General features: G+C 68.9%; 49 protein-coding genes (1 of these 49 running past the window's edge). 16 read left to right on the top strand and 33 right to left on the bottom strand.

Annotated elements, in window-relative coordinates; translation table 11 throughout:
- Positions 1 to 992, bottom strand: partial view of a class I SAM-dependent rRNA methyltransferase gene (locus IBL26_RS07415; protein ID WP_187783841.1) — the 5' portion only. The gene continues 226 nt to the left of window position 1, outside the view; only the first 992 of its 1218 coding nucleotides appear in the window; its start codon is at positions 990 to 992; its stop codon lies off the left edge, out of view.
- 167 nt (positions 993 to 1159) lie between these two features.
- Here IBL26_RS07415 and IBL26_RS07410 point away from each other — a divergent pair, with 167 nt between their 5' ends.
- Both IBL26_RS07410 and IBL26_RS07405 read left to right on the top strand, forming a co-directional pair.
- Positions 1160 to 2416, top strand: coding sequence for an extracellular catalytic domain type 1 short-chain-length polyhydroxyalkanoate depolymerase (locus IBL26_RS07410; protein WP_187783840.1), 1257 nt, complete (start codon positions 1160 to 1162; stop codon positions 2414 to 2416).
- Between the two features lie 331 nt (positions 2417 to 2747).
- Positions 2748 to 3992, top strand: a complete 1245-nt coding sequence (locus IBL26_RS07405) for a Zn-dependent hydrolase (protein ID WP_187783839.1) — start codon at positions 2748 to 2750, stop codon at positions 3990 to 3992.
- A gap of 97 nt (positions 3993 to 4089) precedes the next feature.
- Here the strand turns inward: IBL26_RS07405 and IBL26_RS07400 are convergent, their stop codons facing one another.
- Positions 4090 to 6186, bottom strand: a complete 2097-nt coding sequence (locus tag IBL26_RS07400) for a putative bifunctional diguanylate cyclase/phosphodiesterase (protein WP_187783838.1) — start codon at positions 6184 to 6186, stop codon at positions 4090 to 4092.
- A 288-nt stretch (positions 6187 to 6474) separates the two neighbouring features.
- Here IBL26_RS07400 and tkt point away from each other — a divergent pair, with 288 nt between their 5' ends.
- The 4 genes from tkt (at position 6475) to IBL26_RS07380 (ending at position 12396) form a co-directional block, all read left to right on the top strand.
- Complete coding sequence (gene tkt / locus IBL26_RS07395) at positions 6475 to 8517, top strand: transketolase (RefSeq protein WP_187783837.1); 2043 nt, start codon at positions 6475 to 6477, stop codon at positions 8515 to 8517.
- A gap of 38 nt (positions 8518 to 8555) precedes the next feature.
- Positions 8556 to 9572, top strand: coding sequence for a type I glyceraldehyde-3-phosphate dehydrogenase (gene gap, locus IBL26_RS07390; RefSeq protein ID WP_187783836.1), 1017 nt, complete (start codon positions 8556 to 8558; stop codon positions 9570 to 9572).
- Positions 9573 to 9590: 18 nt separating this feature from the next.
- Positions 9591 to 10787 (top strand): phosphoglycerate kinase, encoded by a 1197-nt coding sequence (locus IBL26_RS07385; RefSeq protein ID WP_187783835.1) that lies wholly within the window; start codon positions 9591 to 9593, stop codon positions 10785 to 10787.
- A 175-nt stretch (positions 10788 to 10962) separates the two neighbouring features.
- Complete coding sequence (locus tag IBL26_RS07380) at positions 10963 to 12396, top strand: NAD-dependent succinate-semialdehyde dehydrogenase (protein ID WP_187783834.1); 1434 nt, start codon at positions 10963 to 10965, stop codon at positions 12394 to 12396.
- Positions 12397 to 12719: 323 nt separating this feature from the next.
- Here the strand turns inward: IBL26_RS07380 and IBL26_RS07375 are convergent, their stop codons facing one another.
- Positions 12720 to 14024, bottom strand: a complete 1305-nt coding sequence (locus IBL26_RS07375; RefSeq protein WP_187783833.1) for a hemolysin family protein — start codon at positions 14022 to 14024, stop codon at positions 12720 to 12722.
- A gap of 216 nt (positions 14025 to 14240) precedes the next feature.
- Between IBL26_RS07375 and IBL26_RS07370 the strand changes: the two genes are divergently transcribed.
- The gene (locus IBL26_RS07370) at positions 14241 to 15560 is read left to right on the top strand and encodes a glycosyltransferase (RefSeq protein WP_187783832.1); all 1320 of its coding nucleotides are present in this window, start codon (positions 14241 to 14243) and stop codon (positions 15558 to 15560) included.
- Between the two features lie 13 nt (positions 15561 to 15573).
- Here IBL26_RS07370 and IBL26_RS07365 read toward each other — a convergent pair whose 3' ends face one another.
- Positions 15574 to 15930, bottom strand: a complete 357-nt coding sequence (locus IBL26_RS07365) for a DUF1127 domain-containing protein (protein WP_187783831.1) — start codon at positions 15928 to 15930, stop codon at positions 15574 to 15576.
- A 262-nt stretch (positions 15931 to 16192) separates the two neighbouring features.
- On the opposite strand from IBL26_RS07365, the gene IBL26_RS07360 reads away from it, so the two are divergent.
- Positions 16193 to 17275, top strand: a complete 1083-nt coding sequence (locus IBL26_RS07360; RefSeq protein WP_187783830.1) for a helix-turn-helix domain-containing protein — start codon at positions 16193 to 16195, stop codon at positions 17273 to 17275.
- Between the two features lie 100 nt (positions 17276 to 17375).
- On the opposite strand, the gene IBL26_RS07355 is transcribed toward IBL26_RS07360, so the two are convergent.
- Positions 17376 to 18647, bottom strand: a complete 1272-nt coding sequence (locus IBL26_RS07355) for an Hsp70 family protein (RefSeq protein ID WP_187783829.1) — start codon at positions 18645 to 18647, stop codon at positions 17376 to 17378.
- A 176-nt stretch (positions 18648 to 18823) separates the two neighbouring features.
- Here IBL26_RS07355 and IBL26_RS07350 point away from each other — a divergent pair, with 176 nt between their 5' ends.
- The 3 genes from IBL26_RS07350 to IBL26_RS07340 all read left to right on the top strand — a co-directional run bounded on the left by IBL26_RS07350 (position 18824) and on the right by IBL26_RS07340 (position 20781).
- On the top strand, positions 18824 to 19105 hold the full coding sequence (locus IBL26_RS07350) for a hypothetical protein (protein WP_187783828.1): 282 nt from the start codon (positions 18824 to 18826) through the stop codon (positions 19103 to 19105).
- Positions 19106 to 19225: 120 nt separating this feature from the next.
- On the top strand, positions 19226 to 19858 hold the full coding sequence (locus IBL26_RS07345; protein WP_187783827.1) for a bifunctional 4-hydroxy-2-oxoglutarate aldolase/2-dehydro-3-deoxy-phosphogluconate aldolase: 633 nt from the start codon (positions 19226 to 19228) through the stop codon (positions 19856 to 19858).
- Complete coding sequence (locus tag IBL26_RS07340; RefSeq protein ID WP_187783826.1) at positions 19855 to 20781, top strand: sugar kinase; 927 nt, start codon at positions 19855 to 19857, stop codon at positions 20779 to 20781. The genes IBL26_RS07345 and IBL26_RS07340 overlap by 4 nt, the downstream gene beginning before the upstream one ends.
- 268 nt (positions 20782 to 21049) lie before the next feature.
- Here IBL26_RS07340 and IBL26_RS07335 read toward each other — a convergent pair whose 3' ends face one another.
- From IBL26_RS07335 to IBL26_RS07305, 7 genes are read right to left on the bottom strand one after another with little or no spacing between them, the layout of a single operon-like run.
- Complete coding sequence (locus IBL26_RS07335; RefSeq protein ID WP_187783825.1) at positions 21050 to 22528, bottom strand: M81 family metallopeptidase; 1479 nt, start codon at positions 22526 to 22528, stop codon at positions 21050 to 21052.
- A 4-nt stretch (positions 22529 to 22532) separates the two neighbouring features.
- Positions 22533 to 23780 carry a Zn-dependent hydrolase gene (locus tag IBL26_RS07330; protein ID WP_187783824.1) on the bottom strand — a complete coding sequence of 416 codons (1248 nt, stop codon included), beginning with the start codon at positions 23778 to 23780 and terminating at the stop codon, positions 22533 to 22535.
- Positions 23777 to 25066, bottom strand: coding sequence for an ArgE/DapE family deacylase (locus IBL26_RS07325; protein WP_187783823.1), 1290 nt, complete (start codon positions 25064 to 25066; stop codon positions 23777 to 23779). The genes IBL26_RS07330 and IBL26_RS07325 overlap by 4 nt, the downstream gene beginning before the upstream one ends.
- Before the next feature lie 10 nt (positions 25067 to 25076).
- Positions 25077 to 26690 carry an ABC transporter ATP-binding protein gene (locus tag IBL26_RS07320; protein ID WP_187783822.1) on the bottom strand — a complete coding sequence of 538 codons (1614 nt, stop codon included), beginning with the start codon at positions 26688 to 26690 and terminating at the stop codon, positions 25077 to 25079.
- Positions 26687 to 27532, bottom strand: coding sequence for an ABC transporter permease (locus tag IBL26_RS07315; protein ID WP_187783821.1), 846 nt, complete (start codon positions 27530 to 27532; stop codon positions 26687 to 26689). The genes IBL26_RS07320 and IBL26_RS07315 overlap by 4 nt, the downstream gene beginning before the upstream one ends.
- Positions 27532 to 28515, bottom strand: a complete 984-nt coding sequence (locus IBL26_RS07310; protein ID WP_187783820.1) for an ABC transporter permease — start codon at positions 28513 to 28515, stop codon at positions 27532 to 27534. Before IBL26_RS07310 ends, IBL26_RS07315 begins: the two co-directional genes overlap by 1 nt.
- A complete protein-coding gene (locus IBL26_RS07305) occupies positions 28515 to 30104 on the bottom strand; it encodes an ABC transporter substrate-binding protein (protein ID WP_241749115.1) in 1590 nt (529 codons plus the stop codon). The genes IBL26_RS07310 and IBL26_RS07305 overlap by 1 nt, the downstream gene beginning before the upstream one ends.
- A 94-nt stretch (positions 30105 to 30198) precedes the next feature.
- On the opposite strand from IBL26_RS07305, the gene IBL26_RS07300 reads away from it, so the two are divergent.
- Together IBL26_RS07300 and IBL26_RS07295 are read left to right on the top strand one after the other, a co-directional pair.
- Positions 30199 to 31230, top strand: a complete 1032-nt coding sequence (locus tag IBL26_RS07300; protein ID WP_187783819.1) for a histone deacetylase family protein — start codon at positions 30199 to 30201, stop codon at positions 31228 to 31230.
- 44 nt (positions 31231 to 31274) lie between these two features.
- Positions 31275 to 32780 (top strand): YifB family Mg chelatase-like AAA ATPase, encoded by a 1506-nt coding sequence (locus IBL26_RS07295; protein ID WP_187783818.1) that lies wholly within the window; start codon positions 31275 to 31277, stop codon positions 32778 to 32780.
- Positions 32781 to 32813: 33 nt separating this feature from the next.
- On the opposite strand, the gene IBL26_RS07290 is transcribed toward IBL26_RS07295, so the two are convergent.
- Both IBL26_RS07290 and IBL26_RS07285 read right to left on the bottom strand, forming a co-directional pair.
- Positions 32814 to 33017 (bottom strand): hypothetical protein, encoded by a 204-nt coding sequence (locus tag IBL26_RS07290; protein ID WP_187783817.1) that lies wholly within the window; start codon positions 33015 to 33017, stop codon positions 32814 to 32816.
- A 137-nt stretch (positions 33018 to 33154) separates the two neighbouring features.
- Positions 33155 to 33505, bottom strand: a complete 351-nt coding sequence (locus IBL26_RS07285) for a hypothetical protein (protein ID WP_367615391.1) — start codon at positions 33503 to 33505, stop codon at positions 33155 to 33157.
- A gap of 106 nt (positions 33506 to 33611) precedes the next feature.
- Between IBL26_RS07285 and IBL26_RS07280 the strand changes: the two genes are divergently transcribed.
- The gene (locus IBL26_RS07280) at positions 33612 to 33938 is read left to right on the top strand and encodes a hypothetical protein (protein ID WP_367615390.1); all 327 of its coding nucleotides are present in this window, start codon (positions 33612 to 33614) and stop codon (positions 33936 to 33938) included.
- Between the two features lie 4 nt (positions 33939 to 33942).
- On the opposite strand, the gene IBL26_RS07275 is transcribed toward IBL26_RS07280, so the two are convergent.
- From IBL26_RS07275 to IBL26_RS07245, 7 genes are all read right to left on the bottom strand, one after another.
- Positions 33943 to 35466: a UxaA family hydrolase gene (locus IBL26_RS07275; protein WP_187783815.1), complete on the bottom strand. Its 1524-nt coding sequence runs from the start codon at positions 35464 to 35466 to the stop codon at positions 33943 to 33945.
- Positions 35467 to 35473: 7 nt separating this feature from the next.
- Complete coding sequence (locus tag IBL26_RS07270; RefSeq protein WP_187783814.1) at positions 35474 to 36484, bottom strand: zinc-binding alcohol dehydrogenase family protein; 1011 nt, start codon at positions 36482 to 36484, stop codon at positions 35474 to 35476.
- Positions 36485 to 36554: 70 nt separating this feature from the next.
- A complete protein-coding gene (locus IBL26_RS07265) occupies positions 36555 to 37346 on the bottom strand; it encodes a transporter substrate-binding domain-containing protein (protein ID WP_187783813.1) in 792 nt (263 codons plus the stop codon).
- Between the two features lie 25 nt (positions 37347 to 37371).
- Positions 37372 to 38100 carry an amino acid ABC transporter ATP-binding protein gene (locus IBL26_RS07260; RefSeq protein WP_187783812.1) on the bottom strand — a complete coding sequence of 243 codons (729 nt, stop codon included), beginning with the start codon at positions 38098 to 38100 and terminating at the stop codon, positions 37372 to 37374.
- Positions 38084 to 38737: an amino acid ABC transporter permease gene (locus IBL26_RS07255; protein ID WP_187783811.1), complete on the bottom strand. Its 654-nt coding sequence runs from the start codon at positions 38735 to 38737 to the stop codon at positions 38084 to 38086. The genes IBL26_RS07260 and IBL26_RS07255 overlap by 17 nt, the downstream gene beginning before the upstream one ends.
- A gap of 17 nt (positions 38738 to 38754) precedes the next feature.
- A complete protein-coding gene (locus IBL26_RS07250) occupies positions 38755 to 39438 on the bottom strand; it encodes an amino acid ABC transporter permease (protein ID WP_187783810.1) in 684 nt (227 codons plus the stop codon).
- Entirely contained in the window at positions 39435 to 40568 is a 1134-nt protein-coding gene (locus IBL26_RS07245; protein ID WP_187783809.1) for a mannitol dehydrogenase family protein, read from the bottom strand. The genes IBL26_RS07250 and IBL26_RS07245 overlap by 4 nt, the downstream gene beginning before the upstream one ends.
- Before the next feature lie 220 nt (positions 40569 to 40788).
- On the opposite strand from IBL26_RS07245, the gene IBL26_RS07240 reads away from it, so the two are divergent.
- Positions 40789 to 41691: a GntR family transcriptional regulator gene (locus tag IBL26_RS07240; protein WP_187783808.1), complete on the top strand. Its 903-nt coding sequence runs from the start codon at positions 40789 to 40791 to the stop codon at positions 41689 to 41691.
- Between the two features lie 111 nt (positions 41692 to 41802).
- Positions 41803 to 42573, top strand: a complete 771-nt coding sequence (locus IBL26_RS07235) for an SDR family NAD(P)-dependent oxidoreductase (protein WP_187783807.1) — start codon at positions 41803 to 41805, stop codon at positions 42571 to 42573.
- Positions 42574 to 42795: 222 nt separating this feature from the next.
- Here the strand turns inward: IBL26_RS07235 and IBL26_RS07230 are convergent, their stop codons facing one another.
- The 12 genes from IBL26_RS07230 to IBL26_RS07175 form a co-directional block, all read right to left on the bottom strand.
- Positions 42796 to 43725, bottom strand: a complete 930-nt coding sequence (locus IBL26_RS07230; RefSeq protein WP_187783806.1) for a DMT family transporter — start codon at positions 43723 to 43725, stop codon at positions 42796 to 42798.
- Positions 43726 to 43873: 148 nt separating this feature from the next.
- On the bottom strand, positions 43874 to 45061 hold the full coding sequence (locus IBL26_RS07225) for a phosphoserine transaminase (protein ID WP_187783909.1): 1188 nt from the start codon (positions 45059 to 45061) through the stop codon (positions 43874 to 43876).
- Between the two features lie 116 nt (positions 45062 to 45177).
- Complete coding sequence (locus tag IBL26_RS07220) at positions 45178 to 46038, bottom strand: PhzF family phenazine biosynthesis protein (RefSeq protein WP_187783805.1); 861 nt, start codon at positions 46036 to 46038, stop codon at positions 45178 to 45180.
- Between the two features lie 181 nt (positions 46039 to 46219).
- Positions 46220 to 47035 (bottom strand): bifunctional hydroxymethylpyrimidine kinase/phosphomethylpyrimidine kinase, encoded by an 816-nt coding sequence (thiD, locus tag IBL26_RS07215; RefSeq protein WP_187783804.1) that lies wholly within the window; start codon positions 47033 to 47035, stop codon positions 46220 to 46222.
- Positions 47035 to 48411, bottom strand: coding sequence for a phosphoglucosamine mutase (gene glmM / locus IBL26_RS07210; RefSeq protein ID WP_187783803.1), 1377 nt, complete (start codon positions 48409 to 48411; stop codon positions 47035 to 47037). The genes thiD and glmM overlap by 1 nt, the downstream gene beginning before the upstream one ends.
- Positions 48412 to 48671: 260 nt before the next feature.
- A complete protein-coding gene (gene folP / locus IBL26_RS07205) occupies positions 48672 to 49730 on the bottom strand; it encodes a dihydropteroate synthase (protein ID WP_187783802.1) in 1059 nt (352 codons plus the stop codon).
- A gap of 95 nt (positions 49731 to 49825) precedes the next feature.
- Positions 49826 to 51754, bottom strand: coding sequence for an ATP-dependent zinc metalloprotease FtsH (gene ftsH, locus IBL26_RS07200; protein ID WP_187783801.1), 1929 nt, complete (start codon positions 51752 to 51754; stop codon positions 49826 to 49828).
- 112 nt (positions 51755 to 51866) lie between these two features.
- Positions 51867 to 53081 carry a tRNA lysidine(34) synthetase TilS gene (gene tilS / locus IBL26_RS07195; protein ID WP_187783800.1) on the bottom strand — a complete coding sequence of 405 codons (1215 nt, stop codon included), beginning with the start codon at positions 53079 to 53081 and terminating at the stop codon, positions 51867 to 51869.
- A 45-nt stretch (positions 53082 to 53126) separates the two neighbouring features.
- Complete coding sequence (locus IBL26_RS07190) at positions 53127 to 53993, bottom strand: tol-pal system YbgF family protein (RefSeq protein WP_187783799.1); 867 nt, start codon at positions 53991 to 53993, stop codon at positions 53127 to 53129.
- A gap of 156 nt (positions 53994 to 54149) precedes the next feature.
- Positions 54150 to 54641: a peptidoglycan-associated lipoprotein Pal gene (pal, locus tag IBL26_RS07185; RefSeq protein WP_187783798.1), complete on the bottom strand. Its 492-nt coding sequence runs from the start codon at positions 54639 to 54641 to the stop codon at positions 54150 to 54152.
- A gap of 139 nt (positions 54642 to 54780) precedes the next feature.
- A complete protein-coding gene (gene tolB / locus IBL26_RS07180) occupies positions 54781 to 56154 on the bottom strand; it encodes a Tol-Pal system beta propeller repeat protein TolB (protein WP_187783797.1) in 1374 nt (457 codons plus the stop codon).
- Positions 56151 to 56579, bottom strand: a complete 429-nt coding sequence (locus tag IBL26_RS07175; RefSeq protein WP_187783796.1) for a hypothetical protein — start codon at positions 56577 to 56579, stop codon at positions 56151 to 56153. Before IBL26_RS07175 ends, tolB begins: the two co-directional genes overlap by 4 nt.
- Positions 56580 to 56693 lie beyond the last annotated feature (114 nt).

Genomic DNA, 56693 nt, shown 5'->3' with positions numbered 1-56693 from the left:
CGCGCCAGCTTGGCATAGCCGCGCATCGCCGCCGGGTGGTCCTTGCGGCTCTTGGCGAAGGCCGGTGGGTCGGCCACCACGATGTCATAGGTCTCGCCGGCGCCGACCATGCGCTCCAGCGTCTCCAGCGCCTCGCCCCGCCGGGCGGTGACGATGTCGCCGAAGCCGTGGCGGCGCGCGGTGTCCATCGCAAGCCCAAGGGCGGGCTCGCTGCGGTCCAGCAGCGTCACCTGCCGGGCGCCGGCCTGGGCCGCCAGCAGGCCGAAGCCGCCGGTGTGGCAGAAGGCATCCAGTACGCTGGCCCCCTGCGCCAGGGCGGCGACCTTGGCGCGGTTGTCCCGCTGGTCGAAGAACCAGCCGGTCTTCTGGCCGGAGAGCAGGTCGATGGAGAATTCCAGCCCGCCCTCCCGCACCCGCGCCGTGGCATCCTCGCCCAGCAGCAGGCCGCTTTCCTCCTTCAGCCCTTCCAGGCCGCGCACGGCGGAATCGTTGCGGGCGACAATGACGCGCGCCGCCATCAGGTGCCGCAGGGCAGCGACGATCAGCGGCGTCGCCCGTTCCATGCCTGCGGTGTTGGCCTGCAGGGCCAGTGCGTCGCCATAGCGGTCGATGACCAGGCCAGGCAGGCCATCGGCCTCGGCATGCACCAGGCGGTAATAGGGTGCGCCGACCAAGCGGTCCCGCAACGCCATGCATTCACCCAGGCGGGTGCGGAAGAACGCCTCCCCCATCACCATGCCAGGGTCGGGCGAGACCCGGCGGGCGGCGATCAGGCTGTGTGGGTTGAACAGCCAGGTGCCGTATTTCTGCCCGTCATCGCCTTCCAGCCGCACCGGGCTGCCGGGCGGCAGGGCCCGCATGGCCGGGCTCATCGCCACCTCGTTGGAGAAGGCCCAGGGGTGCCCGGCCTTCACCCGCCGGTCGCGGCCCGGGGTCAGCCGTAGCACGGGGCGGTTGGCGGCGTCGTCGAGGGGGGAGAGGTCGGTGTCCATGGGCCGCTATGGCGCCTTGGCCACGCCGCCGCCAGGAGTTGACGCGCTTATGAAAGCAACGAACGCAATCGCTTTCATGTCTTGCTGCACTGCGGAAACTTTCCCGCTATACGCCGGTTAGGGCCATGCTGCGTCGCAGCATACGCGTGGCCGCGAAAGGACCGCTCATGTATCCCCGCACCTTCGGTCTGGCCGAATTGGCCCGTTACCAGCGGCGCTGGCAGCGCATGTTCGGCGCCACCCAACGTAAGGCGGCGGAGCGCCCGCGCGGCCGCCTGCAGGAAGTCGAGGATTTCGGCCCGAACCCGGGCAATCTGCGCATGCTGGCCTATGTGCCGCCCGGCCTGCCCGCGGGCGCGCCGTTGGTAGTGGTGCTGCATGGCTGCCAGCAGAACGCGCATCTCTACGATGCTGGCACCGGCTGGTCCGCCCTGGCCATCAAGCGTCGCTTCGCCGTGCTCTACCCCGAGCAGCGCGAGGCCAATAACGAGCGCATGTGCTTCAACTGGTTCCAGCCCGCCGATGTGGCGCGGACCGGCGGCGAGCTTGCTTCGATCGACAGCATGATCGGCTGGATGCTGTCCCGCCACCAACTGAACCCGGAGAAGGTGTTCGCCACCGGGCTTTCGGCCGGCGGGGCGATGACGGCGGCTCTGCTGGCGGTGTTGCCGCACCGCTTCGCCGCCGGCGCCATCGTCGCGGGCGTGCCCTACGGCGCGGCGCAATCGGTGGGCGAGGCGCTGCACGCCATGTTCCACGCCCGGCGCCGCACCGCCGATTCCTGGGCCAAGCTGGCCAGGGCGGCGTCCGGCCACGAGGGGACGTGGCCGCGTGTCTCCATCTGGCAGGGCGACGCGGACGAGACGGTAGTGCCCGGCAATGCGCAGGAGATGGAGAAGCAGTGGCTGGCGCTGCATGGGTTGGAAGGCCAGGCGCCGTTGCTGGACGTGGCGGACGGCCATCCGCGTCGCCGCTGGAAGGACCCGCGCGGCCGCGTGGTGGTGGAGACACGGCAGATTGCCGGGCTGGGCCATGGCACGCCGATCGCCGCCCGGCATGCGGGCCCGGGCGGCCAGTTGGCCATGCGCTTCGGCAAGCCCTCCGCTTACGTGCTGGATGCCAATTTGCCCTCCACCTGGCGGATCGCGCAGTTCTGGGGGCTGCTGCCGCAGGGGCAGAGCCAGTTGCCGGCACCCGCGCCACGCCCCATGACCAAGCCGGCCGCCAAGGCGGTGAAGCGGATCTCCGCCAAGCCGACGCCACGCGTCCTGGCCGCGCCGATAGCCAAGCCTGCCAAGGCGTTGGGCAAGCCGCGCCGGAAGGCGGCGCGCACCGCCGCCTCGGCGCTGTTCGACCCCGGCATCGGCCTGCGGCTGGCCATGTCCACCTTGCGGGGCATGCTGCGCCCGAGGCGGCGCCGCTAGAGCATCTCTACCCGCATGCGGCGGAAGGCCCGGCCTTCATGTATTGGCGTGGTCCGAGCCCTGAGAGGCTCCTTGCAAACCCTGGTGGCTGAGGGCACGGCCGGGATTCTTCGTGCCAGCGCGGAGGCGGCGTGGGCCAAATGCATGGACATTGGGCCAAGCCGCCTCCGCGCTGCGCGTGACAAGCCCGCCGTGACCGACCCACCAGCGTTTCCAAACGGTCTCTTAAGACGTACCACCCAGGCGATCACGCTCCGCCGGCCCCTGGCCGGGCGCGCCGACCTGCCGCAGAATAAGGCCGCGACCACGCCAGCAGGAGGGCCTTCCGCGTATGTCCGGCACCAATCAGCGTATCGACCCGAAGCGGCTGTGGGACAGCCTGATGTCCATGGCCGAGATTGGCGCCACGGCCAAGGGCGGCGTGAAGCGCCTCACGCTGACGAAAGTAGACAAGGCCGGGCGAGAGCGCTTCACCAATTGGTGCGAAGCGGTGGGGCTGACGGTGCGCGTGGATTCCATCGGCAACATGTTCGCCCGCCGCGAAGGCCGGGACCCGTCCCGCCCGCCGGTGCTGCTGGGCAGTCACCTGGACAGCCAGCCCACCGGCGGCAAGTTCGACGGCGCCCTGGGCGTCATCGCCGGGCTGGAGGTGATGCGCACGCTGCACGACCTCAACATCGTCACCGAGGCGCCGATCGAGCTGGTGAACTGGACGGATGAGGAAGGCAGCCGCTTCGGCCATTCCCTGATGGGCAGCGGCGTCTGGGCCGGTGTGTACCAGCAGGACAAGGTCTACGCGCTGAAGGATGTGGAAGGCACCAGCGTCGGCGATGCGCTGGATGCCATTGGCTACAAGGGTACCATCCCGGCCAGGCTCTTCCCCGCCGATGCCTATTTCGAACTGCATATCGAGCAGGGCCCGATTTTGGAGCGGGAAGGCAAGCAGATCGGCATCGTTACCGGCGCGCAGGCACAGGTCTGGTACGACGCCGTCATCACCGGCCAGGACGCCCATGCCGGCACCACGCCGCCTTCCGCCCGCCGCGACGCGCTGGTGGCGGCGGCACGGTTGATCGATCGGGTGGATGCGCTGATGCGGCAGCGTGGTGAGGACGGGCGCGGTACCGTCGGCCAGTTGCACGTGCTGCCCAACAGCCGCAACGTGGTGCCGGGCGAAGTGCGCTTCTCCATCGAGTTCCGGCACCCGGAGGATGCGCAGATCCAGGGCCTGGCCGACAGCTTCCCGGCCGAGGCGAAGGCGCTGGTGGAAGCCACCGGCTGCACGCTGGAACTGACCGAGCTGTTCCGCATCCCCGCCCAGCCCTTCGATGCCGCCTGCGTGGACCTGGTCCGCCAGGGCGCCGCGCGGCTGGGCTACTCGGCGCGGGAGATCATCTCCGGCGCCGGGCATGATGCGGTCTATGTCGCCCGCAGCGTGCCGACGGCGATGATCTTCACGCCCTGCAAGGACGGCCTTTCCCACAACGAGGCCGAAAGCATCCTGCCGGAGGAGGCGGCCGCGGGCTGCCAGGTGCTGTTCGAGGCCGTGGTGGCCCGCGCCAACCGCGCGATCTGACCGGGCGGACCCGGGGCGGCGGCCCTGGGCCAACCCATGCAGCGGGCTGGCGTTGCGCGAAGTCCGGGCCAGGCGGACAGCCTGGCCGACCTTCGCCTCAATGGTTGGTGAGGGGCGGGACCAGTTCGTCGGCCGGCATCGGGCGGCCGTAGAGGAAGCCCTGCATGGTGGTGCAGCCCTGGCCGCGCAGCGCGACGGTCTGGGCCTCGTTCTCCACCCCCTCGCCCAGCAGCTCGATCTCCAGGCTGCCGGCCACCGCCGCCACCGCGCGCAGGATGGCGCTTTCCCGCGCCCCATTCGGCAGGCCGCGCACGATGGAGCGGTCCAGCTTCACCCGGTCCACCGGCAACTGCACCAGATGCGCCATGGAGGAGGCGCCGCCGCCGAAATCATCCAGGGAAAGCCGCACCCCCTGGGTAGAGAGCGTCTCCAGCGTCTGGGCCAGCGCATCCAGGTCCCGCGCCGGCACATCCTCGGGGATCTCGATCTCCAGTTCCTCCGGCTTCAGGCCGTGGTGGCGCAGCGCTTCGGTCACCAGGTCGGCGAAACCCTGCTCCCGCAGGGAGGACGCACTGATGTTGATAGCGATCACGGCGGGCGCGTCGTCCCGGCCGCTCCAGCGGCGCTTGGTGGCCAGCGCCTCTTCCAGCACCCAGAGGTCAATCTCGCCCAGCAGGCCGACATCGGCGGCAGCGGGAAACAGCTCGGCCGGGGAGACTTCCCGACCCAGCGCGGCGCAGCGCCAGCGCAACAGCGCCTCGGCGCCGACCAGCTTGTGGCTCTCGGCATCCACTTGTGGCTGCCAGTGCAGGCGGAACTCGCCGGCCGCGATGGCGCCGGCCAGGGCTTCCCGCAACCGGTGGCTGTGCTCGGCTTCGTCGCCCAGCGCTTCCTCGTAGACGACGACGGTGCCTTCCAAGGCGCTGCGCTGCCGGGCCAGATCCCCGGCGCGGCGGATCGCGTCCACATCGCCGGACAAGGGCGGACTGCGGGAGACGCCGATCGCGGGCGTCAGCCCCACTTCCAGCCCACCATGCCGGAAAGCGTTCAGCAGGATCTGGAACAGCCGGTCCGCCAGCCAGCGGGCGGCCTTCTGGTCCAGCCCGCTGGCCAGCACGCAGAACTTGTTGCCGCCGATGCGGAAGACGGCGTCGTCCGCCCGTACCGCCTGGCTCAACCGCACCGCCGCGGCGCGCAGCAGCGCATCGCCCACGCCATGGCCGTGCCGCTCGTTCAGCCGGCCCAGGCCGCCGAGCTCGATGGAGAGCAGCGTCAACCCGCCCCCGGCCGTCAGCCGTTCCTCCAGCACCCGCAGGAACTGCACGCGGTTGCCGAGGCCGGTGAGCGAATCCTGCCAGGCCAACCGCTCGGCCTCGGCCTGGGCGGCGCGGCGCTCGGTGATGTCCAGCAAGGTCACCAGCCGCGTGTGCGGCGCCTCGTTCTCCGCGCTGTCGGTGTTCCGCGCCTCCGGCAGGTGGCCGGAGGCGGACATCAGCAGGCGCCGGGGCTGCCCGCCCGCCTCGCCCGCGTGCTCCACCTCGATGGCGCTGCGCTGCAGGCGCTGCTGTTGCAGGATCTCGGGCTGCGCGCGGCCGCCCAGCACCTGGTGCAGCTGCGCTTCCGCGAGGCTATTGGGCATCTTGCCGCCCAGCAGCGTGCCGGCCTGCGGGTTGGCGAACACGGTCCGCCCCGCGTCATCCAGTTCCCAGATGCCGACCGGCGCCATGTTGAGCATGACGCGCTGGCGTGCTTCCCGCACCGCCAGCTTCTCCTCCTGCCGCTTCAGCGGGGTGACGTCCACGGCGCTGAGGGTGAAGCCGCCTTCGGCCAGGGGCTGGCGCGTCAGCCGGTACCAGCTGCCATTCTCCAGGTAATGGTCCAGGCCGCCATCGGTGATCTGGGCGGGGTCCGGCAACGACGTGCCGAGCGCGCTGCCCGGGCTGGCGGCGGGAAAGATCTTGGCGAAGCGGCTGTTGGCGATGACCAGCCGGTTCTGCGCGTCGTACAGCGCGAAGCCGCCTGGCATCGTCTCCATGACCTGGGAGACGCGTTGCCGCAGCTCCGTGGCCTGGGTCTCCGCGGCCAGCGAGCGGCGGTGCAGGATGAATAGGGCCACGGCCGTCGCGACCCAGATGGCGATGAGCGCACCGGCCAGGATCCAGACGAGCAGGCTGGGCGGCGATGCCGCAAGCACGACAACACCAGCGACGAGCGCGGCGGCGCCGACCCATCCGACCAGCTCGATGGAACGATTGGCCCTGAACAGACGCTGGCTCTTTCCTGCGAAGAAGCGATATCGGACCATAAGCTGAGGCGAGGCGTAAAGGGCCTTTACAGCACATCAACGCCTTGTGGCGAGCCTGTTGGACGATTTGTCACCTGGGTTTGGCGACGCCTATGCTGCTCTGCGGTACGGGCCTGGGTTGCCGCCCGGCGGCGGGCCCTTTATAGCCGCCACAGCCGCAGTTGAGGATTTGATCCGTTGGCCAGCATCGCACCGACCATTGATCCCTCTGGCAATCCGGCCATCGCGGCGCAACAGCGCATCCTGGCCCTGCCCGTCACCGAAACCCGCCGCCTGGCCGACGCCATCCGCGTCCTGGCCATCGACGCGGTCGAGAAGGCCAATTCCGGCCACCCCGGCATGCCGATGGGCATGGCCGACGCCGCCACCGTGCTGTTCACCAAGTATCTGAAGTACGACGCCGCCGACCCCCGCTGGGCGGACCGCGATCGCTTCGTGCTCTCGGCCGGCCATGGCTCGATGCTACTCTACGCCTGGCTGTACCTGTCCGGGCACGCAGGCATCGGCACCGACGACCTGAAGAATTTCCGCAAGCTGCACTCGGTGGCCGCCGGCCACCCCGAGTTCGGCGAGCACCCCGCGATCGAGACCACGACCGGCCCGCTCGGCCAGGGCCTGGCCAACGCGGTGGGCATGGCGATGGCGGAGCGGCACCTCTCCGCCCGCTTCGGCAAGTCCCTCGTCGACCATCGCACCTGGGTGATCGCCGGCGATGGCTGCCTGATGGAAGGGATCAGCCACGAGGCTGCCTCCATCGCCGGGCACTTCAAGCTGAACAAGCTGACGGTGCTGTGGGACGACAACGGCATCAGCATCGATGGCGACGTCTCCATCACCAGCTCGGACGACGTGCTGAAGCGCTTCCAGTCCTATGGCTGGGCGGTGAAGCGCGTGGACGGCCATGACCATGAGGCCGTGGCCAAGGCGCTGGACGCGGCGACGCGCAGCAGCCGGCCGACCATCATCGCCTGCAAGACCATCATCGGCTTCGCGGCGCCGACCAAGGCCGGCACCGCCGGCAGCCATGGCAGCGCCCTGGGCAAGGCCGAGGCGCAGGCCGCCAAGGACGCCCTGGGCTGGACCGCCGCGCCCTTCGAGATCCCCGAGGATATCAAGGCGTCCTGGGAAGCAGCGGGCCGCCGCTCCGCCGGCAGCCGCCGCTCCTGGCTGAAGCGTCTGGCCAAGCATGCCCAGAAGGCCGATTTCGAGCGCGCCATGGCCGGCAAGCTGCCGGATGGCTGGCACGAATCCGCCGCCGCCTATCGTGCCGAGCTCGCCGAGAGCAAGCCGAAGCTGGCGACCCGCGTGTCCAGCCAGAAGGCGCTGCACACCCTGGTGCCCGCCATTCCGGAACTGATCGGCGGTTCCGCCGATCTTACCGGCTCCAACAACACCAACGTGCAGGGCATCCCGGTCTTCACCGTGCCCAACCCGGCTGGCCGCTACATCCACTGGGGCATCCGCGAGCACGGCATGGCCGCCGCGATGAACGGGCTGGCGCTGCATGGCGGCGTCATCCCCTATTCCGGCACGTTCCTGGTGTTCGCCGACTACATGCGGCCCGCCATCCGCCTCGCCGCGCTGATGCGGCAGCGGGTGATCCATGTGCTGACGCATGACAGCATCGGCCTGGGCGAGGACGGCCCAACCCACCAGCCGGTCGAGACCCTGCCCGGCCTGCGCGTCATTCCCAACCTCTACGTCTACCGCCCCGCGGACGCGATGGAGACGGCGGAGTGCTGGGAACTGGCCGTGCAGCGCGCCGATGGCCCCGCAGTGCTGGCGCTCTCCCGCCAGAACCTGCCGGCGCTGCGCTTCGAAGCCGGTGAGAACAAGTCCGCCCGCGGCGGCTACGTGCTGGCCGAGGCGTCCGGCGAGCGCCGCGCCACGCTGATCGCCACCGGGTCCGAAGTGCACCTCGCCATGCAGGCGCGGGAGACGCTGGAGGCTGAGGGCATCCCCACCGCCGTCGTCTCCCTGCCCTGCTGGGAGCTGTTCGGCCTGCAGGACGAGAGCTACCGCGCCCAGGTGCTGGGCGAGGCGCCGCGCTTCGGCATCGAGGCCGCGCTGGGCTTCGGCTGGGACCGCTGGCTGGGCCAGGATGGAACTTTCATCGGCATGACGGGGTTTGGTGCCTCGGCCCCTGCCGAAGATCTCTACAAGCACTTCGGCATCACCGCCGAGGCAACAGTCGCTGCGGTTCGCCGCAAGCTGGGCTGAGCAGAGCAACAATCACTCAAGACGGGAAAGACGATACCATGGCTGTGAAAGTCGCGATCAACGGGTTCGGTCGTATCGGGCGCCTGGTGCTGCGCGCCGCGTGCGAAAGCGCGCGGGACGATGTCGAGTTCGTCGCCATCAACGACCTTGGCTCCGTCGAGGCCAATGCGCACCTGTTCCGCTTCGACAGCGTCCATGGCCGCTTCCCCGGCGAAGTGATCGTCAATGGTGACAGCATCACCATCAAGGCCCACGGCAAGACCTGGGGCCCCATCAAGATCACCGCCGAGCGCGACCCCACCAAGCTGAAGTGGGATGGCGTGGACATCGCCGCCGAGTGCACCGGCATCTTCACGGCGCGCGAGAAGGCTTCCGTCCTGCTCGGCACCGGCGCCAAGCGCGTACTGATCTCCGCCCCCGGCGAGGGCGCGGACAAGACCATCGTGTACGGCGTCAACCACAAGACGCTGACGGCCGAGGACAAGATCGTCTCCAACGCCTCCTGCACCACCAACTGCCTCGCCCCGGTGGCGAAGGTGCTGCACGAGAAGTTCGGCATCGAGCGCGGCTACATGGTCACCATCCACGCCTATACGGGTGACCAGAACACCGTGGACACGCTGCACAAGGACCTGCACCGCGCCCGCGCCGCCGCCGTCTCCGCCATCCCGACCTCCACGGGCGCCGCCAAGGCCGTTGGCCTGGTGCTGCCGGAGCTGAAGGGCAAGCTGGACGGCACCGCCATCCGCATCCCGACGCCGAATGTCTCCCTCGTGTCGCTCGACTTCGTGCCGAAGAAGACGGGCATCACCAAGGAAGAGATCAACGCGGCGCTGAAGGAAGCGGCCGAGGGCGAGCTGAAGGGCATCCTGGGCTACAACACCGCCCCGCTGGTCAGCATCGACTTCAACCATGACCCGCACTCCTCCACCTTCGATGCCACGCAGACCCAGGTGGTCGATGGCGCCCTGGTGCGCGTGATGTCCTGGTACGACAACGAGTGGGGCTTCTCGAACCGCATGAGCGACACTGCCGCTTACCTCGGCAAGCTCTGAGACGGGGAGCGCATCAGCATGGCCGCTTTCCGGACGCTGGATCAACTCGAGCCCGCCGGAAAGCGGGTTCTGGTGCGCGCCGACCTCAATGTGCCGGTGCGCGACGGTCAGATCTCTGACCGCACGCGCATCGAGCGCCTCGTGCCCACCCTGCGGGAGTTGGCCGACAAGGGTGCGCGCGTCGTCGTGTGCAGCCATTTCGACCGCCCGAAGGGCAAGCGCGTGCCCGAGATGTCGCTGAAGCCGCTGGCCGAAGCGCTCTCCCACGCACTCGGCAAGCCCGTCGCCTTCGCCGATGACTGCATCGGGCCCGTGGCCGAAGATGCAGTTGCCGCCTTGAAGGATGGCGACGTGCTGCTGCTGGAGAACACCCGCTTCCACGCCGGCGAGGAAAAGAACGACCCCGCCATGGTCGACGGCCTGGCGAAGCTGGCCGACGCCTATGTCAACGACGCCTTCTCCGCCGCCCACCGCGCCCATGCCAGCACTGAAGGTGTGGCGCACAAGCTGCCCGCCTATGCCGGGCGGCTGATGCAGGCGGAGCTGGAGGCGCTGGACGCGGCGCTGGGCAATCCGTCCCGCCCCGTCGTCGCCATCGTCGGCGGCGCCAAGGTGTCCACCAAGCTGGACCTGCTGGGCAACCTCTCCAAGAAGGTGGATGTGCTGGTCATCGGCGGCGCCATGGCCAACACCTTCCTGGCGGCGCAGGGCAAGGATGTCGGCAAGTCCCTCCAGGAAGCCGAGATGCATGACACGGCCCGGACCATCCTGGCCGAGGCCGGTGCCGGCGGCTGCGAGATCCTGCTGCCGGAAGACCTGGTGGTGGCCGAGGCCTTCGCGGCCAATGCCCCTAACAAGGTCGTGGATGTCGACTCCGTCCCGGCCGGGATGATGGCACTGGATGTCGGCCCCCGCACCGTGGCCGCGGTGGAGGCCCGGCTGAAGCGGGCCTCCACCCTGGTGTGGAACGGCCCCTTCGGCGCCTTCGAGATCCCGCCCTTCGATGCCGCCACGGTGCAGGTGGCGCAGACGGCGGCGGCGCTGACCACCTCCGCCGGGTTGAAATCCATCGGCGGCGGCGGCGACACCGTTTCCGCCCTGAAGCACGCAGGCGTGATCGACCGGTTGACCTACGTGTCCTCCGCCGGCGGCGCGTTCCTGGAATGGCTGGAAGGCAAGACCCTTCCGGGGGTCAAGGCGCTCGAAGCCGCCTGACGCATATCCTCCGGCGCGGCGGCATGCCGCGCCGGAGACTCGGCGAAAAGCCCAAAAACATGGCGGGGTGGGGTGGCGGTTGCCTCCGCACGGTTCCACATTCCCGCTGACCCAAGATGATTCGCTTGAGGGCAGAGTCACGCTCGCGCGCGGCCGCCCCAGAGGAGACGCTGCGATGTATTCCGACGTTCAGCTGCATATCAATGGCAAGTGGCGCGCCGCGACCGGTGGCCGCACCATCCCCGTGCTCAACCCGGCGACCGAGGAAGTGATCGGCACCGTGGCCCACGCCAACCAGTCCGACCTCGATGAGGCGCTGGAAGCGGCCGACCGCGGCTTCAAGGCCTGGAAGAAGGTCTCGGCCTTCGAGCGCTCCAAACTGATGCGCAAGGCCGCCAACCTGCTGCGCGAGCGCGCCGGCGACATCGCCCGCCTGATGACGCAGGAGCAGGGCAAGCCGCTGGCGGAAGCCAAGATGGAGACGATGGCCGCGGCCGACACCATCGACTGGTTCGCCGAGGAAGCCCGCCGTGCCTATGGCCGCGTGATCCCCGCCCGCGCCGAGGGCGTGTACCAGCTGGTGATCAAGGAGCCGGTCGGCCCCGTCGCCGCCTTCACGCCCTGGAACTTCCCGATCAACCAGGTGGTGCGCAAGCTCTCCGCCGCGCTGGCGACCGGGTGCTCCATCATCGTCAAGGCGCCGGAAGAGACCCCGGCCTCCCCCGCCGAGATGATCCGCTGCTTCCTCGACGCCGGCGTGCCGGGCGACGTGATCAGCCTGGTCTACGGCGTGCCGTCGGAGATCTCCTCCTACCTCATCGCGCATCCGATCATCCGCAAGGTGACATTCACGGGCTCCACCCCCGTGGGCAAGCACCTGGCCGAGATGGCCGGCAAGTACATGAAGCGCACGACCATGGAGCTGGGCGGCCACGCCCCGGCCATCGTGTTCGACGACGCCGATGTGGACTTCGCCAGCAAGACGCTGGCCACCAGCAAGTTCCGCAATGCCGGCCAGGTCTGCGTCTCCCCCACCCGCTTCCTAGTGCAGGAGAAGGTGTTCGACCAGTTCGTCGACAGCTTCACCAGCTATGCCAAGTCGCTGAAGGTCGGCAACGGCCTGGACGAAGGCACCCAGATGGGCCCGCTGGCCAATGATCGCCGTATCCCGGCCATGGAGGCGCTGGTCGCCGACGCCGTGCAGAAGGGCGCGGAAGTCCGCACCGGCGGCAGCCGCATCGGCAACAAGGGCTACTTCTACGAGCCGACGGTCATCACCGGCCTGACGCGCGAGATGCGCGCCATGAACGAGGAGCCGTTCGGCCCGATGGCGCTGATGGTGCCGTTCAAGGACTTCGACGAAGTGGTCGAGGAAGCCAACCGCCTGCCCTTCGGCCTGGCCTCCTACGCCTTCACCCGCTCGGCCAAGACGGCGAACGCGATCGCCACCGAGGTCGAGAGCGGCATGACCACCATCAACCACCTCGGCCTCGCACTGCCGGAAGTGCCGTTCGGCGGCATCAAGGATAGCGGCTACGGCTCGGAAGGCGGTTCGGAGGCGATCGAGGCCTACCTGAACACCAAGTTCGTGACCCAGGCCGGTCTCTGAACAAACTGCGCCTTTGAACGACAGACGGGAGCCGAAAGGCTCCCGTTTTTGTTGGTGGGGAAGGCTGGGGGAAGGAATTCCCCCAGACCCCCATCTTTTTCCTATGCATTGTGGGGCGAGGCTGCGGAAGCGCTATCCCTTGGACGTCACCAGGGTGGCTTAGAGCGTTACTAACCCTCAGCGACTGGCGACTCAGATCTTGCGGCCATTTAGACTTCTAAAGCTCTGCCACAGGCGCTGCCCGCGCCCCCAGAGCCCGACGCCAGACTCGAAAAAAGAAAAGAAGGGGTCCGGGGAATTCCTTCCCCGGCCTTCGCCTCTCCTCAGGCCCCGGTCGCCTCTTCCTTGCTCGCCAGCACCTTGTCGACGCGGCGGCCATCCATATCCACGATCTCGAAGCGCCAGCCGCCCCAGACGATGCGGTCGCCCTCGCGCGGCACGCGCTGCAGCAGGGCCAGCATCAGGCCGGCAACGGTGTGGAAGGTGCCCTTGCCCGGCAGTTCCGGCAGGTCCAGGCGGTCGCGGGCTTCGTCGCTGGCCATCATGCCGTCCAGCAGCAGGCTGCCGTCGTGGCGCTGCACGGCGCTGCCGGTGGCAGGCAGCGGCTCGCCGCCCAGCTCGCCCACGATGGCTTCCAGCAGGTCGGAGGCGGTGACGACGCCTTCGAAGCTGCCGTACTCATCCATGACCAGCGCCAGGCCGACACGGTCGTGGCGCAGCCGCTCCAGCCCATCCAGCGCGGAGAGGTTGTCCGGCAGCACCATCGGCTGCCGCATCGCGGTGGCGACGGAGAGCTCACCGCCCTCCTCCAGCATCTGGTCCAGCAAATCCTTGGAGTGGACGACGCCAACGACGTTGTCGATCCGCCCCTCGGCCACCACAAAGCGGGTGACGTCGCTGGCACGCAGGCGGGCGACGATCTCAGGCGGGGTGGCGGCGCGGTCGATCCAGTCAACCTCGTTGCGCGGGGTCATCAGCGCGCGCACCGGCTTATCGGCCAGCCGCAGCACGCGCTCGATCATATGGCGCTCCTCGTGCTCCAGCGCGCCATGCTGGGCACCCTCGGCCACCACCGCCTTCACCTCCTCTTCCGTCACCGTCGACTCGACGGGCGCGGAGGCACCCAACAGCTTCAGCACCAGGGCGGAGGAGTGGGACAGCAGCCAGACCATCGGCGCCGCGACGCGGGAGAGCGTGGTCATCGGCCGCGCGACCAGGGAGGCCACGCCTTCCGGGTTCCGCAGGGCGAATTGCTTCGGCACCAGCTCGCCCAGGATCAAGGACAGATAAGTGATGAACAGCACCACCACGGCCAGGGAGAGCTGGCTGGCATAGGGCGCCATGCCCGGGATCAGCGAGACGACGCCGGCCAGGCGGTTGGCCAGGCCCTGGCCCGCGAAGGCACCGGCAAAAATGCCCACCAGGGTGATGCCGACCTGAACGGTGGGCAGGAAGCGGCTGGGGTCCTCGGCCAGGGCCAGGGCGGCCTCCGCCCCCGGCTTGCCGGCGCGCTGCAGCGCCTGCAGCCGCCCGCGGCGGGAGGACACGATGGCCAGCTCGCTCATGGCGAACATGCCGTTGAGCAAGACCAGCAGCAGGATCACCACGATTTCCAGCGCGAGCGCCATGATTCTCCACCTGTCCTTGTCGTTCGCGTCTTAGCCCCCTGGCCCGGCCAGGGCCATGCCCCGAAGCCGGGACATGCGTGCCATGCTTTGCAGGCTGCAGCTCGGCAACGAAAGCCCCATTCCTGCCATTAAGCGAACGATCCGGCGCCTCAGAGGGCTGGCAGAAGCACACTCAGAGACCACAGCCGTCGCCGTCGCAGTTATGGAGGCAAGCCAATGAACGCCAGCACTCGCCGCCACGTTGCCGCCTCGCCCGCCCAGACGCGCGGCAGGCGGACGGCCGCGCCCGGCTGGCCGAAGGTCACGCTGCACCTGCCTCTGCGTGACGAACAGCCGGAGCTGGTGCGCCGGACGCTGGATTCGCTGGCGGCGCTGGACTACCCGGATGTCGAGGTCCTGGTGGTGGATACCCACACCGCCGACCCGCTGCTGTGGGAGCCGGTGGCCGAGCATTGCGCCCGGCTGGGGCCGCAATTCCGCTTCTTCCACCTCGGCCCCTTCCCCGGCTTCCGCGCCGGGGCGCTGAACTTCGCCCTGCGCGAGACCTCCGCCGATACCGCCGTCATCGGTGTGCTGAAGGCCGGTCAGGTCGTGCGCGCCAGTTGGCTGCGCCGCCTGGTGCCGCTGTTCCGTCAGCCCGGCCTGGGCCTGGCGCAGAGCCCGCTGGATTACCGCGCCGACGAGCCGAGCCGCTTCAACCAGATCGCCGAGGCGGAGCACGCGACGCATCGCAGCGACTTCCGCGGCCTGCTGCCGCTCTCCGCCCTGCCGCTGTTCCGGGCCGAGGCGCTGCGGCTGGCCGGTGGCTGGGACGAGACCAGCATGTGCCCGGAGATGGCCCTGGGCCTCGCCCTGCTGCGCCATGGCTGGGATGCGGTCTCCCCGCCCGAGCCGATGGGCCGCACCCTGGCCCGCGACGAGTTTCCGCAGTGGCAGGCGCGGCGGCAGCGGCAGGTGGCTGGCGGCATGGCGGTGCTGCGCAAGCAGGCCCGGGGCCTGCTGCTGCCGCGCGACCGTAGCCTGACCGCGCCGCAGCGGCACGGCCTGCTGCACGGCGCCCTGCCCGCCCTGGCCGACCTGCTGGCCATCACCGGGCTGACGCTCTCCCTCGGCAGTTCCGCCGTGGCGGTGATCGCGCCGGAGGATACCGCCTTTCCGCTGGCGCTGATGCCGATGTTGCTGCTGTTCGCGCTGCTGCCGGCGCTGCGCGTGGCCGGGCATGGCTGGCTGGCCCTGGCCGGTAGTGCCGCGCTCAGCTGGCGCAGCGGGCGCGCCGCATGGCAGGGCTTGCTGGGCGGCCATGTCTCCCGCAACGGCGGCACGCGGATGGAGAAGCTGTTGCTCCTGGGGATCGCCCTGGCCAGCCTGGGCGTGGCGCTGGCCAACCCCTGGGGTGGGGAGCGGACCCTGTGGTGGCTGGGGCTGCTGGCGGTGCAGGCGCTGCCAGGCGTCGCCGCGCTGGCGGTGGCCTCCACAGCGCGGCGCGGCACGGCGGATCATTATGCCGCGCCGGCCTTCCACCGCACCATGGCCTGATCGGCCAACCCGGCTACCGCAAGTTGGAGCCGGACCTTTGCAGGCACGCCGGCAACGGGGCCGGCTGGGCGCCACCGGCCCGCCTGCGGCAGGGCGACGTAGCCTGCAGCACCGCGTATCGCGCGGCGGCGGCCTCGGACAGGAACCCCGTTGGGTTTTCGTGCAGTCTTCCCTTCAGCGCGCGGCGGACATCCTGGCGGCGGATGCCAATATCCTCCAACCGCTCGTCATCCCATTCACTGACCTGATGGGCGGCCTGCCAGCCGCCGATGGTGTATGACAGTAACCTGACGCGGCGCATGAAGCGCGCTGGCCAGGATGCCCGGAAGCGCCAGGATGTTTGTTGGAAAGAGCCGTGGGTGATGCTCATCTGAAGCCCCGTTCTGGCACGACGGCCAGGATATGCCGCGCGAAACTGAGAGGCCGAGCCTCTCTACTTGTTTTCCAATTCGATTTTTTTTGCTTATTACTTCGTTGCTGCCATCGCAGTCGATTTTTCCTTCCGCCCCGTTGTTCGATTCTGTATCACAACGTCTGGCGGCGGATTTGACGCAGCGTTTCCTATTCATTGACGCGCTGTTTCCGGTCAGCGGCCGATCCTGGGCCAACAGCGGCAACAAAGGCACACAGCGATGCCAACAGAATCCGACGACACGGCGGAACCAGCCGCCGCACTGTCCGGCCGGGCGGCCATCGGCCACCCGCATGTGGTGCTCGACCTGCTGCCGACGCCGGATGGCGCGTCCTTCAAGGCCTGGCAGGGCCACCTCACCTTCGCCTGCCACGCGGAACTGCTCGACCCCGCCGACGCGCCGGCCTTCCATGCCTCCACCCGGCTCTACGCGTTGCAGCCTTTCCTGGTCTCGGAGGCCACCAGTTCCCACGACAACTGGCTGGTGCGGACGGGCGAGGACGTGGCCCGCACCGGCGTCGACCATGTGAACATTTCACTGCACGTGGAAGGCAGCTACACCGGGCATTGCGGCAGCCGGCCGTTCCTGGCGATGCCTGGCGATGTCAGCTTCATCGATTTCGGCCTACCCTTCGGCTTCCGCACCTCGCCTTACCGTACACTGGCTGTGACGGTGCCGCGCAGCGCCATGCCGGCGGCGTTGCAGCAGCGCGCCCTGCACGGGCATGTGCCGGATGCCCGGCTGCCCGCCACGCGGATCCTCGCGCAGCTGATGCGGGACGTTTACGCCGCCCTGCCCACCCTGACGCTGACGCAGGGCATTGCCGCCACCCGGTCCATAGTGGAGTTCGCCGTCGTTGCCTTCGGCGAGGATGACCGCGCGCGGGAGGCGGCGACGCCGGCGGATCTCGACCTGTTCGGCCGTGCGCAGGCCAGGATCGAGCAATTGCTGGGTGATGAGGAGCTTTCCGCCGCCGCGCTGGCGGATGCGCTGAGTGTCTCCCGCAGCGCGCTTTACCGCGTGTTCGTCGCGCATGATGGCGTGCAGGCCTATATCCGCGAACGCAGGCTGCAGCGCTGCTACGAGATCTTCAACGGCGACGACCGTGCCGGGGAGACGATCGGCTCCATCGCCTTCTCGCTGGGCTTCCGCAGCGAGGCGCATTTCAGCCGCACCTTCAAGGAACGGTTCGGCCTCTCACCGCGCGAGTTGCGCGCGGTCGGGCGCAGGCACGGGGTGGACATGCTGCCGCCAAAGACGGGCGGCGTGGCACCCGACAGGCTCCAGCGCCTTGGCCGCTAGAGGGTGATCGCCTCAGGCCGCATCACCGGAAAGGCGTGAATCACACAATCAGACAACGGGCGGAAAGCACGCCGCCTGAGCGGACGTGAACGCATCCTGCCTAGGCCGCGGCACCGATCAGCGCCAGCCCCTCGGCCACCGAGACGAACTCACCGCCACCCGTCACCCGCTCCGCGCCGAAGCGGTCGTCGAACAGCCGGCGCACGGCGGGCACCAGGGAGGTGCCACCGGTCAGGAACACCCGGTCCACCTGCCCTGGCGCCAGCTTCGCATCCGTCAGCGCACGGTCGATGGCGGCGGAGAGCTGCGCAAGTTCGGGTGCGATCCAGCGCTCGAAATCCGCGCGCTCTATCCGCTCCTCCACGGCGAAGTCCCGGTGCGTGAACTGCAGCACGGTGCTGTCGGTCTTGGAGAGCCCGGCCTTGGCGGCGGAGACGGACTGGTACAGTGCGTAGCCGACCTCGTCCTCCACCAGCCGGATCAGGTGGCGCAGCCGCTCCGGCTCGGCCGCCAGGCGCGCCACTTCGTTGATCTCGCGCAGCGTCTTCGGCGCGCGCATCAGCGAGAGCTGGTGCCAGCGGGCGAAGCTGGTGAAGAAGGCGGGCGGCACCGGCAGGGCGGTATCCATCACCTTGTAGGTGCCGCCCTTGCCCAGCTTGGGAGAGACGACATTGTCGATGATGCGGAAGTCGAACGCATCGCCGGCGATGCCGACGCCAGCATGGCCCAGCGGCACCACGCGGCGGCGTGCCCCGGGCTCGAACCGCAGGATGGAGAAGTCGCTGGTGCCACCGCCGAAATCGCCGACCAGTACGTTCGCGGCGCCTTCCAGCGTGGAAGCAAAGCGGTGGCCGGCGGCCTCCGGCTCAAGCGCCAGGTCGACATCGGACCAGCCGGCGCCGTTGAAGGCGGCGCGCAGGCGGCGCTCGGCCAGCGAGTCGTCCGCCGTCTCGCCCACGAAGCGCACCGGGCGGCCGGCGATGACGCGTGCCGAACCCAGGGACGGCGCCCCCACCGCGCCCGCGACCAGGGAGCGCAGGAAGGTGGAGATCAGGTCCTCCAGCGCGAAGGGCCGGTTGAACACCCGGGTTTCGACGAAGCTGCGGCTGGCCAGGTAGCTCTTCATGGACATGATCAGCCGGCTGCCCAGCGGGTCGTCCAGATAGGCCTCGATGGCGTTGGGGCCGGCGGCGTGTTCCAGCCGGCCGCGATTGGCGCCGCTTTCCTCCGCCCAGAAGCAGAGCACGGAGCGGAAGGTATCCACCACGCCCTGGCCGGCGGCATAGCGGATGCTGGCCACCTGCCCATCGGCCTGCCGCAACGCGATGACGCTGTTGGTCGTGCCGAAGTCGATGCCGATCACATCATGCATGGTGGGGGGACCTGAATTCCGGGGGGCGCGCGGTTTAGGCGGGATGGCGCCCGGCCGCAAGGGCGGCGGCCATGCGTGAACGCCGGCAACCATTCTCAAAAAAGCCCATTGTCTCTATATGTGAGAAATTCTAGAACGACATCAACACTCCATTAACCTTTGCGAAGGCGCCCGACATGGACACCCACCCCGCCATCCTCGCCTTCCCGCAAGCGCCGGGGGACCGGCTGCGGCTGGCGCTGCGCCGGCTGGACGATGCGCTGGCAGAGCAGGCGGCCGCCGTGGCCGAGTTCCGCGCCGGCATCGGCGCGTTGCGGCAGGCAACGCAGGACCTGGCCGGCAGCCTGGGCCAGTACCGCGAGCAACTGGATACCACCCAGGCGCAGGTGGCCCACGCCAACCTGGCAGCGCGGCAGTTGCACGAGACGGCGCGCCAGATGGAAGCCCGGGCGGAATAGCACCCAAGGGCGACCAACGGCTTCACGCGGGCGGAGGTCGGGGCTAGCTTCCCCCGCAGATGAAGACCCGGACGGGGGTTGGCCGTGCTCGGCCCTTCCGCCTTTGACAGGATTGAACCCGTGGCCCCGCACCCGTTGATCGAAACCTTCCGTGCCGCCCGCATCGTGCCCGTGGTGCGCACCAGCACCGCTGCCCGCGCGATCACCGCCGTCGAGTGGCTGAAGGGCGCCGGCATCAGCATCTTCGAGATCACGCTGACGATCCCGGACGCGCTGTCCGTCATCCGTGAAGTCGCGTCCGATTCCTCCCTGCTGGTCGGCGTCGGCACGGTGCCGGATGCGGCGTCGGCGGAGGCCAGCATCGCGGCCGGCGCCAAGTTCATCGTCTCCCCCTGGGTGGAGCCGACGCTGGTGGCCCCTGCCCGCGCCGCCGGCGCCTGCGTGATGATGGGCGCCTTCACGCCCACCGAGGTGCGCGCGGCCCGCACGGCCGGAGCCGACGTGGTCAAGATCTTCCCGGCCAGCTCGGCCGGCGGCCCGGCGCATATCAAGGCGCTGAAATCGGTGTTCCCGGACGTGACCTTCTGCCCGACCGGCGGTGTCGATGCACGCAACGCGGGCGAGTACATCGCCGCCGGCGCGGCCTTTGTCGGCATCGGCGGCAAGCTGGTGGATGAGAAGGCGATTGCCGACGGCAACCGCGCCGCGCTGGAAGCGGCGGCGCGCGAGGCGCTGGGCATCGTCCAGGCATGACGGCGGAGCTGCTGTGCATCGGCGAGCCGATGCTGGAATTCAACCAGAACGCCAAGGATGATCAGGGCCGCGCGCTGTACCTGGAAGGGCATGGCGGCGATACCTCCAACGCCGCCATCGCGGCGGCGCGGGCGGGCGCGCGCGCCGGCTACATCACCGCCATCGGCACCGATGCGCCGGGCGACAGTTTCATGAAGCTGTGGGCGGAGGAAGGCGTCGATACCACCACGGTCGTTCGCAAGCCGGATGCGCCGACGGCGGTGTACTTCGTCAGCCATGGGCCGGACGGGCACCAGTTCACCTTCTACCGCAGCAACAGCGCCGCCGCGCGGATGACGCCGGACGACTTGAAGGTGGATGCGTTCCGCCCTGCCAAGATCCTGCATCTCTCCGGCATCAGCCAGGCGATTTCCACCAGCGCCTGCGACACCTGCTTCCGCGCCATCGAGATGGCCAAGGCGGCAGGTGTGAAAGTGTCCTACGACACCAACCTGCGGAAGGCGCTGTGGCCGGTGAAGCGCGCGGCGGCCATCATGCACGCCGCCATCGCGGAAGCCGACATCGCGCTGCCCAGCCTGGATGACGCGACAGCGCTGACCGGGTTGGAAGACCCGGACGCCATCGCTGATTTCTACCTGAAGCTGGCGCCGCTGGTGCTGCTGAAGCTGGGCAAGGATGGCTCGATGGTGGCGACGCGGGATGGGCGTACGCGCATTCCCGGCCGCAAGGTAAAGGCGGTGGATGCCACCGGCGCGGGCGATACGTTCGCCGGCAACTTCCTGGCCCGCATCCTGGCCGGCGATACGCCGGAAGACGCCGCGCTCTACGCCAATGCCGCCGCCGCGCTGGCCACCACTGGCTATGGCGCCGTGGCGCCGATGCCGCGCCCGGAGGCGGTGCGGGCGCTGCTGGCCCAGGGTTGAAGAAGGCGGCCGGGGAAGGAATTCCCCGGCCGCCTTCTTTCATGTCTGCCAGTTTGGTGGCTGTGGCAGCGTTGGGCCGGTTCGAGTTACGGCTGGGGCGCGTTGCAGGCCAGTGGCCTCGCCGACCAGGGCTTCAGCCTGTGCTGCCTGTTTGATTCATTCAGGCTTCGCCAACCAGCCCCACCGTACCGCCTCAGGCACAACCCAAATCTCGAAAAAAGAAGAAGGGGCCTGGGGAATTCCTTCCCCAGCCTTCCTTCTCCCCAACTCACCCAAGCGGCCGCCGCCGCACCCCTTCCCGCAGATGCGCGAATGGCAGGGATGACGGGTCCGCCACCACTGGTCCGGGCGCCGCCACCACGATCACCTCCTGCGCGATCGGCTGGAAGTCGGCGCGGAAATGCACGCTGCTCTTCAGGGCCAGGATCTGCTCCGCTGCAGGCTCGATGGCCGCATGGCGGAACATCGCCTGGTCCAGCGCCTGCATCTTGCGGCTGACAACCAGCACCTTCACCCGCCCGATGCCGATCAGAGCCGAGGGGCCCAAATCGGCCGGGTTGCCTGCCGCCATCGGCCCGGTGCAGGTGAAGCGGCCATCGGTCAGCCGCAGCACCCTGGCCTGCACATGCACCGGCACACCATCCGACTTGCCGCCCAGCTTCAGGGCGATCTCGGCGCCCTCGCCGGCCGCGTGGCAGGCTTCGGCGCTTTCGGCGTCGTTGATCATGCCCAGCGTGGCGGGGGCATCCTGGCGGATCAGCTCGGCCAGCAGGCCGGTGGTATCGCCATGGCCGCCGCCGCCGGGGTTGTCTTGCGTATCGGCGATGACGACTGGCTTGCCCTGGCCGGAGGCGGCGATGGCCTGCGCCACGCCCTGCTCCACCGGCAGCGCACCGCCGGCGAAATCCGCCTCGTGCGCGTCCAGATAGGCTTTCAGCGTGTCGGCGGCGGCATCGGCCTGCGCCTGATCCTCGGCGTAGCAGGTGATGGCCATGCCGCAGCCGGGAAAGTCGGCATAGGGAAAGCCAAAGCAGAAGCCGAGTTCGACGATGCCATTGCCGGCGGCCAGCTTCGCCCGCTCCGCCAGCACATCGGCCATCGGGGAGACCATGGTGCATTGCATGGTCAGCGGCGTCCAGTAATCCAGCTGGCGGAAGGCGTAGGGCCAGGGCGTGCCGCGGGCAACGCGTGCCAGCAGCAATTCCATGGCGCGGGCGCCGGCCGCCTTCATGTCCACATGCGGATAGGTGCGGAAGGGCACGATGACATCGGCCTTCTCCGCCATCAGCGCGGTGACGTTGGCGTGCGGGTCCAGGCTGATGGCGATGGGCACATCTGGCCCCACCACGGCGCGGGCCCGGCGCAGCAATTCGCCTTCGGCATCCGGGAAGTGCTCGGCCACCATGGCGCCGTGCAGATCCAGATAGACGCCATCCAGCGGCGCCGCATCCATCGCAGCGGCAAGATCCGCGATCAGGCAGGCGGCAATCCGCTCGAACGCTTCTTCCGTGACAGGACCAGCAGGATTGGCGAAGCACCAGGAGAGCGGCACGAGATCGACGCCGCGCGGTTCCGCCACATCCAACGCGCCGGCGGAGGGGACGGAGGTGGAGCGGACGGCATCGAACAGCCCCGCCCCGCGCACATAGGCCGGGAAGCCACCGGGGGATTGGAATTCCTGCCACGTCGTCGCGCGCGGGGCGAAGGAATGGCTTTCGTGCAGGAAGCCACCAAGGGCGATACGCATGTCTCTATTCCACCTTCACGCGGCCGGCGGTGGCCAGCACGGCATCGGCCAGCACGACCAGCCCGGCCTCGGCCCATTGAGGCGTAATGTTCTCGGCTTCGTTGTGGCTGATGCCGCCTTCACAGGGCACGAAGATCATCGCCGTCGGCACGCGCCGCGCGACGTAGACGGCGTCATGGCCGATGCCCGTGGGCATCACGGTGTGGTTCAGGCCGCGGGTGCGCGCGGCGTCTTCCAGCGCGGCCACCAACGCCGGGTCGAAGGGCGTCAGCGGGCAGTACCAGAAATCCTCCACGGCCACTTTCAGCTTGCGGACGCGGGAGACCTGCTCCGCCTTGGTCCGCAGCGCCGCGACCATGCGGGCCAGCGCGGCTTCGTCGCCGTGGCGGAAATCGACGCTGAACCAGGTCTGGGATGGCACGACGTTGCGGCTATCCGGCTGCACCGTAATCCGCCCCACCGTGCCGCGCCCGCCTTCCGTCAGCGCGATCTGCTCCACCGCCTGCACCAGGATGCTGGCGGCCACCAGGGAATCCCGCCGCGGTGCCATGGCGCCGCCTGCATGGAAGTCCTCGCCGGTCACCGTCACATCCAGCCAGGCCTGCGCCAGCGCACGGTCCACCACGCCGACGGGGATGCCCTCCTGCTCCAGCAGCGGCCCCTGCTCGATATGCAGCTCGAAATAGGCACCGAGGGATTGCAGCGCGGCCGGATCGGCCTGGCCCTGCCAGCCAATGCGGCGCAGCTCCTCGCCGAATACGGCGCCGGCCGGGTCGGTCTTGGCCAGCACCTCGTCCTCGGTAAACAGGCCCATGGCGACGCCGCTGCCCATCATGGGCGGCGAGAAGCGGGCGCCTTCCTCGTTGGTCCAGTTGATCAGGACGATGGGGGCCTCGGTCTCGATGCGCGCCTCGTGCAGGGCGCGCATTACCTCCAGCCCTGCCAGCACGCCCAGCACGCCGTCGAACTTACCGCCGGTCGGCTGGGTATCCAGGTGGCTGCCGATGGCGACGGCGGGGCGGTTGGGGTCCCGCCCTTCCCGCCGCAGCACCATGTTGCCCACGCGGTCGACGCTGAGCGTGCAGCCCACCGCTTCCGCCCAGCGGCGCAGCAGCGCGCGGCCGGCGCCGTCCAGGTCGGTCAGCGTCTGCCGGTTGCAGCCGCCCTTTGGCGTGCCACCGATGCGCGCCATTTCCATCAGGCTGTCCCACAGCCGGGCGCCGGAGACAGGCAGGTTGGACGGCTTGCTCATGCCTTTTCCACCCCGCACCACTCCGCCATGGTCAGGGCGATGGTCCTGGTGATGGAGTGAAAGCTTTCCAGGCCAACGCTTTCATCGATGCCGTGGATCGAATCCGAATCCGGCCCGAAACACGCCACCGGGGTGCCCTGGTACAGCTGGAAGAAGCGCCCATCCGTCAGCCCGGATGCCTTGTAGTCCCGCAGGTCATGCCCGGCGGTCTCGGAGAAGTTGCGGCGGACGGCCTGCACGATCGGCGCCTGCTGGTCGAACACGCAGGGGTCGGCCATGAAGCCCTGGAATTCCAGCTTGATCTGCGCGCCGCGGAACGTCTCGTCCTGCCGCGCGCGCTCGACCAGCGCCTCGATATCCGCCTTCACCTGCTGCGCGGTGCGGCCCAGCATGACGCCGACGCGCATGCCGATGCGCGTGCGGGTGGGGACGGAGCTGTTCCACTCGCCGCCTTCCACCGTGCCGAAATTGACGTTGACCGGGTGGTTCTCGCCGAAGAAGGCCGGGTGGATGTTCTCCGCCCGGTTCATCTCCGCCTCGTACTCGCGGAACAGGTTGGATATCCGGTAGGCGGCATCGATGGAGTTGATTCCCGCATGCATGTCCCGCACATGCACCGGCCGGCCCGTCACCGTCACCCAGGCCCACACCACGCCGACCTCGACCGTGTAGATGGCGTCGTAATTGGGGCCGGGCTCGGGGATGATGACAGCGTCGCATTTCGGCAGCGCCATCATGCAGGCCAGCGCGCCGTTGCCGCTGCATTCCTCCTCGATCACTGAATGGAACTGCACCTGCGCCGCCGGCTGCAGCCCGGCCAGTTGCAGGGCGCGGAACGCCATGACGTTGGAGATATCGCCCGCCTTCATGTCGGCCGAGCCACGGCCATACATGCGGCCGTCGCGGATACTGGGCTCGTAGGGGGGTGTGATCCACAGATCGGCGGCGCCTTCCGGCACCACGTCCACATGGCCTTGCAGCACCAGGCTGCGGCCCTTGGCCTCGCGCGGGGTATGGATGGCGGCGACGTTGTCCCGCCCCTCATAGGACATCAGCGGCGGCGAGAAGCCGGGCACCGATTGCAGTTTCTCCGGCACGGTGGGGATGCGCTGCGCCGCCAGCCCCAGCGCCTCGTAGTTGCGCGCCATCTCGTCCAGGGCCGAGGCCTCGTTGCCGAGGGTGGAGGGGCAGCGCACCAGCCGCTCCAGCGCCGCGATGGATTCGGCTTCCAGCGCCTTGGCCGCTTCCAGGATGGCGCGCTTCACGCCGGGGTCGAGAGCAGACATCGTGTATCCTTCAGGCGGATCTAGAAAGGTCGGGCGGGGTCCAGCCCTGGCCGGGAATGCTGTCCAGCAGCGCGCGGGTATAGGGGTGCTTCGGCGCCCCGAAGACCTCGGCCGTACTGCCGATCTCCACGATGGCGCCGCGCTGCATGACGGCGATACGGTCGCAGATCTGCGCGGCGACGCGAAGATCATGCGTGATGAACAACATGGTCAGGCCCAGCCGCTTGCGGATATCGGCCAACAGGTTCAGCACCTGCGCCTGCACCGAGACGTCGAGCGCCGAGACCGGCTCATCCGCGATCAGCAATTCAGGTTGCATGGCCAGCGCACGGGCGAGGCCGATGCGTTGCCGCTGCCCGCCGCTGAATTCGTGCGGGTAGCGTTCCAGCGCCGAGGGGTCGAGCTGCACGAGGCGCAGCAGCTCCGCCGCGCGGGCGCGCGCCTCGGCCGGGTCGACACCGTAGGTGATGGGGCCTTCTGCAATCGCATCCCCCACCTTGCGCCGGGGATTCAACGACGCATAGGGGTCCTGGAACACCATCTGGATACGTTTGCGATACGGCAGCCAGCCGGTGCGGGAGAGCGGGCGGAGGTCCTCCCCGGCGAAGATGATCTCGCCCTTCTCCGGCTCCACCAGGCGGACGACGCAGCGGGCCAGGGTGGATTTGCCGGAGCCGCTTTCGCCCACCAGCCCCAGCGTCTCCCCCTTGAACAGGGTGAAGTCGGCGCTGTGGATGGCGCGGACCGTCGCCTTGGGGCCGAACCAGCCGCCGCGGTGGTAGGTCTTCTCGATGCCCTTCATCTCGAGCATCGGCTGGACGGAGACGGCGGGGCGCGCGGCGGCATCGCCATGCGGCACGGCGGCGATCAGCGCGCGAGTATAAGGGTGCTGCGGTGCATTCAGCACCTGCTGCGCCGCCCCCTGCTCGACAATGCGGCCATGCTGCATGACCACGACGCGGTCGGCGATTTCCGCCACCACGCCGAAATCATGGGTGATGAACATCACGCCCATGCCCTGGCGGGACTGGATCTCCCGTACCAGGCGCAGGATCTGCATCTGCGTGGTGACATCCAGCGCCGTCGTCGGCTCATCCGCGATCAGCAGCGCCGGCTCCAGCGCCAGCGCCATGGCAATCATCACGCGCTGCCGCTGGCCGCCGGAAAGGCGGAACGGATGGCTCCTGGCGATGGAGGCCGGGTCCGGCAGGTTCACCGCTGCCAGCAACTCCGGCACCCGCTTCGCCGCGTCCTGGCCCCGGCCATGAACGGCCAGCGCCTCGGCGATCTGGTCCCCCACCTTCATCAGCGGGTTCAGCGCCGTCATCGGCTCCTGGAACACCATGGCCATGCGGCGGCCACGGCGGTCCCGCATCGCTTCCTCCGACAGGGCCAGGATGTCCTCACCCTCGAAGGTGATGCTGCCGCCCTTCACCGGCAGCAGCTTCGGTAACAGCCCCATCACCGTATTGGCGGTGATCGATTTGCCGGAGCCGCTTTCACCGACGACGCAGAGGATCTCCCCCGCATCGACATGCAGGGACAGCCCTTCCACCGCATGCGGCCGGTCGGCGCCCTGGGGCAGGCCGACCGTGAGGTTCTCGACCGTCAGCAGGCGGGTCATGGCTTGCCTCCACGGTTGCGCGGCAGGCGCGGGTTCAACGCGTCCGAAAGCCCCTCACCCACCAGGTTGAGCGACAGCACGGTGAGGAAGATGGCGATGCCGGGGAATACGCTCATCCACCACGCCATGCGGATGACGCTGCGGCCGGAGCCGATGAGGAAGCCCCAGGACATCATGTTGGGGTCGCCCAGGCCGAGGAAGGACAAGGCGCTTTCCAGCAGGATGGCCGAGGCGACCATCAGCGAGGACAGCACGACGATGGGCGAGAGCGCGTTCGGCAGGATATCCCCCAGCACGATAGAGATGCGCGACTTGCCCAGTACCTCGGATGCCTGGACGAACTCGCGCGAGCGCAGGGAGAGGAATTCCGCCCGCACCACGCGCGCCACCGGCGGCCATGACACCACGGCGATGGCGAAGACGATGGATTGAATGGTCGGCGTGAAGATCGCCACCAGCAGGATGGCCAGCACGAAGGACGGAATGGTCTGGAAGAACTCGGTGAAGCGCATCACCACGTCGTCCACCCAGCCGCCCAGATAGCCGGCGATGGCGCCGAGCCCGATGCCGATAACGAGGGAGACAACGGTGGAAACCGCCCCCACCAGCAGCGACACCCGCGCGCCATGTGCGATGCCGGCCGCCACGTCCCGCCCAAGGCTGTCAGTGCCCAGCAGCATGCCGTCTTCGCCCGGGGGCGCGAAGGGCGCGCCGGCCATGTCCCACGGGCTGCCGGGGAAGATCCACGGTGCCGTCAGCGCCACGATCAGCACCAGAACCAGGATGACCAGCCCGACCACCGCGCCGCGGTTACGGGCGAAGTTGCGCCAGAAGGTTTTCATCAGGACACCTCCACGCGCGGATCGACGACGGCGTAGAGCAGGTCGGTGATCAGGTTGAACAACACCACCATGACGCTGGTGCAGAAGAACACGCCCATCAGCACCTGGTAGTCGCGCGCCAGCAGCGCCTCGAACGCCAGGCGGCCGATGCCCGGCCAGGCGAACACCGTCTCCACCAGGATGGAGCCGCCGATCAGCTGCCCGGCCTGGATGCCGGCGAAGGTGATGACGGGCAGCATGGCGTTGCGCAGGATGTGCCGGCGCAGGATGCGGCCTTCCGGCACGCCCTTGGCCCGCGCGGTCTTCACGAAATCCTGGTCCGCCACTTCCAGCATCGTCGCGCGGGACAGGCGGGCATAGACGGCGACGTAGAACAGCCCCAGCGTCAGTGCCGGCAGCAACAGGTGCTTGCCGACATCGAGCACCTTGCCGATGCCGGACATTTCCACGCCCACGGACATCATGCCGAAGGAGGGCAGCCATTCCAGCGTCACGCTGAACAGCAGCACCAGCATCAGCCCGACCCAGAACAGCGGCGTGGCGTAGAAGGCCAGCGCCAGCACGGTGATGATGGAATCCCACCAGGTGCCCACGCGCCGCGCCGCCAGCGCGCCCATCGTCACGCCCAGCACGATGGCGAAGATGAAGGCGGCGCCGGTCAGCAGCAAGGTCGCCGGCAGCCGGTCCCACACCAGGGCAGCGACGCTGGCCTGTTGCCGGTGGCTGAAGCCGAGGTCGAGCGTCAGCACGCCCTTCAGGTACATCCACAACTGCACGTAAAGCGGCTGGTCCAGCCCGAACTGCGCGCGAAGCTGCTCCAGGAACCTCGCATCGGCGGAACCCGACTGGCCGGCGATGATGCTCGCCGGGTCACCGGGGGCGGCGTGGATCAGGAAGAAATTGCAGACGACGATCGCGAGAATCACGATCGCCGCCTTGACCAGACGGCCCGCCAGGTAGGCGGGCAGACGGGACAGCTCCATCAGGCCAGGAAGACGTCGTCGAAGCTGGCGTGCACACCGGCGCCGGTGGTGATCACGTTGTTCAGCTTCTTGTCGTAGATGGTGGGGAACGACATCTCCATCAGCCACAGCAGCGGTACGTCGCTCACCAGGATCTTCTGCACGGCGGAGAAGGCTTCCTGCCGCACCTTCGGGTCCGCGGCATCGCGGCCCTTGGCGAACAGCTCGTCCACCTGCGGGTTGGCGTAGCCGGAGACGTTGGAGAACAGGATCTTCTTGATGTTGGTGGAGACGTAGCTGCGCTCCACACCCAACGTCGGGTCGCCATACTGGTAGAGGTAGTTGATGGTGGTATCGAAATCCCAGTTCGCCGTGCGCTGGGACCACGTGCCGACATCCACGCTCTCCAGCTGCAGATCGACGCCGACCTGGCGGAAGGCCTGACGCAGGAACTCGCCCAGGCGGGTGAACACCTCGCCATAGGGCAGCGACATGTGCTTGATGGTGAAGCGCACGCCCTGGGCGTTCGGCTTCAGCCCGGCTTCGTCCAGCAGCGCCTTGGCGGCGTTGACGTCGAAGCCCGGCGCCTTGGCGCTGGCATCATAGAAGCGGGTGGAGCTGTTGAACGGCCCCGTCGCCGGCTTGCCGATGCCAAACCACAGGCGCTGGGCAATGAAGTCGCGATTCACCGCCATCGTTAGCGCGCGGCGTACCCGCACGTCGTCCAGCGGCTTCACGCGGTGGTTGAATTCCACCCACATCAGTGGGCCCATGTATTCCCAGCCGGTGGTCTTCACCTCCAGGTTCGGGCGGGCGCGCATCTGCGGCACGTCGAACGGCTCGATGTCGTTGGACTGGGTGAGGATGACCTGGCCGGATTCCAGCGCGAGGCGGCGGCTCTGGCTGTCCGGCACGACGCGGTAGATGATGGCGTCCAGGTAGGGCTGGCCCGGCTTCCAGTACTCGTCGAACCGCTCAAGCTTGATGAAGTTGCCGCGCTGCCACTCGGCGAACTTGAACGGCCCGGTGCCGACCGGCCGCGCCACCGCCGGCGCCTGCCGGAAGTCCTGCCCCTCAAACAGATGCTTCGGCACGATGGCCGAGACGGTAACGTCGAACATCAGCAGGAACGGCTCGAACGGCTCGGAGAGGACGAACTTCGCCGTGGTCGGGTTGACCGCCACGCCCTCCTTGATGCGGGCGAAGACGCCGCGCGCACGGGGCGAGACTTCCATGTGGAACTTCATGATGGAGAAGACGACGTCCTCGGACGTCATCGGCTTGCCATCATGGAACTTGACGTTTTCCTGCAGGTGGAAGGTGTATTCCAGCCCGTCGGCGCTCACCTCCCAGCTCTTGGCCAGTTCCGGCAGCGGCTTCAGCTGCGCGTCGTAGCGCAGCAGCCCCTGGAACATCTTGCCGCCGACGATCAGCGTCGGGGCCTGGTTGTTGACGCCGATATGCAGCACCGGCGGCTCGGGGTTCACGATGGTGGTCAGCGTACCGCCACGCTTGGGCTGGACGCCCTGGGCGATGGCATCCTCGACACGCCAGAGCACCGGCAGGGTGGCGGCAGCAGCCATCAGGCCGCGACGCGACAATGTCGTCATGGTTTTCATCTCCGTTGAGCTTCCCTTGGAAGCGACGCTAGCCTTCGTCGCACCGGATCGACAAGCCCACCCGTCAGGCTTAGCGTTCGGGACCATGCAGACCTTTGCCGACCCCGCCCAGCTGCGGCACACGCCGCAATTCTTCCTCCAGCGCGGCCAGGTGCGCCGTAACTTCGAGGTGCCGGAACGTGCCGGTGCCTTGCTCGCCGCGCTGCACCGCATGGGGCTGGCGCCGCAGGAGCCCGGCGCCGCGACGCGGGAAGCCCTGCTGACGTTGCACGACGCCGGCTATATCGACTTCCTGGAAGGCGCTACCCGTGCCTGGAACGGCCTGCAGGAACATGGGCCGGAAGCCGTGGCCAACATGCACCCCTCGCCCGAGATGCTGGAACAGGGCGCCATCTGCCCGGACAGCATCATTGGCCGCGTCGGTTGGTACACCGCCGACACGGCCTGCCCCATCGGCCCCGGTACCTGGGAAGCCGCGGCGGGCGCCGCCGGCGTCGCGCTGGCGGCGGCCGATTCGGTGGCGCAAGGCGGTACCGCCTACGCGCTGTGCCGGCCGCCCGGCCACCACGCCTATGCGGGCCGGGCCGGTGGCCACTGCTACATCAACAACAGTGCCCTGGCGGCGGAGCGGCTGCGCGCGGCCGGTGCGGCCAAGGTCGCCACGCTGGACATCGATGCCCACCACGGCAACGGTACCCAGGGCATCTTTTGGCAGCGCGCCGACGTGCTGACCCTCTCCGTGCATGGCGACCCGAGCGGCTATTATCCCTGGTATGTCGGCCATGCCGGCGAAACCGGCGCGGGGGCCGGGGCCGGCTTCAACGTCAACCTGCCCCTGGCGCGCGGCACCACCGACGACACCTGGCTGGCCGCCATCGACGCCGCCATTGCCCGGGTGCAGGAGTTCGGTGCCGACGCCCTGGTGGTGCCGCTGGGCTTCGATGCCTCGGAGCATGAGCCGCTGAGCTTCCTCTCCGTCAGCGCCGACGGCTTCGCCAGGGCGGCGAAGAAGCTGGCCGCGCTGAACCTGCCCACGGTGCTGGTGCAGGAAGGCGGCTATGCGGTGGAGGTGATCGGTGGTCTGCTGGAACGCTTCCTCAACGCCTGGGGTCGATAAACCTCTAAGTTGAAAAACGTCGCTGGCCGCGCTACCGCTCAGGCATGAGCATCGCGCGGCTGGCGACCTTCGCCTTTTCCGGTATCGAGACCCTGCCAGTCGAAGTGCAGGTGCAGATCTCGGCCGGGCTGCCCGCCTTCATGGTTGTCGGCCTGCCAGACAAAGCCGTGGCGGAAAGTCGGGAACGGGTGCGCGCCGCGCTAACCGGCCTGGGCCTTTCCCTGCCGCCAAAGCGGGTGCTGGTGAACCTGGCGCCCGCCGATATCCAGAAGGAAGGCTCGCATTTCGACTTGCCCATCGCCCTCGCCGTGCTGGCGGCGATGGATGTGGTGCCGCGCGAGGAACTGGCCGGCTTCGCCGCGCTGGGGGAGCTGGCGCTGGACGGCGCCATCGGCCCCGTCGCCGGCATCCTGCCCGCCGCGCTCGGCGCCGCCGCGCGCGGGCTGGGGCTGATCTGCCCCGGAGCCCAGGGGCCAGAAGCTGCCTGGGCTGGCGAGATCGAAATCCTCGCCGCTGGGGACCTGCGGCAATTGATCGCGCACCTGACCGGACGGCAGGTGCTGGCGCCGCCCGCCGCACCGGCCCTGCAGGCGGAGGCACCGGGCGGCCCCTGCCTTTCCGACGTGAAGGGGCAGGAAAGCGCCAAGCGGGCGATGGAGATTGCCGCCGCCGGCCAGCACAATCTGCTGCTGATTGGACCACCCGGCTCCGGCAAGTCCATGCTGGCGGCGCGCCTGCCCACCCTGCTACCGGACCTGACGCCGCGCGAGGCACTGGAAGTCAGCCTGGTCCGCAGCGTCGCCGGGCTGATCGAGCACGGCCGCATCTCCTCCCGCCCCCCGTTCAGGGATCCGCATCACTCGGCCAGCCAGGCGGCGCTGGTGGGTGGCGGCCCGCGCGCCAAGCCGGGCGAGATCAGCCTGGCGCATCGCGGCGTGCTGTTCTTGGATGAGTGGCCGGAATTCCCCCGCCCGGCGCTGGAGGCATTGCGGCAGCCCATGGAAAGCGGCGTCTGCACCATCAGCCGTGCCGCCGCGCATGTCACCTACCCTGCCCGCGTCCAACTGGTGGCGGCGATGAACCCGTGCCGCTGCGGCCACCTGGGCGACCAGCCGCGCGAATGCGGCCAGGCGCCCCGCTGTGGCGAGCAGTATCAAGGCCGGCTTTCGGGCCCGCTGCTGGACCGCATGGACCTGACTATCGGCATGGCGCCCATTCCGCCCAGCGAACTGGCCCGCGCCCCGCGCGGCGAGAACAGCCCCGCCGTCGCCCGCCGCGTCGCCCAGGCCCGCGCGCTGCAACGGGACCGCTCCGGCACCGTGAACGCCGAGGCGACGCTGGAAGAGCTGACGGGGCGCACCGACCCCGATGCGCTTTCCCTGGCCGAGCGCGCGGCGGTGCAGCTGGGGCTCTCCAGCCGCGGCTTTACCCGCTGCTTCCGGGTGGCGCGCAGCATCGCCGACTTGGCAGGGGATGAGGTGATCCGGCGGGCGCACATGGCGGAGGCCCTGGCCTTTCGCCACCGGGTGCCGGGGCAGGCCATGCGCTAACACGCCGCAGGTAGACCAGGGGGGGAAGCGCCTTCAGCGGGCGGGGCGGCCAAACTGGTCGGGACGTTCGTACAGCTTGCGCCGTTCACGATGCTGCCCGCGCCAGACGATGGCGGGCGCCACGGCCAGCAGCGGCGCGGTGCACAGCACCACCATGCCCATGGCGGCGCCAACCGGGCGGCCGCCAAAGGCGAAGCCCAGGGCCGCACCACCTGCGCTGGCGGCATTGGCTAGCACGGCGCCGGCCCACCAATACCAAACGCGCCGCGCGGTCCTTTTCGCCGCGGGCGCTGGGGTCTGGATGAAGACACCGCCGTCGTCCCCGACCTCATAGAGCCGGGTCGGGTCGATGGAAAAATCGGGTGTGCGGCGGCTCAGCGCCGCATCACATGCACGAAGCCGCGGCCCTGCTGGCCCGCGCGTCGCATGCGCCACCACATGCTGCCAAAGGCCACCAACCCCGCCAGGGCGGCGATGGGCAGCGCAAGGGCAAAGAAGGCGATGGCCACGCCGGCCACCACGACGCCGCCGGCCACAATGGCCACCAGGGCGGCAATGCCCCCGACCCGGGCCAAGGCTTTGTCCAGGAAGCCCTTGCGCGAAGGCGCGGGGCCCCGGAACTCGCCTTCCGGAGTCATGTCGATGACAGGGCGGTCACGGAACTGCTGATCCATGCCCCTCATGTTGCCATCCCCGCGGTTTGCTTCAAGGGCTTCCTCGGGCACGGAACGTTTTGTTGTCTTACGGAATGTATCAGTGGCGCACCGGTGCGGTGGATGCGGGTTCCAGCCCGCCCTGCCCCGTGCCATACGTCGGCGCATGAAGCGCGTCGTGGCACTCCTCCTGACCCTCGGCCTGCTGCTGCCGGGCCTGGAAGCCGCCGCGGCGGAGTACCGCCGCCCCAGCGCCGCCCAGCTCCAGGAACTCCGCCGTTGGCTTTGCCCGAATGGCGGCACGCCGGTCCGTGGCGCGCCTGGCCGCTGCGATGGCGCCGGCGGCCGGCGTGGCGGCGGCTCGGCCTCCGGCTTCGGCTCTCCCGCCCCGGGGTGGGACCGCGGGCTGCCGGCGGCATCCCGGGCGCAGACCCAGTGCCCGGAAGGCACCCGCCCCGTCCTCGCCCGTGGGCATGAGGACGTGACGCGCTGCCTGCCGGGCTGATGCCTCACATCGTGGCGCCGATCTGCCAGGGCACGAATTCGTTACGCCCGTAGCCCAGCTGTTCGGATTTCGACTTCTCGCCTGAAGCGATGTCGAGGATCGTCTGGAAGATCTGCCGCCCCTTCGCCTCGATGGAGACGCCTTCGAGGATATCGCCGCAGTCGATATCCATGTCGTCCTCCATCCGCCGGTACAGGTCGGAATTCGTCGCCAGCTTGATCGAGGGCGTGGGCTTGCAGCCATAGGCGGAACCACGGCCGGTGGTGAAGCACAGCACATTGGCGCCGCCCGCCACCTGCCCGGTCGCGGCCACCGGGTCGTAGCCCGGCGTGTCCATGAACACGAAGCCCTTGCGGTCGATCTGCTCGGCATAGCGGTAGACGCCGCGCAGCGTCGCGGTGCCGCCCTTCGCCGCCGCGCCCAGCGATTTCTCCAGGATGGTGGTCAGGCCGCCAGCCTTGTTGCCGGGGGACGGATTGTTGTTCAGCTCCCCGCCCGCGCGCGCCGCGTAGTCCTTCCACCATTCGATCAGGTCGACGATCTTCTGGCCCACTTCCCGGCTTTCCGCCCGGCGGGTCAGCAGATGCTCGGCGCCGAAGATCTCCGGTGTCTCGGACAGGATGGCGGTGCCGCCGTTGCGCACCAGCAGGTCCGCCGCCGCACCCAGCGCGGGGTTGGCGGTCATGCCGGAATAGCCGTCCGACCCGCCGCATTGCAGCGCCAGCGTCAGCGCCGAAGCCGGTGCCGCTTCCCGCTGGCAGCGATTGGCGAAGGGCAGCATCTCCCGCACCTTGGCCACGCCGCTGGCGATCGCCTTGCGGGTGCCGCCGATCTCCTGGATCGTCAGGCTCTGGAAATGCTCGCCCTCGGTGATGCCGTAGGCATCCTTCAGGCGGGGGATCTGGAACACCTCGCAGCCCAGCCCGACCACCAGCACGGCGGCGAAGTTGGGATGGCTGGCATAGCCCCACTGCGTGCGGGCCAGGATATCGAATTCCTCGCCCTTGCTGCCCATGCCGCAGCCGGTGCCGTGGGTGAACGGGATCACCCCGTCGATATTCGGATAGTCGGCCAGGATGCCGGACCGCGCAACCTCATCGGCAATGAAGTCGATGACGGTGGCCGAGCAGTTCACCGAGCTGAGGATGCCGATATAGTTGCGCGTCCCTACCTTGCCGCCGGCCCGGTGGAAGCCCTGGAAATGCGCCGGCAACTCGCCGGCGCGCAGCACCTGGTCCTCATGCACCTCGCTGGCGAAGGCGTAGTCGCGCTCGAAATCCTGAATGGCGACGTTGTGCTCGTGCACCCAGCAGCCGGGCAGGATGTCCCGCCCGGCGAAGCCGATGATCTGACCGAACTTCCGCACCGGCTGCCCCTGCCCGATGCCGGTGGTGGAAAGCTTGTGCCCCTTCGGCACCCGCTCCGTCACCGTCAGCCCGGAGGGCAGCAGCGTGCCGGCCGGCAGGGCATCGATGGCGACGACGACGTTGTCGGCGTCGTGCAGGCGCAGCGTACGCGGTGCGGTCATGGCGCGGTCAGACTTCCAGAATGGCCTTGATGACGCCCGCCTCGGGGCGGATCCAGTCGCGGAACAGCTCCGGCCCGGCCGTCAGAGGGCCACGGTGGGTGTTCAGCGCCTTGGTCGGCACCTTGCCCGCCTGCATCTGCCGCACGACCTCGGCGAAGTCATCCGCCTGGGCGTTGCGGCTGGCGAACAGCGTGGTCTCCCGCTTGTGGAACTCGGGGTCGGAGAAGGTGACGTTGTCCCGGACCACGGAGACCAGCACGTAGCGCCCGCCATGGCCGACGAAGCCGAAGCCGCGCTGCATGGCGGCCAGGTTGCCGGTGCAGTCCACCACGGCGTCGAAGAAGTCACCGCTGGTGGCGGCGGACGCCTTGGCTTCCGCATCCACATTGGCCAGCAGCAGCGCATCCGCGCCCAGCTTGTCCTGCGTGAAGGCCAGCCGGTCCTCCCGCATGTCCATGACGGTCACGTGCGCGCCGCGCGCCTTGGCGAAGATGATGGCCGACATGCCGATGGGGCCGGAGCCGACCACCAGAACGCGGTCCTGCGCCGAGATGCCGCCGCGCTTCACGCCATGCGCGCCGATGGCCAGGAACTCGATCATCGCCGCGTCTTCCAGCGGCGTGTCGCCGACCGGCACGACGTTGCTGGCGGGCACGCACAGCAGCTCGGCCATGCCGCCATCGCTGTGCACACCCAGCACGCTGATGTTCTGGCAGGCATTGGTCACGCCCTTGCGGCAGGCGACGCACTGCCCGCAGGACAGGTAGGGAACGATGTAGACGTTCTGCCCGGCCTTCAGGTTGCTGCCCTCCGGCGCCTGCTCCACCGTGCCGGACAGCTCATGCCCCATGACGCGGGGGTATTCCAGGAACGGATGCTTGCCCTGGAAGATATGGAAATCCGTACCGCAGATACCGACGCGCTTGATGCGCACCAGAACCTCGCCCGCCTTGGGCTGCGGCTCCGGGCGGTCGATCACCGACAGCTTGCCGGGTTCGTCGCAGATCAACACCTTCATCGTCGTATCTTTCGCGGTTCAGTCGGAAGGAGGAACCCCGGCGGCCATCGGGCCGCCGGGGCGTTTGGCCTCAGGCCGCCGGCATCTCGGCGGGCAGCGCGACGCCGTTGTACTTCTTGTAGATCTCGCCCAGCTTGCCGTTCGCGAGGTTCTTGTCGATCCACTCGTTCAGCGCAGTCTGCAGCGCCGTCTCACCCTTGCGGATGCCGATGGCGTAGGGGTTGGTCTTCACCACCAGCTTCACCTCGAAGGTGTCGTTGCCGGCGCGGCCATTGGCGGCGGCCATCACCTGCGGGGAGGTCGCCATGATGTCCACCTGGCCGGACACCAGCGCCGTGATCAGCGTCGCGTCATCGTCGTAGCGGACGATCTGCGCGCCGGTGTTCAGCGTCGTGAACTCCTTGTCGTTGGAGCTGCCGCGCGTGGTGCCGACGCGCTTGCCCGCCAGCGCGGCGTAATCGGCGATCGCGACGCCCTTCTTGGCGGCGACGACGATCTGAATGACGCCATAGGCCTTGGAGAAGTCGATGACGCGCTTGCGCTCCTCCGTCACGCTGAAGCTGGCCATGACCATGTCGGCCTTGCCGGTCAGCAGGAAGGGCACGCGGTTCGGGCTGGTCACCTGGACGATTTCCAGCGGCATGCCCCAATCGGCCGCCAGCAGCTTGGCGGATTCAACGTCCGAGCCGGTCGGCTGCATCTGCGCATCGGTCTGGCCGAACGGGGGTGAGCCGAGGTCGATGGCGACCATGAGCTTCTTGCGGGCGCGGATCGTCTCCAGCGCATCGGCGAAGGCCGGCTTGATCAGCATGGGGGCGGCGGCGATGGCCAGGCTGGCGCCCAGCAGGGTCCTGCGGTTCATTCTTGTCTTCCTCTCTCTTGAAAAATTACAGCTCGCTGCCGACGAATTCGCGCAGCTCGGGCGTGCTGGGGTTCTCCAGCTGGTGGCCGGGCAGCGTCTCCCAGACCTTGCCCTGACGCATGTAGATGACGTTGGTTGCCACCTTCCGCGCGAAGCTCATCTCGTGCGTGACCAGGATCATGGTCATGCCACCGCGCGCCAGATCCTCCATCACCTTCAGCACCTCGCCCGTCAGTTGCGGGTCGAGCGCCGAGGTCACTTCGTCGAACAGCATCACCTTCGGCTGCATCGCCAGGCTGCGGGCGATGGCCACGCGCTGCTGCTGGCCGCCGGATAGCTGCTCTGGATAGTGGTCCGCCTTCTCGGCCAGGCCGACGCGGGCCAGGCATTCGCGCGCCAGGTCCTTCGCTTCCTTCTTGCCCAGCTTCCGCACGCAGGTCGGCGCCAGCATGATGTTCTGCTCGGCCGTCAGGTGCGGGAACAGGTTGTAGCTCTGGAACACGATGCCGACGTCGAGGCGCAAAGCACGCTTGTCCAGTTTGTCGCTGTGAATCGCATGGCCGCAGACCTCGATCGAGCCCTGCTCGATCGTCTCCAGCGCATTGATGCAGCGCAGCGCGGTGGACTTGCCGGAGCCGGACTGGCCGATCACCGCGACCACTTCGCCGCGGTTGACCTCGAACGACACGCCGTCCAGCACCTTCAGCGCGCCAAAGCTCTTATGGACGTTGGACAGCTTAACGACGGCCGACATTGAGCCTCCTTTCCAGCCCGCGGCTCCAAGCCGAGAGCGGATAGCAGATGAGGAAGTAGATCACCGCGACGGTGATGAAGACGATGAAGGGCTGGAAGGTCGAGTTGTTGATCAGCTTGCCGGCCTGCGACAGCTCCACGAACCCGACCACCGAGGCCAGCGAGGTGTTCTTGATGATCTGCACCAGGAAGCCCACCGTCGGCGCCGTGGCGATGCGCGCCGCCTGCGGCAGGATGACGCGTGTCATCCGCTGCCAGCGCGTCATGGCCAGGCACTCGGCGGCCTCCCACTGCGTCTTCGGCACGCTCTCGATGCAACCGCGCCAGATCTCGCCAAGGAAGCCGGAGGAATAGATCACCAGCCCGGCGCCGGCGGCGATGATGGCCGGCAGGTTGTTGAAGCCGACGATGGCGAGGCCGAAATAGATCAGGAACAGCAGGATCAGCAGCGGCGTGCCCTGCACGATGCGGACATAGGCACCGGCCAGCCCGCGCACCAGTGCGCTGCTGGACACCCGCGCCAGGGCGATGACGAAGCCGAGGATGCCGCCGCCGATGAAGGCGATGGCGGACAGCCCCAGCGTCCACAACGCGGCGACGAGCAGGAACTCGACATGGTTGAAGCCGAATGTTGGCATGATGCGATGCTCCCTGCTTACAACGGCGTGCCGAGCCTGCGGCGGCGGGTGAACACCAGCATGCCGAAGACCGAGAAGGCGCCACGCACGACGAAGGACAGCGCGAGATACAGCAGGCCGACGACGATATAGGTCTCGAAGGAACGGAAGGTGTCGGACTGGATGCGGTTGGCCACCGCCGTCAGTTCCTCCGCCGAGATCTGCGAGGTGATGGAGGAAGCCAGCATCAGCAGCACGTATTGCGACACCAGGGCGGGATAGACCCGCTCGATCGCCGGGCGCAGCACGACGTGCCAGTAGGTCTGCGTCTTGGTCAGGCCGAGGCAGTCCGCCGCCTCGATCTGCGCCTTGTGCACGGACTGGATGCCGGCGCGCATGATCTCGCAGGTATAGGCGACCACGTTGACGACCAGCGCGAGCACGGCGGCGAGGTTGGCGTCGATCCGGATGCCGAGGATGGCGATGCCGAAATACACCAGGAAGACCTGCACCAGCAGCGGCGTGTTGCGGATGACCTCCACATAGGCGCCGACGACGCGCTGCAGCCAGGGCGGCCCATCAGCGCGGGCGATGGCGCAGAGCGCGCCGCCGACGAAGCCCAGCACGGTGGAAATGGCGGAGAGCTGCAGCGTCAGCCACACGCCTTCCGCGAATTCCCGCCAGTACGGCAGCAGGGAGGAGAAGTCGAACTCATAGGTCATGCGGCGCCTCCCGTCAGGTTGCGCGCCACCACGGCCTGAAGCACCGGCGCCTGGTGTTCACCAGCCTCGGCCGCCCAGTCCAGGAAGGCGGCGATACGCCGCTCCACCTTGGTCACATGGTTCTGCGCGATATCGGCGATGCGATGGTCGAGGAACGGGTTGAGGAAACGGTCCAGCGTGGTCGCCACATAGGCTTCCGCCTCCGTGCCCATGCCACGCAACGCGAAGCCGGGCACAACCTCATCCCGGTACAGCGCGTCCAACCGGGCGCGGATGGCGGGGTCGGCGAGGATTTCCCGCACCGTCTCGCCCGCCGGGCGCCCTTCCCGCTTCCACAGATCCGCCAGCACGCTGTGGCCCAGGTTCAGGATGTGCAGCTTCAGCCGCTCGAACGGCTCCAGGTCATCGGCCAGGACGATGCTGGGGTGTTCGCACGGCGGCACCAGCCCAGGGCGGCGCTCGATCACCCAGATCGCATAGGGCTCGGCCACGGCGCCGATCGGTTCCAGCGGCTGGGAGACGATGCGGTCCACCAGCGTGTCGGCCCAGATGACGCCATCGCGCAGCCAGGCGGTGAAGGCCTCCGGCGCGCCCGCCTGCCCGGCCAGGGCGATCACGGCGGCCTGCAGTACCTGGCCGTTACGGTTCACCAGTTCGCAGGGCAGCACCGTCAGCGCGGCGCCGCCGGCCTGCCAGCGCTGGAACAGCAACGCCGTCAGCTTGCCCGGGAAGGATGCCGGAACGCGGCCATCCAGCAATTGCGGCCCCCGGTCGGCATCGCCGACATCGTAGCCGGTATCACCCATGTTGGAGACGACGTAGGCGGCTTCGGTGGCGAACACGCGCACCAGCTCCGCCCAGTCCCGCGCGGCGGAGATCCCGGCATCGACGCTGGTGACGGTGACGGTGCGGTCCACCGCCACGCCGTTCTCGACGCCGCGGATAATGACGGGATAGCCCTCGGGCGCGCCGAAGGCGGCCACGCGCCCGGCCCGGTCCGCCGAACCGGAGGCCTGCACGACCGTGATGGGGCCGGCCTGCTGCCCGCCCTGGCGTGCTTCATGCACGAACAGGGCGACATGCGCCTGCAGGAACCGGCTGGTGCCGAACTGAAGGATACGGCCGCTCATGCGCAGGCCAACAGGCGCGCGCACACGGACACGGTCATGCAAGGGGGAATCGTGGACACGTCCTCTCCAGGAAAGATTGTTGCTTTTGTCTCCTTAAACATAAAGAACTGATGCGCCCCGGCCTGTCAACTGGTCTTTAATGTGCAAAGAACCGTAACGAGGGGAGTGGACGGCTCCGTTCCCGCCGTGTTTCATGGCCACGGGAGCAAACAGAAGCGCCATGAAAGCCAATACGATCTACAAGCGGGCCTATAACCGCTGTCTCACCCTGCTGGCCGCCCGCCCCCTGGGGGAATGGGCCTGCTCCGAGGCCGAGCTGGCGCAGGGACTGGATGTCAGCCGCACCACCGTGCGCGCTGTCCTCGCCTCACTGGTCGAGCACGGTATCCTGGCCACGGACGGCCTGCGCCGCTGCCTGCGCCGCCACCCGGAGGAAGCCGACTACTTTCCCGAGCCGCAGACCGAAACGGTGGCCGAGCTGGTGGAACGCCGCTTCATGGACTGGGTGCTGAACGGCGACTGCCGCCCCGGCCAGACCGTCAACGCGTCCGAACTCGCGCGGCAGTTCGGCACCTCCACCACGGCGATCCGCGAGTACCTGACGCATTTCATCCATTTCGGCCTGCTGGAGCGGCACCGGAACTCGGGCTGGATCTTCAAGGGCGTGACACCGGAATTCGCAGCGGAGATCTACGAGATCCGCGAGATGTTCGAACTGCGCTCCGCCCTCCGCTTCGTCGAATTGTCGGACCGCTCGCCCGCCTGGGCGCAGCTGGATGAGATCGAGCGCCAGCACCACATCCTGCTGGCGCAGATCGACACCCGCTTCCGCGATTTCTCCCGGCTGGACGAGCAACTGCACCGGCTGATCCACGACGCATCCTGCAACCGCTTCATGCAGGAGTTCTACGACGTCATCTCGATCATCTTCCATTACCACTACCAGTGGAACAAGGCGGACGAAAAGGAGCGCAACATCGCCGCCATCCACGAACACCTGGCCTATATCGCCGCCCTGCGCAGCCGGGACCTGCGGCTGATCGACGCCAAGTGCCGCGCCCACCTCAAGACCGCGCGCGCCACCATGCTGCGCTCCATCACCGACGGCCCGCTGCGGGCCTGAGGCACGGCCGCGCGCAGCGTTGTTGCTTCCCTCCCCCGGCAGGCGCCGCCTAGGATACGGGTGCCACCAAGGGCCAGCACCAGAAGGGCCCGTATCCCGAGGGAACACCCAGTGCCGCAGCAAACTGCTCTCTATCCGGATCTCGCCGGCCGCAGCGTCTTCATCACCGGCGGCGGCAGCGGCATCGGCGCCGCGCTGACCGCTGCCTTCACTGCCCAGGGCAGCCGCGTCGCCTTCGTCGACATCGCCGAGGACGCCAGCCAGGCCCTGGTCGCCCAGCTCTCCCCCGGCGCCACCCACGCCCCGCTGTTCATCCGCTGCGACATCCGCGACATCGCCGCCCTCCGCGCCGCGATCGAACAGGCCCGCGCCGCGCATGGCGACGTCACGGTGCTGCTGAACAACGCGGCCAACGACCAGCGCCACAAGACCGAGGACGTGACCCCGGAGTTCTGGGACGACCGCATCGCCATCAACCAGCGGCCGATGTTCTTCGCCGCCCAGGCGGTGCTGCCACAGATGCAGCGGGCCGGCGGCGGCTCCATCGTCAATTTCGGGTCGGTCAGCTGGAAGCTGCGCCAGGGCGGCATGGCGGCCTACACCATGGCCAAGGCCTCGGTGCAGGGCCTGACGCGCAGCCTGGCGCGGGACTATGGCAAGCAACACATCCGCGCCAACACCCTGGTGCCCGGCTGGGTGATGACGGAACGCCAGCTGACCCATTGGGTGACGCCGGAGGCGGAGAAGGAGATCGATGCCGGCCAGGCGCTGGCAGGCCGCGTGATGCCCGCGCATATCGCCGATATGGCGCTGTTCCTGGCCTCGGACGCCTCCGCCATGTGCTCCGCCCAGGAATTCGTGGTGGATGGTGGCTGGACCTGAGACGCCGTCCCGCGGGCACGATCAAATTTCTTTAATAATACAGAAACTCTGAATCGAGGTTGGCGTTACGGGTTGCCCCGCGCAATGGCCAAGCTTACTGTCCTGCCAGCGCCGCGCAGCCCTACCCCCATACCCCCGGGGCTGTCCGGTCTTTACCCTCCCCCCCACCAGAGGGTCTAAGGCAGGCGGTGAAGTGTCCCCGACCTCTCCACCGCCTGCCGCTCAACGCGCCCGCGCCGCCGCGCGAGGCTGAAACGTCCCGATCGCCACGCCACTGAGCACCAGGGCCATCGAGACGGCATGGTACGGCTGCAGGCTCTCGCCCAGCAGCAGGGAGCCCAGCCCCAGCGCGTAGGCCGGCACCAGGTACATCGACATACTGGCCCGCGCCGCGCCAACCAGGCTGACCACCCGGCCGTACACGCCATAGGCGCCGACACCGGCGATCAGCCCCAGGAACAGCATGCCGCCCATGGCCCGGCCGCTCAGCGGCGGCATCCCGGCATTGCCCCATTCCAGCAGCGCCAGCGGCAGCAGGCACAGGGCGCCACCGGCCGCCACCACCCACAACAGCACCAGCGGCGGCAACGCCACCGGCCGGTGCCGCAGCAGCGCCGTGTAGCCAGACCAGGCGAGGATGGCGAACAGCATCAGCACGTCGCCCGGGTTCACCTCCAGCCGCAGCAGCGCCTGCACGTCGCCGCGGAAGGTGGCGATGGCGATGCCACAGAAGGCGCAGGCGATGCCGGCCAGCATGGCCGGGCGCAGCGCAACGCCCCAGACGACCCGTTCAATGATGGCGACCATCAGCGGCGTCAGCGCCGCCAACAGCGCGATGTTACCGGCCGAGGTGTAGCTGGCGGCGCCGTATTGCGGCGCCACGCTCAGCACACCGCCCAGCATCACCAGCAGAAGAAGTTGCGGCAGTGGCACGCCGCCCAGCCCGTTGCGCCGCAGCGCCGGCCAGACCACTGGCAGCAGCAGCAGGGCCGCCACGGCCCAGCGGCCGGTGGCCAGGGTCAGCGGCGGCACGGTGCCGCTCAGCCAACGAGCACCCAGCATATTGGCGGCGAAGAGCAACGGTGCGCACAGGAACAGGAACACCACGCCCCAGCGGCCCGTCCCGTCCGTCGTCGCAAAGGGAAGTCGCATCGGCCGGGCCTCTTCGCACTGTGGTGCAATGCGAAGAGGCTACGGCATATACGTCAGGGATTCTTACTGAACTCCAGCCATCAACGCCGCCCGGCAGAACAACCTGCCGTCGGGAATCGCGGTTCGGGCGAAGATTCTTCTGCCGGGATTAGGCAGCCTGCCCCGCGGGGGCGAACTGCGCGGCCACCTCGGCCAGTGCCCAATCGACCCAGGGCAGCAGGTCGGCGATGTCCGCGGTCTCCACCGTCGCGCCACCCCAGATGCGCAGGCCCGGCGGCGCATCGCGGTAGGGCGCGGTATCCAGCCCGGCACCCTCTTTCTCCAGCAGACTGGAGAGCACCTTGGCCGCCGCCGCCTGCCCATCCGCCGTCAGCGCGGTGAACCAGGGCGCGGTGATCTTCAGGCAAATCGAGGTGCAAGACCGCGTCTCCGGCCGCTCGGCCAGGAAGGCCAGGCTGTCATGCCCGTCCAGCCACCGGGCAATCGTCGCCAGATTGGCCTCGGATCGCGCGACCAGCCCCTTCAGGCCGCCAACCTGCTCGGCCCAGCGCAGCCCGTCCAGCGCATCCTCGACGCACAGCATCGAAGGCGTGTTGATGGTGTCGCCCTTGAAGATGCCCTCGATCAGCTTGCCTCCCTTGGTCAGGCGGAAGATCTTCGGCAGCGGCCAGGCGGGGCTATGGCTCTCCAGCCGTGCCACCGCGCGGGGGGAAAGCGCCAGCATGCCGTGCGCGGCCTCACCCCCCAGCACCTTCTGCCATGACCACGTCACCACATCCAATTTGTCCCATGGCAGTTCCATGGCGAAGGCGGCGGAGGTCGCGTCGCAGATGGCCAGCCCCTGCCGGTCATCGGCGATCCAATCGGCCGAAGGCAGCCGCACGCCGCTGGTGGTACCGTTCCAGACAAACACCACGTCCCGGTCCCACGACACCTCGGCCAAATCCGGCAGGGCGCCGTAGCCGGACTGCAGCAGCCGCACGTCGGGCAGCTTCAGCTGTTTCGTGATGTCGGTGGCCCACTCGCCCGAGAAGCTTTCCCAAGCCAGCACGTCCACGCCGCGCGGACCCAGCAGCGACCACAGCGCCATCTCCACCGCGCCGGTGTCGGAAGCCGGGACGATGCCCAGACGCCAGCCTTCCGGCATGCCCAGCAGGGCAGCGGAGCGGTCGATCACCTCGGCCAGCCGGGCCTTCAGCGCCGGTGCCCGGTGGCTGCGGCCGGTCAACGCCGGCTCCAGCGCCGCGACGGACCAACCCGGGCGCTTGGCACAGGGGCCGGAAGCGAAGTTGGGGTTCGCCGGGCGACGGTTGGGCATCGGGTTCTGCTGCGACATGGCGTTCAACTCGGTTCTTCTGGAAGACGGGCCGGGGCGTACCGGCGGCGGAACGCCACCAGCCCCGATGGTACGATCAGGCCAGACAGGCTGGTTCGGTGCGCGCGCATCATGCTCTAGGCGCTCAGGGGCTGCGCGATCAAGCGCTCGGCCGGCAGGCAGACCTCGCTGCGCGCATAGAGCACGGCATGGCCACCGAGGCGGACACGGTCCCCCGCCAAGTCGCACCACAGCGTACCGCCACGCGGGCTGGACTGGCGGCAGACCAGCGTGGTCTTGCCCAGGCGCCTGGCCCAGAACGGCACCAGCTGGGTATGCGCCATGCCGGTCACCGGGTCCTCGTTCACGCCGACCCGGGCGGCGAAGTAGCGGGATTCGATATCGTGCACTCCGTCATCCGCCGCAGCGGTGACAATGACGCGTGCCTGCCCGCCCTGCATCGGGTCGCTCAGGCTGGCAATGCGCGCGTGGTCGGGCGTCAGCGCCCGTACCGTCTCCGCATTGTCGAACAGGCAGATCCAGTCCCGCGCCTTCCACACCTCGCGCGGCACCGCGCCCAGCGCCGCAGCCAGGCCGGGCGGCGAGCGATGCGTCCATTCCGGCACATTGGCCGGGAAATCCAGCACGAAGCGGTCGGCATCGCGGGACACGCTGAGGATGCCGGCCTGGGTACGGAAGCGCAGCGGGGCCGGCGCACCCAGCTCGTGCACCAGCACGAAGGCGGTGGCCAGGGTGGCGTGGCCGCAAATCGGCACCTCCACCTTCGGGTTGAACCAGCGCAGGTGCCACTGGCCCGGCCCGTCGGCGACGAAGAAGGCCGTCTCGCTCACATTGTGCTCGGCCGCCATCGCCTGCATCAGCGCATCCGGCAGCCAGGATTGCAGCGGCACGACCACGGCCGGATTGCCGGCGAACGGGCGATCGGCGAAGGCATCGACCGTGTAGGTCGTGAGCCGCACCGGCGTATGTCGGAACATCGCGCCATCCCTTCCTGCACTGCAACAAGAATGCAGCTTGCCAGAGCGCGGGCGGACGCGAAGCCTCCGTGAGAGCATGACAGGGCCGCGTCCACGCTTCGCCTGAATAGCCCGGGCGGTACCGGGCGAGACTCGCCCGATAAGGCCGCCACGACCAATCCTGGGCGCGAGGCCGTCGCCTTTACGCCAGCGCGGCGATCCGATCGGGGTCGACCGTCACGCCATGGTTCAGTGGGCCATGCCCCTGCCCTAGCCCTGGCGCCGTCCGCAACGCCGCCTGCACGAAGGCGCGGCCGCGCGCCACGGCATCCCGCAGCGCCATGCCCTGCGCCAACCCGGCCGCGATGGCCGAAGCCAGGGTGCAGCCGGTGCCATGGGTGTGGCGGCTGGGTATCCGCGTGCTTTCGAACACCACCTCGTCCTCCGGCGTTGCCAGCAGGTCCAGCAGGCGCTCGCCTTCCAGGTGGCCGCCTTTCAGCAGCACGGCCGGCACGCCCAGGCGCAGCATCACCTGCGCCGCCGCGCGCATCTCCTCCAGCCCGGTGATGCGCAGGCCGGAGATCACCTCGGCCTCCGGGATGTTCGGCGTCAGCAGATGGGCCATCGGCAGCAGGCGGCGCTTCAGCGTTTCCACCGCATCCGGCGCCAGCAGGTTGCTGCCGCCCTTCGCCACCATCACCGGGTCGGCCACCAGCGGGATGCCCGGCCCATCCTCCGCCAGCGCATCGCACACGGCATCGATCGTGGCGGCATCGCCCAGCATGCCGGTCTTGATCGCGTCCGCCCCGATATCCCGCAGCGAGAGGCGGATCTGCTGCCGGACGAACTCCAGCGGCACCGGGTGCACGCCATGCACCCCCAGCGTGTCCTGCGCCGTCAGCGCGGTGATGGCCGTGGCCGAATAGGCATCCATGGCAGCGCAGGCCTTGATGTCCGCCTGGATTCCCGCCCCGCCGCCGGAATCAGACCCGGCGACGATCAGCACGCGGCCTTGCATCAGCCCTCCACCTTCATCGGCAGCGCGGCGGCCCGGGCGCGGATCAGCGCGGCCAGCGATTCCACCGTCTCCTCGACCATGCCTTCCTCCTCCGCCTCCGCCATCACGCGGATCAGCGGCTCGGTCCCGCTGGGGCGGATCAGCACGCGGCCGCGATGACCCAGCCGGGTCTCGGCGGCGGCGATCGCCTCCTTCACCCCGGCATCGCCCAGCGGGCTGAGCCCGTTGTAGCGGACATTCACCAGGCGCTGCGGCAGCGGGGTGAAGCGGCGGCAGGCTTCGCTGGCCGGCTGCTTCTGCTCGCCCAGCACCGCCAGCACCTGCAGGGCGGCCACCAGCCCGTCCCCCGTGGTGCCGAAATCGCTGAGGATCATGTGGCCCGACTGCTCGCCGCCCAGATTGGCCCCGGTCTCCCGCATGCGCTCGGAGACATAGCGGTCCCCCACCTTGGTCCGCAGCAGGTTCAGGCCCCGGCTTTCCAGGAAGCGCTCCAGCCCCAGGTTGGACATCACCGTCGCCACCACCGAGGTGCCGTTCAGCCGCCCCTGCGCCGCCCAGGATTCCGCGACCGTCGCCAGGATCTGGTCGCCGTCGATCACCTGGCCCTGCTCGTCCACCAGCACCAACCGGTCGGCATCGCCATCCAGCGCGATGCCGAGGTCAGCCCGCCGCTCCCGCACCAGCTCCGCAAGCCGACCGGGCGCGGTGGAGCCGCATTCCTTGTTGATATTGAAGCCGTCCGGTGAGACGCCGATGGAGACCACCTCGGCCCCCAACTCCCACAGCACCGTCGGCGCCACCTTGTACGCGGCGCCATGCGCGCAATCGACGACGATGCGCAGGCCGGCCAGGCTGCGCCCCTTGGGGAAGCTGGCCTTCACAGCTTCGATATAGCGGCCGGGCGCATCGTCCAGCCGGCTGGCGCGACCGAGGCGGGAGGGCGCCACCAGGCCCACCGGGTCCTGCGCCATCAGCGCTTCGATCTCCATCTCCTGCGCGTCGGACAGCTTGAGGCCGTCCGGGCCGAACAGCTTGATGCCGTTATCCTCGAACGGGTTGTGACTGGCGGAGATCATCACGCCCAAATCCGCCCGCAGGCTGCGGGTCAGCAACGCGATGGCCGGCGTCGGCAACGGCCCGACCAGCACCACGTCCATCCCGGCGCCGACGAAGCCCGCCGTCAGCGCCGGTTCCAGCATGTAGCCCGAGAGACGGGTGTCCTTGCCGATCACCACCCGGTGCCGGTGCGCGCCACGGCTGAAGAAGTAGCCGGCCGCCTGGCCCAGCCGCAGCGCGGTCAGTGCATCCATCGGCGCACGGTTGGCCACGCCCCGGATTCCATCGGTGCCGAAGAGGCGGCGCACGGCGTCGGTCATCCCCGCAGTCCTTTCTTGTCGTTTCCGCTGCTTCTGAGCCATCAGGTCGCCGCAGCCTCCGGTGTTCTTATCGCGGGGTCGCTGGCGACCCCGGCTGGTTCCCTGGAACGGGCGTCCAAAGATTGAGTGTCCAAAGAGTCCGGCAGTTTCGCCAGCGTTTTAATCTGGCGCATTTTACACGTTCCACCACTGGCCGGCGCTCGCGGATTACCATGGGCGCCCAGGCAGGACGCTCTAGCGGGACGGCCAGGGCCGTCCATTCACCCCGCCTCCGCCGGCTGCGGCACGGCGCCATCGGCACAGGCCTTCCACATCCGCAGCGCCTGCACCGTCTCCGCCACATCGTGCACCCGCAGGATGCTGGCCCCGGCCGCCGCCGCCGCCAACGCCACGGCGACGCTGCCGGCCACCCGCTCCGCCGGCAGCTCCGTCCCCGTCACCCAACCCACCAGCCGCTTGCGGGACGCCCCGACCAGCACCCGGCAACCAATGCCGGCCAGCAGCGGCAGGCGGTTCAGCAGCAGCAGGTCCTGCTCCCGCGTCTTGCCGAAGCCGATGCCGGGGTCAACCACGATCCGCCCGCGGGCAATGCCCAGTGCCTCCGCCGTTTCCACCCGCTGGCGCAGGAAGCGGGCGACATCCAGCACCACGTCCTCATACCCGGTGGCCTCATGCATGCGGCGCAGGTCCAACGCCGGCATATGCATGAGCACCACCGGCGCCCGGCTCTCCTGCACCACCCTGACCGACTTCGCATCCTGCCGCAGCGCGGAGATGTCGTTGACGATCTCCGCCCCCGCATCCAGCACCGCCTGCATGGTGGCGGCGTAGCGGGTATCGACGCTGACCACCGCCGCCGTCGCCAGTTGCCGCACCACGGGCAGGATGCGGGCGATCTCGTCCTCCGCCGTCACGGCAGCGGCGCCCGGGCGGGTGCTTTCCCCGCCAATGTCCAGGATGTCCGCCCCAGCTTCCAGCATGGCGTGGCCGGCGGCCACCGCCGCCTTCACATCCAGATGCTTGCCGCCATCGGAGAAGCTGTCCGGCGTCACGTTCAGGATGCCCATCACCAGCGGGCGGTCATGCGGCAGGCCAGCGAAGGGCAAGGGCCGGCGGGTCAGCGCAGGCAGCAGGTCCTCCCACCCCTCGGGCAGGTCGGCCACCGGGTGGATGCCCTGCTCCTGCCCGCCCTCGATCAACCGCAACAGGGAGAAGGAGGCCGGGCCGCCCGCCAGCGGCAACGCATGGCCGGCGCGGACGGCATGGAACGCGGCCGGGCCGTGCAACAGGCCCAAGGGCTCCAACCAGCGTTCCGCCATCCTGGCCGCTCTCCCCGCTCGCCATGAAAAAAGGCCCCGTTTCCGGGGCCATTCTCTTTAGCGCAAATCCGGGCCGGTGCGGAACGCCCGTCCCGTCAGAGGCCGGGCTGCGGCGACGGGTTCAGACCGCCATCCGGACGCGGCGCCTGCGGCCGGCCCGAGGTCGGCACGCTGCCACGGCCGGATTGCACCGGCTCATCCGGGCGGTTCCGCACGATCGGCTCGCCCTTCATCACCTGGCGGATCTCGTCGCCGGAGAGCGTCTCATGCTCCAGCAGACCCTTCGCCACCGCGTGCAGTTCCTCGATATTCACCTGCAGGATGTGCTTAGCGCGGGCATAGGCCTCATCGATCATCGCCCGCACTTCGCTGTCGATCTCCCGCGCCGTGGCTTCGGACACGTTCTTCGCCTGCGTCACGGAATGGCCGAGGAAGACCTCCTGGCTGTTGTCGCCATAGGCAATCATGCCGAGCTTCTCGCTCATGCCCCACTCGGTGATCATCATGCGCGACTGGTTCGTCGCCATCTTGATGTCGCCGCTGGCGCCGTTGGAGACCTTGTCCGGGCCAAAGATCAGCTCCTCAGCCACACGGCCGCCCATCGCCATCGCCAGCTCGGCCTTCAGCTTGGACTTGTGCTTGGAGTAGCGGTCACCGGCCGGCAGGGACATGACCAGACCCAGGGCGCGGCCGCGCGGAATGATGGTCGCCTTGTGCACCGGGTCGCATTCCGGCTCATGCAGCGCCACCAGGGCGTGGCCGGCCTCATGATAGGCCGTCATCTGCTTCTCATCGTCGGACATGACCAGCGACCGGCGCTCGGCGCCCATCATGACCTTGTCCTTGGCCTGCTCGAACTCATGCATGCCGACGGTGCGGCGGCCGGTACGGGCCGCCAGCAGCGCCGCTTCGTTGACCAAGTTGGCGAGGTCGGCGCCGGAGAAACCCGGGGTGCCGCGCGCGATGGTCTTCGGGTCGACGTCCGACGCCAGCGGAACCTTGCGCATGTGCACGCGCAGGATCTTCTCGCGGCCCTGCACGTCCGGGTTCGGCACCACCACCTGGCGGTCGAAGCGGCCGGGGCGCAGCAGCGCGGGGTCCAGCACGTCCGGGCGGTTGGTGGCGGCGATCAGGATCACGCCCTCATTCGCCTCGAAGCCGTCCATCTCGACCAGCATCTGGTTGAGGGTCTGCTCACGCTCGTCGTTGCCGCCGCCAAGACCGGCGCCACGATGGCGGCCCACGGCGTCGATCTCATCGATGAAGATGATGCACGGTGCGTTCTTCTTGCCCTGCTCGAACATGTCGCGCACGCGGCTGGCGCCGACGCCGACGAACATCTCCACGAAGTCGGAGCCCGAGATGGTGAAGAACGGCACGTTGGCCTCGCCGGCGATGGCGCGGGCCAGCAGCGTCTTGCCGGTGCCCGGGGGGCCGACCAGCAGCACGCCCTTGGGGATCTTGCCGCCGAGGCGCTGGAATTTCTGCGGGTCCCGCAGGAAGTCAACGATCTCCTCGAGTTCGCCCTTGGCTTCCTCGATGCCCGCGACGTCCTCGAACGTCACGCGGCCCTGCTTTTCCGTCAGCAGCTTGGCCTTGGACTTGCCGAAGCCCATGGCCCGCCCGCCGCCGCCCTGCATCTGTCGCATGAAGAACACCCAGACGCCGATCAGCAGCAGCATCGGGAACCAGGAGAGCAGGTAGTGGAAGAGCGGGTTGACGTCGCTCTCCTCCGGCCGCGCGACGACGCGGACGCCCTTGTCCGTCAGCTTGCTGACCAGGGTCGGGTCTTCCGGCGTGTAGGTGCTGAAGCTGCGGCCGTCGGACAGCTGACCGGTCAGGGTACGCCCCTGAATGGTCACGTCACGGACGCGGCCGCCATTCACCTCGTTCAGGAAGTCGCTGTACGCGACCTGCTGACCGGCCTGGCGGTTAGAGGAATTGGGCTGGAACAGATTGAACAGCGCCACGAGCAGCAGCGCCACGATCACCCAGAGCGCCAGATTGCGGCCGAAATTATTCACCGTAGGGTTCCCATCCGATCGCCAGGCACGCCCGGCGCCCACACAAGATAGGGCGTCAAGTCGCGTTCTCAAACCATGTCGCGCAATTCATCTAGCCCGGCGTATGATAATCCTAGCCTAACGGGCCGCCGCGGGGGGCGAAAGTCAGTTCCGCCGCCGTTCCGAGCCCGAGCACCGGCACACCTACCACCGCACCCGCCCGCCTCAACGCCGGCAGCCCGGCCAGCACCCGCGCCGGCAATCCGCGCCGCTCCCGCCGCGCCAGCGCCGCCGAGGCCGCGCCCAGCGCACCGACCTCCAGCCCTTCCGGCACGACGTCCACCTGCCAGCGGTCATCCCACACCGCCCCAGGCGAGGCGGGCAGCGGTGGAGCGCAGGCGGCGGGTTCGCGGCACAACAACCCGGCCGCCCATTGCACCCCATGCAGCGTGCCCTGGCCCTGGGCCAGCAGCCGGGCCACGGCGGCTTCGGGCGGCGCATGCTCCTCGCCGGAGAGCAGCCGCAGCAGGGCGGCCAGGGCGGCACGGGCGACGTCGTCCTGCCCCAGCGCGGCCGCATCCAGCATGGCGTAGCCCTCAGGGCGCAGGCGCAGCGCGGCCGCCAGCCTCGTCGTCAGCGCTTCCTGGGCGCGATCCCGCCGGCAAGCGAAGGCCGTGGCGGCGGCGGCCAGCGCCTGGGTGCCGGCGCCCTGCCCCTCCGGGTCCGCCAGCGCGGCGCGTAGCCGGGCCCGGGCGAAGCGCGGATGGGTGTTGGAAGGGTCCCGCAACGGCACGATGCCGCGTGCAGCCAGCAACACCTCCAGCCGCACCGGTGCTACCGGCAGCAGCGGCCGTAACAGCAAGGCGGCAGGCTCCGGCCGCGCGGCGGCCATGCCGGCCAGCCCGGCGGCACCGCTACCACGCAAAGCGCGGAACAGCACGGTCTCGGCCTGATCGGCCTGGTGCTGCCCCAGCAGCAGCCAGGGCAGGCCGAGCGCCGCGCAGCGGTCCAGCATCGCCTCCAGCCGCCCGGCACGCGCACGCTCCTGGATGGCAGCACCGCCGGGCAGGGCCAGGGTGAGGATCTCGGCCGGCATGCCCTGCTGCCGCAGCAAGCCAGCGGCCCAGGCAGCCTCGGCGTCGCTGCCGGGGCGCAGGCCGTGATCCACGACCAGGGCAACGGCCTCGCCGCCCCGCGCCCTGGCCCAGGCGCTGGCCAGCAGCATCAGTGCCAGGGAATGCGGGCCACCGGAGACGCCGACGGCCAAACGAGGCGCCGGACCGAATGGCCCCAGCGGCGCCATCAGCGCCGCGAACTCCGCCGCCGAAAGCGGTGCTTCGCCGGTCACGCCACCCTCACCGGCGGCATCACCGCAGGCTGGCGGCGCAGTGCCTTAGCGGCAGCTGCCACGCCGGCGGGCATCGGCCGCCCGGTCGGCCAGGCCGCCGGACAGGCGCGGAAACTCGCTACGCAGATTGTCCAGCGTCTCGCACGCCTCGCGCTTGGCATTCAGGCCGATGAAGGAGTTGGCCAGCCCGATCATCGCTTCCGGCGCCCGGGCGGATTGCCGGTTGCGCTTGTAGGCGTCGTCAAAGGCCAGGGCGGCGTTGGGGAAATCCCGCTTGCCCAAAAGCGCGCCGCCCAGCAGCAGCTGCGCATCCTGGCTGCGCGCCGTATTACGGCTGGCCACTACCTCGCGCGCCGCGGCCTCGGCTGCAGCATAGTCACGCCGGCCTAGCGCCGCCTGGCCATCGGCCAGCGCGCGCTCCGCCGTGCGGGGCGCCGCGGCGGCACCGCCTGCCGCCGCAGCAGCGGGGGCCGCACCGCCCAGGCTGCCAGATTGCGCCGGGGCCGCAGGCGCCACCGGAGCCGAACGACCGCCACCGCCGCCTTCCAGCTGCTGCATGCGGTAATCCATGTCGCCCTGCAGCTTCTCCAGCTGCTGCTGCAAGGTGCGGTTGCGGAACTCCAGCTCATCGACGCGGCCACGTACCCGGCGCAGCTCGTCATCCTGCTGGTTCACCCGGTCCAGCAACTGGCCCGTCAGCTCGGAAGGCGCACCGCCACGGCCGGACGGCGCGGTGATGACCGGGCCGCCCAGGCTGCTGCCACCGCTGCGGCGCAGCTGCTCCATCTCCTGCCTCAGCTGCAGGATCTGGTTCTGCAAGGCGATGCCTTCACGGCTGTCCATCTGCGCCATCGCTGGCGCCGCCATCAACAGGGGCAGCAGCGGCGCGGCGAGAAGAAGCTTGCGGAGCATGGGGGCCTATCCTTGCGGCTGGAACCCTCCCCGGTGGCGGCGGGTGGGTGGACGACATCTACAATAAAAAACGGCGGCCCCGGATGAACGGAAGCCGCCGCTTTCTTTTCAGCCTCTCAACCCCGCGTCAACGCCGCGAGGATCAGATCGCTGCGTTCAGCGCACCACCGTCACGGCGCGGCGGTTCTGCGCCCAGGCTTCCTCGTTGGAGCCGAGGGCAGCCGGACGGTCCTTGCCGTAGGAGATCGTGCTCAGGCGGCTGCCGGACACGCCCTGGGCGACCAGCACGTCCCGCGCGGAGTTCGCACGGCGCTGGCCGAGGGCCAGGTTGTACTCGCGGGTGCCGCGCTCATCGGCGTGGCCTTCCAGGGTGACCTGGACCTGCGGGTACTGCGCCAGCCAGGCGGCCTGGCGGTCCAGCACGGGGCGCTGGTCAGCAGCCACGGTGGAACGGTCCAGCGCGAAGAACACGCGGTCGCCAACGTTGGCGACCAGGTCTTCCTGGCTGCCCGGGCGAACGCTGCCAGCCATGTTGGAGCTGGCGCCCGAACCCGCACCGGCGCCGGTGGTGGCGGCGGAGTTGTCCTCGCTCGCGCAGGCGGAGAGCAGGGCGGCGGCGGCGAGAGCGCCAAGGAGCTTGGTATTCATCATTTCGATTCCTTCATGGCAGATCGATTTTGCGGCGCGATAGGCCCGGATTAAGGCTTGTTCAAGGCAGGAAAGCGCCAAGGTCCCGATTGGTTGCATTCCAGAACAAAATTAATCGCGCCGCACGCAAATCTTCCCGTCAGGACGACAGAAGTGGCGACCAGTTCGGCTCGCTCGCATCCGTCGGCGTGATCACCTGCCGCTCGTTGAAGCCGGCGATGTCGATCATCGACAGGCGGGAAGAATAGCCGCCGCCACGCGAGTCGCGGGCCTGACTTTCGCGATAGAAGGTCAGGACACGTCCATTCGGCGCGAAGCTCGGGCTCTCCATCGACCAGCCTTCGGACAGGATGCGCTCGCCGGAACCGTCCGGACGCATCACGCCGATGGCGAAGCGACCGCCACCCATGCGGGTGAAGGCGATCAGGTCGCCGCGCGGGGACCAGACCGGTGTGGCATAGCGGCCGTTGCCAAAGGAGATGCGGCGCGCGCCGCCGCCATTCGCGTCCATGATGTAGAGCTGCTGGTCGCCGCCCCGGTCAGAGTTGAAGACGATCTGCGTGCCATCCGGCGAATAGCAGGGCGAGACGTCCAGCCCGCCGCCGGAGGTCAGCTGCCGCTCCCGCCGCGAGGCCAGGTCCACCACGAAGATGTTGGCATCGCCGCCACGGGTGGAGGAAAGCACCACGTTCCGCCCATCCGGGCTGAAGCGGGGAGAGAGCGTCATGCCCTGGAAATTGCCCAGCACTTCCTGCCGGCCGCTATCCAGGTTGAACAGGAACACGCGCGGGTTGTTGTTGGCGTAGGACATGAAGGCGATCTGCCGCGCATTCGGATGGAAGCGGGGCGAGAGGGCCTGGAAGTTGCCGTCGGTCAGGAAGCGGTTGTTCTCGCCATCCTGGTCCATGATCGCCAGCCGGCGGTTGCGGCGGTCACGCGGGCCGCTCTCCGCCACATAGACGATGCGGGTGTCGAAATAGCCCTTCTCGCCCAGCATCCGCTCATAGATCACGTCCGAGATGACGTGCGCGATCTGCCGCCAGTTGGCGGCGTTGGCGGTGTAGGCGGTGCCCTGCAACTGCTGCTCGGAGTTCACTTCCCACAGGCGGAATTCGATGCGGGAGCGGTCGCCCTGCGGCTCTGCGCGGCCGGTCACCAGCGCCTGGGCGCCGACGACGCGCCAGTCCTGGAATCGCGGCGTCGCCGCGGCGGCTTCCGGCGACTGGATGAAGGCGGCGCGGTCCACCGGGCGGAACAGGCCGGAATTCTTCAGGTTGTTGGAGATCACCCGGGTAATGTTCTGCCCGAGCTGCTGCGCGGCGGGCGAGCTGCCGGCGAAATCGGGCAGCGCGATCGGGATAGGATCGGTGCGGGCGCGGTTGATGTCGATGACCTGCCCGGCGGCACCGGCGGGCGCCGCCGGCGCCCCCTGGGCGCGGACGATGGCCGGGGCGGCGAGAAGTCCCGCGCCGCCCAGCAGGGCAACACGGCGGGAGAACAACGGAATGGTCATCGGATCAAGCCCCTCGGATTGAAGCGGAAGATCGAGCTGTTCAACGTCTGCATCTTCTCGCGGGGAATGGGCAGCGGGCTGCATTTCGGGTCCAGAAGCGCGCGGCGCGCACTTTCGAACACCGCGCGCGCCCGCGGGTCGCTCGGAACGCCACGGGGCGCCCTTACGTTGCGGATCGTTCCGCCTGCGTCGATATCGACCTGGAGATCGACCACGATCTGGTCAAGCCCCATCATCCCGGCATCGACGGACCAGCATTCGCTGATGCGGTCGGCGACGCCACGGATCTCTCCCTGGCTGAGCAGGGCATTGCCCGTCGGCGCGCCACCTCCGGCGGCCGGGCGGCCGCCAGAGGTGCTGGCACGGGCGCGCGGCGGTTCATTCTGCTGCTGGGCGGCGCGCAGGCGGTCCAGCGTGTTCTGCACGCTGGTGCTGCGCTCGGCCGGGCGCTGCACGGGCGGCGTCTGGCCGGTGCCCGCCGTCTGGCTTGGCGTCGGCGGCGGCGGCACGGGCGGCGGTGGCAGCGGCAAGGGCGGCGT

It is taken from the genome of Teichococcus aerophilus (assembly GCF_014490485.1).
Classification (GTDB): domain Bacteria; phylum Pseudomonadota; class Alphaproteobacteria; order Acetobacterales; family Acetobacteraceae; genus Pseudoroseomonas; species Pseudoroseomonas aerophila.
This window is presented reverse-complemented; position numbering and strand designations above follow the sequence as displayed.

Bases quoted from the DNA above. Each gene is read 5' to 3' on its own strand.
- IBL26_RS07410 (WP_187783840.1), top strand. From the start codon at position 1,160: ATGTATCCCCGCACCTTCGGTCTGGCCGAATTGGCCCGTTACCAGCGG.
- IBL26_RS07405 (WP_187783839.1), top strand. From the start codon at position 2,748: ATGTCCGGCACCAATCAGCGTATCGACCCGAAGCGGCTGTGGGACAGC.
- gap (WP_187783836.1), top strand. From the start codon at position 8,556: ATGGCTGTGAAAGTCGCGATCAACGGGTTCGGTCGTATCGGGCGCCTG.
- IBL26_RS07385 (WP_187783835.1), top strand. From the start codon at position 9,591: ATGGCCGCTTTCCGGACGCTGGATCAACTCGAGCCCGCCGGAAAGCGG.
- IBL26_RS07380 (WP_187783834.1), top strand. From the start codon at position 10,963: ATGTATTCCGACGTTCAGCTGCATATCAATGGCAAGTGGCGCGCCGCG.
- IBL26_RS07375 (WP_187783833.1), bottom strand. From the start codon at position 14,024: ATGGCGCTCGCGCTGGAAATCGTGGTGATCCTGCTGCTGGTCTTGCTC.
- IBL26_RS07370 (WP_187783832.1), top strand. From the start codon at position 14,241: ATGAACGCCAGCACTCGCCGCCACGTTGCCGCCTCGCCCGCCCAGACG.
- IBL26_RS07365 (WP_187783831.1), bottom strand. From the start codon at position 15,930: ATGAGCATCACCCACGGCTCTTTCCAACAAACATCCTGGCGCTTCCGG.
- IBL26_RS07360 (WP_187783830.1), top strand. From the start codon at position 16,193: ATGCCAACAGAATCCGACGACACGGCGGAACCAGCCGCCGCACTGTCC.
- IBL26_RS07355 (WP_187783829.1), bottom strand. From the start codon at position 18,647: ATGCATGATGTGATCGGCATCGACTTCGGCACGACCAACAGCGTCATC.
- IBL26_RS07350 (WP_187783828.1), top strand. From the start codon at position 18,824: ATGGACACCCACCCCGCCATCCTCGCCTTCCCGCAAGCGCCGGGGGAC.
- IBL26_RS07340 (WP_187783826.1), top strand. From the start codon at position 19,855: ATGACGGCGGAGCTGCTGTGCATCGGCGAGCCGATGCTGGAATTCAAC.
- IBL26_RS07335 (WP_187783825.1), bottom strand. From the start codon at position 22,528: ATGCGTATCGCCCTTGGTGGCTTCCTGCACGAAAGCCATTCCTTCGCC.
- IBL26_RS07330 (WP_187783824.1), bottom strand. From the start codon at position 23,780: ATGAGCAAGCCGTCCAACCTGCCTGTCTCCGGCGCCCGGCTGTGGGAC.
- IBL26_RS07325 (WP_187783823.1), bottom strand. From the start codon at position 25,066: ATGTCTGCTCTCGACCCCGGCGTGAAGCGCGCCATCCTGGAAGCGGCC.
- IBL26_RS07320 (WP_187783822.1), bottom strand. From the start codon at position 26,690: ATGACCCGCCTGCTGACGGTCGAGAACCTCACGGTCGGCCTGCCCCAG.
- IBL26_RS07315 (WP_187783821.1), bottom strand. From the start codon at position 27,532: ATGAAAACCTTCTGGCGCAACTTCGCCCGTAACCGCGGCGCGGTGGTC.
- IBL26_RS07310 (WP_187783820.1), bottom strand. From the start codon at position 28,515: ATGGAGCTGTCCCGTCTGCCCGCCTACCTGGCGGGCCGTCTGGTCAAG.
- IBL26_RS07305 (WP_241749115.1), bottom strand. From the start codon at position 30,104: ATGACGACATTGTCGCGTCGCGGCCTGATGGCTGCTGCCGCCACCCTG.
- IBL26_RS07300 (WP_187783819.1), top strand. From the start codon at position 30,199: ATGCAGACCTTTGCCGACCCCGCCCAGCTGCGGCACACGCCGCAATTC.
- IBL26_RS07295 (WP_187783818.1), top strand. From the start codon at position 31,275: ATGAGCATCGCGCGGCTGGCGACCTTCGCCTTTTCCGGTATCGAGACC.
- IBL26_RS07275 (WP_187783815.1), bottom strand. From the start codon at position 35,466: ATGACCGCACCGCGTACGCTGCGCCTGCACGACGCCGACAACGTCGTC.
- IBL26_RS07270 (WP_187783814.1), bottom strand. From the start codon at position 36,484: ATGAAGGTGTTGATCTGCGACGAACCCGGCAAGCTGTCGGTGATCGAC.
- IBL26_RS07265 (WP_187783813.1), bottom strand. From the start codon at position 37,346: ATGAACCGCAGGACCCTGCTGGGCGCCAGCCTGGCCATCGCCGCCGCC.
- IBL26_RS07260 (WP_187783812.1), bottom strand. From the start codon at position 38,100: ATGTCGGCCGTCGTTAAGCTGTCCAACGTCCATAAGAGCTTTGGCGCG.
- IBL26_RS07255 (WP_187783811.1), bottom strand. From the start codon at position 38,737: ATGCCAACATTCGGCTTCAACCATGTCGAGTTCCTGCTCGTCGCCGCG.
- IBL26_RS07250 (WP_187783810.1), bottom strand. From the start codon at position 39,438: ATGACCTATGAGTTCGACTTCTCCTCCCTGCTGCCGTACTGGCGGGAA.
- IBL26_RS07245 (WP_187783809.1), bottom strand. From the start codon at position 40,568: ATGAGCGGCCGTATCCTTCAGTTCGGCACCAGCCGGTTCCTGCAGGCG.
- IBL26_RS07240 (WP_187783808.1), top strand. From the start codon at position 40,789: ATGAAAGCCAATACGATCTACAAGCGGGCCTATAACCGCTGTCTCACC.
- IBL26_RS07230 (WP_187783806.1), bottom strand. From the start codon at position 43,725: ATGCGACTTCCCTTTGCGACGACGGACGGGACGGGCCGCTGGGGCGTG.
- IBL26_RS07225 (WP_187783909.1), bottom strand. From the start codon at position 45,061: ATGTCGCAGCAGAACCCGATGCCCAACCGTCGCCCGGCGAACCCCAAC.
- IBL26_RS07220 (WP_187783805.1), bottom strand. From the start codon at position 46,038: ATGTTCCGACATACGCCGGTGCGGCTCACGACCTACACGGTCGATGCC.
- thiD (WP_187783804.1), bottom strand. From the start codon at position 47,035: ATGCAAGGCCGCGTGCTGATCGTCGCCGGGTCTGATTCCGGCGGCGGG.
- glmM (WP_187783803.1), bottom strand. From the start codon at position 48,411: ATGACCGACGCCGTGCGCCGCCTCTTCGGCACCGATGGAATCCGGGGC.
- folP (WP_187783802.1), bottom strand. From the start codon at position 49,730: ATGGCGGAACGCTGGTTGGAGCCCTTGGGCCTGTTGCACGGCCCGGCC.
- IBL26_RS07190 (WP_187783799.1), bottom strand. From the start codon at position 53,993: ATGCTCCGCAAGCTTCTTCTCGCCGCGCCGCTGCTGCCCCTGTTGATG.
- pal (WP_187783798.1), bottom strand. From the start codon at position 54,641: ATGAATACCAAGCTCCTTGGCGCTCTCGCCGCCGCCGCCCTGCTCTCC.
- tolB (WP_187783797.1), bottom strand. From the start codon at position 56,154: ATGACCATTCCGTTGTTCTCCCGCCGTGTTGCCCTGCTGGGCGGCGCG.